Genomic DNA, 57,671 nt, shown 5'->3' on the forward strand with positions numbered 1-57,671 from the left:
GGACGGTGAGCTGGCCGTTAAACAGGGACGTTGTTGCGAGTACATCCCTGTAAGCTCTGCCTCGCCATCCCTGGCTCAGAAGGTCACAGTCCCGCCTGTGCCTGGAAAATAGGCGTATGTCTGCAAATCGCTCAAATATTTCAAGCTACTCCATTTTCACAGAATTACACCGACTCCCGCTCGAAGCGGCCGCAGGGCGTTGATGACAATCGCGTAGCGAGGCATGGATGCCGAAGCAGCGCCAGTCGAATCAGGGGCGAGTGTCGCCTAGCGACGAGCTCACGAGCGCGAGACAGGATGTTGAGCTGGATAAGAGTCACATGGATGTGACTCTGAGCGTCTGGCGCGATAGCGAATTGGCATCATAAGCACAAGGGGTTTTCCGCTGCGTCGCGGGTCGCTGGGGGTTTGGAAAGGGGGCGAGTCGATACAGCCCCCTTTCCTCGGGTGTGGGGCGGCGAGAGTTGCGTAACAACGTGCTTTCGAGCGAGAGCCAGGGATGGCGAACTGGCCCTTGTGCATGGATGCATTTGCTCCACGACTTTAGACCGCTGGCACAGCGGCTAGCATGGCTTTAAGCCAAAGCTCACCAATAAACTTGATCTCAGCTTCCAGCTAAACCGCAAGCCCATCACCTGCGGTGCGGATAGGCTGAAAGCCCGAATACCGTGAAGGACAGGACGTCCGAGAACGGCCTCTAACACAGGCTTTCCTAGCCAGGAGTCAACCAACTTCAAACATGACGCTAATACCAACCCTACTCCTGCAGCAGATCGCGACAGATCTGCACCAGATCCGACTGTACTGCCGCGGCAGTCACTTCCCTACCGGCACCTGGGCCGCGAATGATCAGCGGATTACCCTGGTAGAAGGCTGAGCGGATGACAAACACATTATCTCCCGGGGTCAGGTTAGCGTATGGATGCTGACGCTCGACCCACTGCAGAGAGACTTCGGCGTTAACCTGGCCATCTTGCTGCTCCAGTGACGCCACATAGCGCAGCACCTTGTTTTGCTCGGCCGCGGCGGCAAACTGCTGCGCGAGAGTGGCATCCAATTCGGGGATCCGCTGCAAAAACTCATCCAGCGGAATATCGGCCAGCGCCTCAGGCACCAGTGAGCTTAAGCGAATATCCTCAAGCTCCAGTTCCAGACCTATTTCACGAGCCAATATCAACAGCTTACGCTGCATGTCACGCCCGGAAAGATCGTCCCTGGGATCCGGCTCTGTGATCCCCAGCTCTTTGGCCTGCAACACCAGCTCGGAGAAAGGTTTGATGCCATCGAAATGCTCAAACAGCCAGCAGAGCGTGCCGGAAAAGATACCGCCGACAGCCTCTACCCTGTCGCCGCTGTTGTGCAAATCATTGAGCGCGTGCTGCACCGGCAGCCCGGCGCCGCAACTGGCGTTGTAACGCCAGAACAGTCGACGATTACCCAGTTGCTGTTTCAGCTCACGATAGAAAGGCAATGGCCCGGAGCCAGCCAACTTGTTGGCACTGACCATATGAATGCCACGGGCAAAAAACTCAGGATACTCTAGTGTCAGTCCAGCGCTGGCACTGATATCCAGCGCTACCAGTTCATCGGCTTGCAGCAACGCAAGCTGTTCGAACAGATGTTCATACTGCCAAGGGGTAGCTTCAGCTTCAAACCTTGCCTGCCAGTCATCCCCAAAGATCCCCTCATTGCAGATCCAGGCGCGGCTCGAACTCGCCAAGCCCAGGAGTTCAACACTGGCCTCCAGCTCACGTTTGAGGCCGTCGCGGGCTCGGCCAAACAACTCCACCCAGGCTTCGCCTATGTTACCCACACCCAGCAGAATAACGCCTATGCGTTTGCGGGGGCCGGCGCAGCGCCTGTGCACCTTCTGGGTCAGCAGGTTCACCTGCGATTTAGGTACCAGGGTGACCAGGCTGAGTTGGTCCTGGTACAGAGGCCGCGCTTCACGGCTCAGCAAACGGGCAAAGCTGCGACGATAACTGCCGGCGCCACTGCTTACCAGCGCCACCAGTCCATGCTCTCTGTCCTCGGTAATGCTTTGAATTTTGAGCTCGGATGTCTGCGCTTCCAGTAACTGCCAGACTTGGCGGGATAATTCGGGAGTATAGGCCAGCTCAAGTTTGTGTTGCCCCTGAGACCAGTAGGCCAGCGGAGTCAAACCCGCCTCATTGAGCGCATCAAGCGTCTGAGTCTGAGCCTGGGTGCCATTGAACTCCAGGCTCAAGAGTGACACCTGATTGAGATTGGTCACCACTGGGGCGCTTGCGGCATCACTCTTGGGGGCTATCAGGGTGAAGTCGGTATGCGAGGCGTAGCTCGAACGCACCGCCAGGCTGACCTCGGTATCAAACAGCGGCTGCAACGTACGGCAATGCAGTACCGGGGAGCCAAGCCGCGCCAGGCGGTCGGCCTCAGCCAGCGACATACTGCTCAGCAACCTGGCATCGGCAATCTTGTTGGGATCGGCATTGAACACCCCTTCGACATCTGTCCAGATAGTCACCCTGTCGATATCGGCCAGGCTGGCTATCAGGGTGGCACTGAAGTCGGAGCCGTTGCGACCAAGCAACAGAGTTTCGCCTTGGCTATTGGCGCAGATAAAGCCGGTGATCACCAGGCGCTCATCGGGATGCTCGGCCAGCAGCCGCTGCACCCTTTCACGGGACTCATCGAGGCGAATCCTGGGCACTGCGCCCTCATCGGCAATCAACAAACTGCGGGCATCCACATGGGAAGCGGCAACACCGGACTCCCGCAGCAGCGCCGCCATCAGTCTGGCCGACCAGCGTTCACCGAAACCCACCACCTGATTGCATTGGTATTCGCTGAGTTCAGGCAAAGACAATAAACTGGCCAGTTGCGCCTTATCTGTAGACAGACGCTCCCGCAGTTGACGTGCCTGTTCATTGCCCAGCAGCTGTTCAATCAGATTCTGCTGATAGCCGACAAGCTCCTGTAGCTCCTCCTGCCACAGAGCGCCCGACTCCTTCAGGTTCAACAGTTTATAGAGAAAATTAGTACTCTTGCCGGCGGCGGAAACCACTACAAGATCATCGGCATGACCATGGGTCAGCAAAATATGGGCGACCCGTCGGTAGCAATCGGCATCGGCGAGACTGGAACCGCCAAACTTATGTAGGTGACAACGTGCCATCTCAAGCTCCTTCAATTCAACAGTTTGCGGCTGCCGCCAATCCGGCGGCGATATCGTCTAGCAGATCCCGGCTATCTTCTATGCCCACAGACAAGCGAATAAGCGTGTCTTTAATACCGGCTTCGGCGCGAGCCTCACTCGTCATGGCTCTGTGGGTCATGGTGGCGGGCACGGCCACCAGGCTCTCAACCCCTCCCAGGCTCTCGGCCACGGAAAACAGCCTGAGCGCGCCGAGGAAGGCAACCACCTGCGTCTCATCGCCCTTGAGTTCAAAACTCAGCATAGCGCCAAAGCCACTCTGCTGCCTGGCGGCAATCTCATGACCAGGGTGACTCTTAAGCCCCGGATAATAAACTTTGTCTACCACCGGGCTCTGGCTCAGCAGCGCCACTATGCGCTCGGCATTGGCCTGATGCTCGCGGATCCTCAGCGCCAGAGTACGCAGGCCTCGCAGGGTCAAGTAGCTATCGAAGGCGCCACCGCTCAGCCCAAGCGTGTTGGACCACCAGTGCAGCTGCTCTGCCAGTTCGGGATCTTTGGCAATCACGGCGCCGCCCACCACATCGCTGTGGCCATTGATGTATTTAGTGGTCGAGTGCACCACTATGTCGGCCCCCAACAGTAAAGGCTGTTGCAGCGCCGGCGATAAAAAGGTGTTGTCGGCCACCACCAATGCGCCCTGCTGGTGGGCCGCCTCGGCAATGGCGGTGATATCCACAACCCGCAGCAGCGGATTAGATGGCGTCTCGAGCCACACCATGCGCGGCTTTTGCGCCAGGGCAGCGGCGAGTGCTTGCGGGTCGGTTTGATCCAAAACCTGCAAACGAAACTGGCCCTTGGCGGCCAGATGGGTGAACAGCCTATAGCTACCGCCATAACAGTCATGGGGCACCAACAAGAGGTCATCCGGCCCCAGCAGGTTGACCACCAGAGTAATGGCCGCCATGCCGGTCGCTGTGATTGCCGCACTGCAGCCCTGTTCCAGCTCCCCCAAGGCATCCCCCAGAATGGAGCGGGTAGGATTACCCGAGCGGCTATAATCAAAGGCTCTTGGCTGAGTGTGCCCCTCAAAGGCATAGTTGGTCGACAGATAGATGGGTGGCACCACGGCCCCGTGCTGGCTGTCTGATTCGATGCCCTGCCGGACCGCTGTGGTTGCTAATCGCCGCTCTGTCATAATCGACTCCTGAATGCTGAGGTTCGACACCATAAAGATGTCTGGACGTCTAAATCTAACCAATGACTATCCAGCCGTCAATAGGCATCAAGACGTTTGGACGTCCAAATGTATGGATTTCTGTTCATATTGCACAGATTTTGCAGGCAATCATTTGACTGTATCCTGTAAGGGTTTAAAATCTGCTGCGAATTAGTGAGATCACAGGTGAATCAATGACTGAATGGAATGGCGAATACATCAGCCCTTATGCCGAACACGGCAAGAAGAATGAGCAAGTGAAAAAAATCACTGTCTCTATTCCGTTGAAGGTACTGAAAGTATTGACCGATGAGCGCACCCGGCGCCAGGTAAACAACCTGCGGCACGCCACAAACAGCGAACTGTTGTGCGAAGCCTTCCTGCATGCCTATACCGGCCAGCCACTGCCCAATGATGAGGATTTGTCCAAAGACAAACCCGACAGCATCCCGGAAGAAGCCAAACGCATGATGGATGCCATGGGCATTGAATGGGAAGACATGGAATAAGTGTCTTATTCCTCTGAATTATCTTATTGTTGAACAAGGATCGCTGCGCGATCCTTTTCTTTTGGGAGCTTGCGAATGCTGTCATTGATAGATCCCGTCACCCTGTTGCTGGCATCCCTGATCATATTTACCGGCGCCCTGACCCAGTCGCTGATAGGCTTTGGCCTGGCCGTGGTAGCCACACCTTTGCTGTATATCGTCGATCCGGAACTGGTTCCCGTCCCTGTGATTGTGATGGGATTTTCTATCGCCCTGTTGACCTTGATACGCGAACGCGGCCACCTGGAATTCAACGGCTTGCAATATGCCTTGCTGGGACGACTCCCCGGCGGCCTGATTGGTGCCACCCTGTTGTTGCTGGCACCGCAACCGATTATGGGCTTGACCATAGCCCTGATTGTGGCCGTGGCCGTATTTCTCAGCTTCAGAAAATACAGCATTAAGATCAACCGCCTCAGCCTGTTTATTGCCGGGGTATTTTCCGGGATCTTCGATACCGTGGCGGCCATAGGTGGACCACCTATGGCTCTGCTGCTGGCGGGTAAGGATGCCAGTCAGTTCCGCGCAGCGCTGTCGGCCTTCTTCATCTTCAGCTCCTTGATAGCCTTGATCATTCTCGGCTGTTTTGGCCTCTTGACCCTAAAGCATCTGTGGCTATCGCTGTTGCTGCTGCCTGCGGTATTTATTGGTTTTCTGGTCGCTGGCCGTTTGGTGGGCCGGGTGGATAAAGAGAAGACCCGCAGCTTAACCTTGGCGCTATGCACCCTGAGCGCCCTGTTGCTGACTATCAAGTCAACCCTGGCGCTCATCAACGGTTAAATCGCTGTTAGAAGTGATAGCTGGTTTGCAGCACGCCACCTATGGCATCGTCACTGCCAAACATGCCGGTGAGATCCAGCCGGAAGCTGTTGCCTATGGCGAACCCTGTCCCGAGTGAATAAAGATCGGCGCTGTGATCATTAAGATCCTGGCGATAACCGAGCCGTAAAGCAACCCAGTCAGCAGGCCGGTATTCGCCACCTAAACGCCAATAGCGGCTGCCCTCAAGCTCGGCAAACTTATCGTTGTCGGTAAGATCCAAGTCGCTGCTGAGCGAAAAAGCCGCCCAGTCATAGGCCACCCCGGCGGTAACCATAGGTTTCACCTGATAGGTAAGCTGCACGCCGCCAGCCTCTATGCTGCTTAAGTCCCGCTCGATAAGATTACGTCCGCTGACACCGATAACCAAACCATCCAATGGCTGAAATGCCAGGCCGATATCCAGATTAAAGCCTGTGTCATCACTGCGATAATCATCATCATTGAAATCATCGGCATCGAAGTTGTTGGCGCTGACAGCATAATTAAAACTATCCAACCGTTGCAGCTTGGGGGTGACTCCCACTGTCACCGGCATATTGACGATAGATAGCGGATAGCTCACGGCAACTCCGAGCTCGGAAACCGCCCCGGCCACTACCCGCCCCTGGGAGGTCAAATCTTGGATTTCCGGCGGGTTATTGGGGTCCAGATTATCCAGGGCATCAATATCCGCAGCGGCGATTTCGGCAATCCCCAAGGCATCGAGATAACTCTTGAATACAAAGGCATAGCTAAAACCATCCGAAGGCATGACCAACGCCATATTGATACCGGCACTGACATAGGCGTTGTTGCCCTGCAGCGATTGCAAGTCACCACTGAGGCGCTTGCGGTAGTCATCGATAGCCGCTGTGTCGGCAGCATCTATGGCATTGACCAGAGCGTCATAGTTATCCTGCAAGGCATCAAACTTATCGATCATCTGATCTTTATCTGCGCCATCTGCGCCTATGGTGGGAATAAGTAAACTGAAGTCACTGCTGCGGCGCGAGGGCAAAGCCAGCAGCGCCGGATTGGAAAAGGCCGCCGCCTCACGATTACCGGCCGCCACGGCAACGCCGCCCATGGCATCGGCGCGGGCCTCATAAACATCCTGCCCTGCCAGCGCCAGCGTGCTGGCAAGCCCCGTGGTAAGCAGTGTCAAAAGACTCAGTTTCATCTCATCCCCCTCTTGCTTTTATCTGTAACCAGACGCAAGACGTTAGTTACATGGGTTAAAGATAGTCCAGATCTCAGTGGCACAATGGTATCAAGATACAAAAAAAGCCCGTATCAAATGATACGGGCTGAGGCAAAACAGGTTCAGAGGTGCTTGTTAACCAAGATAGCTCTGACCTGCATAGAGAATGAAGTGTCTAAGTGCCAGCACCCCGGTCAGGCTGCAGCAGGCTACCGCCAGCATGGCGTCCTTGGTGTGGCGGGTACTCGCCGGCAGCAACAACATGGAAAGCAGCGGGATACCAAAACCTATACCCACAACTCCAATCCAGAACACGCTGGCCCAGACGCCACTTGTCAATGATGCCAGCGCTGCCGCCGCTGCACCGCCCTTGAAATAGAGCGCGCAGAACAGCATGAACAGGAACAGGATTTCTGCCGCCATTACCGGCAGTTCCAAACCGTGCATCCGTCCCAGCTGTGGGCAGTGCTTGTCTGTCTTGAACAGCAGCAGCGCCACTACCGCGTTGGCGGCCGCACCGGCCGACAGACCGGACACCAGGAACAGCGCCGGTAATACGGCAGTGTTCAGCATGGGGTAGGCGTTCATGGCGGAGATCAGGAAGCCTGTGTAAGCACCCACGACAATCGCCAGCACAAACAGCAGTACTTCCATAGTCTTGCGAAGGCCAGTCAGTGATTCTGCAATCCCTTTAAGAAAGCCCAGACCCCAGCTACCGAGATCATCTTTCAGCACGACCAGCGCATAGGCAAAGGTCAGCGGAATATAGGCCAGCAGCGCCAACACCCCGATGGACATCACAGATGTCAGGTTGTAGTTGATCAGGATCAGCCAGAAGTGGAACGGCTTGGTCAGGTCAAACACCAGACACAGCATCCCCAAACAGATAGCCACTGGCGCTATCAAGGCTGCCGCCTTGAGAATACCGCTGTCACCCTCTGTCTTGTTTTGCACCCAACGCAGCCCGATCCCAATCAGCAGACTACCCGCCGACAACCCAGCCAAGAAGAGGTAAACCGCTATGACCCAGTTCCAGGTTACAGGGTCGTATTGTGTCATATCGCCCCAAGTATTGTTCATGATTGGATCCCCCCTCTCTTGACAGGAATACGGTAGATTCTGGGTTTAGTACCCAGATGGGTCTTGTCCTGATAAGTCACGCGGGTGTTGAGCAGAGTCGCCACCTCGCTGCCGGCCTCGTTGGCATCACCAAACACCAGGGCATCGGTAGGACATACGGTCACACAGGCGGGTTGTTCGCCGCGAGCCAGACGTGTGTCCTTACAGAAGTTGCACTTGTCGGCCACCTTGGTCTCCGGGTTCATAAAGCGTACTTTGTAGGGGCAAGCTGCCACACAGTACATACAGCCGACACATTTCTCTGCCTTGATGGAAATAATGCCGTCCTCGCCCACATAAGCCGCCCCGGTAGGACAGACCTTGACGCAAGGGGCATCTTCACACTGCTGACAGGACACCCTGTGATACTTGAAGTGCAGATGCGGCGCATCACCGAATGGGCCTTCTACCCGTACCTGCAGGCGGGTTACGCTCTCAGGTACACCGTTTTCGCTGCGGCAGGCGACGTTACAGGCCTGACAGCCGATGCACTTATTCTCGTCGTGCACCATCACATATCTTTTAGTCATCTTCGCCTCCCCTTATGCCTTTTCCAGCTTCACACCTGTGGTGTGTACGTTCATACCGCACACAGGTGCAGTCACGTTGGGCAGCAGGTTGCCGCAGTGCACGCCCTTACCGGTCGCCCGTGCCAGCTCCTTGTTCTTGGAACCAAAGCCCATATAGGCGAACACAGTGTCGGGACGTATGCCCTTGGTCACCAGCGCATGACCCTCTTCACTGCCGACACTGGAAGTGAGACGAATGGCGTCCCCATTCTCAATGCCATGCTTGGCGGCAGTGTCAGGGTGGATCCAGACGGCGTTATCGGACATCAGGTTAGCCAGCATAGGCACATTGTGGGTCGCACCATTGGTATGCACTGCCACCTTACCCTGGATAAAGTAGAGCTCGTCCGGCTGTTTCAGGGTCACTTCACGATAGGCGATAGTGCCACGGCCAGGCGCCATGTCTTCTACCTTGGCGGAGGTCAGTTCAATCTTGCCGCTGGGGGTCTTGAACTTGAGCGCGCTACCATAAGTACCATCTTCATCCATGCCCCTGGCGTTGGGGTAGGCGGCGACAAAGTCGGCCACCATCTTGGGTTCACGCAGCATCAGCGGCTTGCCGTAGCTGACAAAGCCCTTGTCCTTGATGTGCTGCAACAGCTGGGCGTCTTTATTCACCTGCAGGAATTGCAGGGTTTCCATGTTTTCCCAGGGATAGTACTGCTCCAGGCCCATCTCTATGCCCAGTTCACGGAAGATTTGCCAGGAAGGCTTGGCATCGCCAATCACATCTACCACTTGCTGACGCAGGTAGTAGGCCGGGTTCTTGCCGGATTTGTCGGCGACCTCTTCATCCCGCTCCAGGTAAGTACACTCGGGCAGTATGATGTCGGCCCAGGCGGCGGTTTCACTGATGTAAACATCACAGGAAACCACAAACTCCAACTTCTTCAGACTTTCAACCACCTTGGCACGGTCGGTCATGGTCTGCATAGGGTTGGTACGGCTCATAACCCAGGCCCGCAGTTGGTAAGGCTTGGCTTCCAGAGTTGCATCTATGATTGACTGATAGATACCACCACCGGACCAGGCCATAGCAAACTGCTCATCCATCTGGTCGATGCGTTTGGCTTGCGGCTTGGGCAGTTTAACGCCTGGCTTACCCAGCTCAGGAGCCACAAGCTCACCGGCAAACTTGTTGTAGCCACCGGCCTTCTTGCCCATGTAGAGGCCACCCTTACGCTCCAGGTTGCCGATCAGCACGTTGGCGGCATACAGCGCCCGGCGCATATCGAACTCTTCCGGAGTGAAGGTAGATCTGTGGCCAAAGTCGACCACGGCATGAGGCGCTGCAGCAGCGTACTCGTGAGCAATACGGCGGATGTCGGCGGCAGGTACGTCGGAAATTTTCTCAGCCCACTCAGGGGTATAAGCCTTGACCTCGGCGGCAAAGGCCTCAAAACCCACAACATAGCGCTCGATAAAGGCCTTGTCATAGAGGTTGTCGGCAATCAGCACATGGCACAGCGCCAGGGCCACGGCCACATCCGAGCCGGGACGAATGGCATACCACTCATCGGCCTTATCGGCCACCACAGAGAACCTGGGTTCAAACACCACCAACTTGGCGCCTTTGTCAGCCTGGGCCTTCATCATTCCCCGGGTTTCGGACATATTGATCCCCTCATAGAGGTTATGACCGAAGTTGATGATGTACTTGGAGTTGGAGAGATCCCGCTTCACCTTGGTACCGAACATCGCCTTGGCGGCAACCACATAACCGCCCGGGCAAGTGGTGTTATGGGTAAAGGAGTTGGGGCTGCCGTAAGCCTGACCCAAATAGAACAGGTGTCCGGACAGCGAACCTGACTTGGAGGAAAATGCCACGGCTTCAGGACCATGGTCGGCCTTGATTTGATTCAGCTTGGTGGCGATGGTTTGATAGGCTTCCTGCCAGCTGATTTCGGCCCACTTGCCTTCGCCGCGCTCACCGACGCGCTTGAGTGGTTTGACAATCCTTTGTGGATCGTACAATAAACTGAGGCCGGCGCCGCCACGGGCACAGACCTTACCGCCGAATGATTTGGCTTCTTTGTTGCCAGAAATAAAGACGTTTTTGCCGTCGATTATCCGCGCCGAAATCGGGCAACGGGTCGAACACATCTCACACATACTGGCAACTTCAGTGGCACTGCCGGTCAGAGGGCTGCGCCCCAAAGCCGCCAGCGAACCGGGCAGAACTCCGGCCAGGGCACAGGTTGCCCCTCCGGCTCCAGCCCCTTTCAGAAAGGTGCGCCTATCAAGCTCTATCATGGTTTACCTCCATCCTCTCCCCTCGGGGAAAGGTCGCTCACACAGGTTATTGTTTGAATGGGATTCCGCTTGACTACAGCGGCTTAAGCTCATTGTTTACCCATTAAATTCCTGTGGGTATTGTGGTAAACCACATAGGGGGAGTGAGTGTGATCCAGCCCCCGCAAAGATGCCGGAAAGGACATGAAAGTGTGAGGGTAATCCAGCCTCTAGCCGTTAATAAAAAGCCATCACAAGCACCAAACTGATTAACAAAAACCACTTTAGAGATAACAAATACTCACAATTGTTAAGCCGATCACGCTCATAAAATCAGCCAAAACAACAGTGATGATTTCTGTTCAAAAAATAAAAACACAATAAAATTAAATGATTAAAAACAAAAACATCATCTCAATTAGATTTATTTCAATGATATTTTTATCAATTAGATTATTTTTATGAAAGTGATCCAGTTCAAAGCTGACGCACCTCAGGATTGCTAAATTGACAACCGCAAGGACACATAAAATAACAGCCCATTAACGGAGCGGGCGGTCACCCAGAGGAATAGATGATGAACACCAGCAGCAAACTCGGCCTTCTGCTTTTAGCCTGCGCATTGGCCACAGGCGCCACCGCAGCCGACGGCGGCAACCCCAAGAAAGGCAAACACCTGTACAAGAAAGTCTGTAAAGAGTGTCACAGCAAAGCAGGCATAGGCGGCGAACTGACTCCCATGAGCAAGACCATGAGCCAATGGGACAGATTCTTCGCCAGAGACAAACACAAAGCCAAACCCGAGGCGTTTCAGCCTTTAACTGAGCAGGAACTCAAGGATATTCAACAGTTCCTGTACGACCATGCCGCCGACTCGGATCAACCCCAGACCTGCGGTTGATCCGAGCGCATAGGCGCCAATCACTTAACTAAATTTACAGCTTGCAAGCAAAGTCATGGGGTTACCCCAGGGCCGCTTGCTGCCTGAAAACGACCGGCAAGGCCGGTCAGGAGAATCTACTATGCGTACTCTTATCGCTCTGGCGGTGGCCCAGGCACTGGGTTTGGCTCTGCTGGGCAGCCCCCAGCTTCAGGCCGGGGAACTGGATGACAGCACCAAGATCCGCGAGCTTAAACAGCAACTGCAGGAGATCACCGAAGAGCTGGATATACTCAACAGCCGGGTGGACAAGACAGAGCGGCACACGGCGCTCGATCGACTGGAGATCAGCGGCGACTTTCGTACCCGAGCCCACTCGCTGCACTATGGCAATGTCACCTGGCATCCGGCGATCAAGATGGACTTCAACGACTTCGGCGCCAAAGCCATGGCCGGCGAACTGGGCAACCCCATGGATCCCTCCTCGCCCCTTGGCAAGATGATGGCTGCCAACCCTGAGCTGGCCAACGCCTTTGCCCAGGGGCAACTGCAGGGCGTTATGCCCTATGTGCTGGCGCCTTATCGCAGTGGCGACATAGACAATGACATCTTCTACACCACTCGGCTACGGCTCGATCTCAAGGCTAAGGTGTGGGACAACGTCAGCTTTGCCGGACGCCTGACCATGTTCAAGGACTGGGGCGATTCCACCGGTGTGCAGGTGTTTGATTCCTGGCGCTCTTTCACCATGGACGGCACCAACTCAGGCAACCCCAGCGGCGACTGGCTGCGGGTCGAGCGCGCCTACTTTGACTGGAAAAACATCGGCGGCAGCGAGTTTTATCTGTCTGTCGGCCGTCGTCCCTCCACCTATGGCCCACCGAGCCACTACCGGGAAAATGAAAAACGTGGCGGCACCCCTTCCGGACACCTGGTCAACTTCAACTTTGACGGTGCCACTCTGGGCTACAAGCTTGGAGAGCTCACCGGGATAGAAGGCCAGGTGGTGCGTTTCTGTTACGGTCAGGGCTTTGAGTCCCAATGGGGCAATGGCGAGCTTTATGGCGATACCGTCAGCAAGGACACCCATCTGGGCGGTTTCAACATTGATGTGATCAACGACGGTAACCACTTCCTGCAGCTGACCCTGTTTGCCGCGCGGGATATCAACGACGGCTTCAAGGGCACCATGGCCTTCCCCAACGAGTTGGCCGGCATTTTCGCCCCCACTCTATACAGCGATCTGCAGAAATTCGACAACTTCAACTTTGTTACCCGGGTGCAACCCAGCGGGGTCATAGGCGACATGTATCTGGGCGGCCTGGGCTATGCCTATGAGTCCGATGACGATCTCAAGCTGTTTGCCTCCTTTGGCTGGACCCGCGCTGAGAGCAACGGCAACGCCGGCATGTTCGGCGGCATGTTGACCGACGCCGTGTTTCAAGCAGAACTCAACAGCAGTGGCGATGAACTGCTGCTGGTGCCATCCAGCGCTGAGTCCGATGCCTCCCACGATGGTTACGGCATCTATATCGGCATGCAGATCCCGGCGCCTTACGGCAAGTTCGGTCTAGAGTACAACTATGGATCCAAGTACTGGACGCCCTTCACTCAGGCCCAGGACGACCCGGTCGGCAGCAAGCTGGCCACCCGCGGCCATGTGGCCGAGGCCTACTACATCTTCGATATCAACCCCAAGATGTTTATCAAGCTGGCGGGGCTCTACTACGACTATGAATACACTGGCTCGGGCACGCCCGTGGGTGCACCTGTGAAGGTGGATGATGTACTGGACGGCAGCGCCTATTCGCTATTGCCCGTGGTGGATACGGCGCTGGATATCAACGCCTCACTGACAGTGAATTTCTAGGGAGGAACACAGATGAAAACATTTTATCTGCCATTTATAGCCACGGCACTCTGGCTCGGCCTCCTGAGCCAGGCCCAGGCCAGCAGCCCCCACAAAGAGGTACTCAAGGGCCCCTTCAACACAGGCTCGGAAGTCACCCAGGCCTGTCTTGAGTGCCATGAAAAGGATGCCGATGACTTTATGCTGTCATCCCACTGGACCTGGGAGCTGGAGCAGGAACTGCCCGGACGTACAGTCAAACGGGGCAAGAAAAACTCCATCAACAACTTCTGTGTTTCCATTGCCGGTAACGAACCGCGCTGTACCGGCTGCCATGCCGGTTACGGCTGGAAAGACAACAGCTTTGACTTCAAGGACAAGACCAAGGTGGACTGCCTGGTGTGCCATGACACCACGGGTACTTATGTGAAAGATCCCGTTGCAGCCGGTGAGGTATTCAAGACAGTAGATTTGCTGCGGGTCGCCCAGAATGTCGGCAAGCCGGTGCGGGATAACTGCGGCAGCTGCCACTTCTATGGTGGCGGCGGAGATGCGGTCAAACATGGCGACCTCGACTCTTCCATGGCCTACCCGGACAAGGCCACGGATGTGCATATGGACAGCGACGGCAATGACTTCCAGTGTCAGGACTGCCACACCACCCAGAAGCATATGATCAGCGGTAACGCCATGGGTGTGTCCCCCGGCGGTGAAGATCATATCGGCTGTGACAATTGCCACGACAGTGCACCACACGGCAACAAACAGCTGAACAAGCACGCGGCGACCGTGGCCTGTCAGACCTGCCACATTCCCTTCTTTGCCCGCCATGAGCCCACCAAGCTGCACTGGGACTGGTCAACTGCCGGTGAAGACAGGGAAGAGAGCCTGGATCAATATGGTCGTCACAGCTACGCCAAGAAAAAGGGCAGCTTCGTTTGGGGCAAGATGGTCAAGCCCAGCTACGCCTGGTACAACGGCCGCGCCGATGCCTATATGGCCGGTGACAAGATGGATCCCGAGCAGGTCACCCGTCTGACCTTCCCCCTGGGTGACATTCAGGATCCCAAGGCGAAGATCTACCCCTTCAAGGTACACACAGGCAAGCAGGTGTACGATAAGGTCAACAAGGTGCTGCTCAATCCCAAGACCTATGGCAAGGGCGGTTTCTGGTCTGAGTTTGACTGGGATAAGGCGATTCGCTTAGGGATGGCCGCCAGCGAGCCCATGCAGGCCAAGGGCATCAGCTACAGCGGCCAGTACGGCTTCGCCAAAACCGAAATGTGGTGGCGTATCAACCACATGGTCTCGCCCAAGAGTGAAGCGCTCAAGTGCGCCGACTGCCACAACGGCGGTGACCGCCTCGACTGGCAGGCGCTGGGCTATGAGGGCGACCCCATGAAACACAAAGGCGGCGCTCGCCACGCCCGCTGATCCGATTCAGGCAAGCCCTGAAGACCGGCTCCCGCATCTCCCTGCCTCCCGGGAGCCGGTCACTCTCATCTGGTACTCTTTCATCTGGTACCCTCCAAACGAGATGCCACTTATCCCCAAAAAAGACATTTAGACCCAGAATCGGGCCAAAGTGTCCAAGCGGCACTACACTGAATTAGACTATGACGGTAAATTCGGGTCATTGATGATGCAACTCCCTACAAAAAATGGCATTTTTCTTGCGTTGTCTGGGCATCCTTTTCTGTGGCAAGTGCAATGACAACAAACGGCAAGACTTTTTCCTCATTAAACCGCTCCCTGGGTGAGCTTAGCGGCGCCTTTGCCGATCTGGGAACCTTTCTCCCTCTGGTGCTTGGGTTGATAGCTCTGAATCAGTTTTCTCCCCAAGGCATTTTTCTCGGTTTCGGTCTCTTTGCCCTGGCCACAGCCCTGTTTTATCGCCGCCCCATTCCCGTGCAACCCATGAAAGTGATTGCCGCCCTGGTCATCGCCCAGGGGCTGACACCTGGCATGATGCAAGCCAGCGCCATGCTGATGGGAGTAATACTGCTGGTACTGGCGGCTTCCGGCGCCATCAGTTGGCTGTCGCGGCAAATATCCCAGGCTATCAGTGTCGGCATCCAACTGGCCATAGGGCTGCAACTGTTGTGGATGGGCTTCAAGATGATGGCCGACGAGCCTGTGCTGGGATTCGGCGCCTTCGCACTGATTTTCTTTGCCCGCTTTATCCCGCTGCGCTATCTGGCCATGCCCTTGGTGATTGCCCTCGGCATGCTATGGCAATACCAGCAAGGCGGCAGCGACAGCAGCTTTGTGTTCAACAACACGCCTTGGCATTTGAGCTGGCCCGAGTTAAATGACTGGGGAGCCGCGGCAACCCTGTTGGTGCTGCCGCAACTGGCGTTGACTTTGACCAATGCCGTTATCGCCACCTCAGTAATGGCCAAAGAGAAGTTCCCCGAAGACAGCAAGCGTTTCAGCCCCAAGGCCTTTGCCACCAGCTCTGGCCTGGCCAATCTGCTGCTGAGTCCCTTCGGTGCTTCGGCCATGTGCCACGGTGCCGGAGGGTTGGCGGTGCAATACCATTTCGGTGCCCGCCGCCTGTGGGCGCCGCTAATCTTCGGCGGCAGTTGCCTGCTGATAGCCCTCTCCTGGGGGGAAAACGTGGCCTGGCTGCTGAGCCTTATTCCGCTGGCTATTCTCGGTAGTCTGCTGTCCACCGCCGGCTTGCAGTTGGCCTGGTCCAAACGCCTCTTGGACGGCAAGCCTTTCTGTATCTTTGTTATCCTGGCGACCGCTGTGGTGAGCCTGGCCGTCAATGCCGCCGCCGGTTTGGCTGTAGGCGTGGTATTGGAGTTCGGCCGCCGTCAGTGGCAAACCCTTGGGGCACTGCGATAAAGCCGACACCAGCGACTTGAGTCAAGGATAATCATTCATTCCGGGCTGTTGCCCCCAGAGGCAGCCACACCCGCACTCGGCAGCCGCGGCACTCGCGGCGGTTTTCCAGCTCCAGATGACCATTATGCTGGCTCACCACGTCGCGGCAGATAGCCAATCCCAGCCCCAAGCCATCCTCCTTGGTGGTAGCAAAAGACAGCATCAACTCCGCCGCCGAGGCGCTGAGGCCTATGCCTGTATCCAAGAGTTCCAACAGCAACCACTCTCCCTTGGTCCCGGCGGCTGGGGGCGCGGCCTGATAGTCGAGTTTGAGTTGGATCTCCCGTTTACCCGAAACTTCATCCAGGGCATCCATAGCATTTTTCAACAGATTAACCAGCATCTGACTCAGCCCTACAGCATCCCCCAGCAACGGCCGCTCCGACCCGCGGCGACTTATTTTGAGCTCGACGCCCTGCTGCTCCATCGGCCGCTGAAACAGCGCCAGTGCATCCCTGAGCAGTGACTCTATCACCACTGGCTCAGATTCGGCCCGGCGCCGACGCAGCAAACCGCGAATACGATGCACCACGGCCCCTGCGCGGATAGACTGATTATTGATCTTGGTCAGCACCTCACGCATGGCATCGGCGCGCTCGCCACAGCCCTCGGCGGCGCGCTGCTCCAGCACCATCATGGCGCCTTCACTGTATTGGGTAATAGCGGCAATCGGCTGATTGAGCTCATGCGCCAGCCCGGCACCAATTTCGCCCAGAATAGCGGCACTTTGCATTCGTTCCAGTTGCAACTCTTTGTCCCGCAGTTGTCGCTCTGTTGCCAACAGGAATTCACTCTTCTGGCGAAACTTATATTCCAGCCACAGGTGGTAGAGAGTGGAGATCAGGAACAGTAACAGCAGCGCTCCGCCCCACTCCTTGTTCTTGCGTACCCAGTCGATGGCGGCTTCATACAGAGGAGGTGGGCCGCCGTGAAGATCCAGCTCCTCATATAGTTTGATCACCTTGAGCTGACTGATAGGAGCTGTCCAGCCCATGGTGTCGGCCTTGATCGCCGCTTCAGAGTCGGAAGGCAAGTCGAACAGCGCCCGGGTCACCGCTTGGGTGATATGACTGGGCACCAGATCAGAGGCGGCAAATGACCAGTTGGGATAAAGGGCACTGCTGGTCTCGCAGTCATACCCCTCGGGCTTGACGCCGTTGATTACCCGATAGTCCTGACGTTGCACCAAGCCGGTTTCCACCATCTCCTCCAGGGTACAGAAGGGAGTAATGGCGGCATCGACAGTGCGGTCACGCACCTGGTAAACCAGAGGCTCCAGCGGAAACCCCAAAAAACGCACTTCGCCGAAAAAACGCTTGGCAGCAAAGCCACGCTTGTTGAGCAAGCCTACTGTCGCCTGATATCCCCCCAGCGCCTGAGGATCGCTGGCCACCACTGTAGCACCACGCAGCTCCTCAATATTGCGCACCGGGCTGTCGGCCCGCACTATGATCGCCGAGCTGATAGCAAAGGTAGTTCCCAAGTGCTTGCGACTACGCATGGTAGCCAGCCACGACAGGGGCAGCTTGCTGCTGAGGCTAAGGTATTGCCCTGGGTTGGTCACGATAAAGTGGATCCTGTGCTCCAGCAATTGCTGGCTCATTTGCTCAAAAGTCAGCGGTTCGACCTCGAAGCGATTTCCTGGAAGTTCTTGGCTGAGATATTGCATCATGGGGCGCCATCTCTCTTTGGCTTGAGCCACACCATGATTGGCCAGCACTCCGACCCGAAACACAGCCTCTATGGGCTCGTCACCCATTTCGGCATCGGTCGCCGGTTCATACAGTTGCGCCGAAGCCGAAGCACACCCGGCCCCTAACAACAGTATCAAGATTAATATTCTGGCCATTCCCACTCCCCTTTTATCCATGAAGATAAGCTAATACAGACGGCGAAAAAATAACTTGATGGAGGGCAAATGTCGGCCAACACCTCAGTGATCTGGCTCTAAAAGCCAACAACCGAGTTTGAGCCTCACTGCGACAAAGATTAGGATTGGCTTATTCACCTGAGAGAGGCAAGTATGTGACTGACGTAGCGCTTTATTTGGTGGACGACGATGCCGCCGTCCGGGATTCACTCGGCTTTATGCTGAGCCAATTCGGTTATCGGCTGCAAGCCTTTGACAGCGGCCAGGCATTTCTCCAGGACGCTGAGTTGGAGGCGCCTGGCTGCGTGATCCTCGACAGCCGCATGCCTGAACTCACAGGCCAGCAGGTACAGCAGAGACTACTGGAGGCCAACAGTCCCTTGGGGATCATCTTTCTTACCGGCCATGGCGATCTGCCAATGGCCGTTGACGCCTTTCGTCAGGGAGCCTGCGACTTTTTCCAGAAACCCGTGGCCGGCAAGGCGCTGGCCGCCGCTATCGAAAAAGCCTTCGACTACAGCCTCAAGACCCATGAACAGCAGCAACTGCAGCAGAAATACGCCACCCTGACCGAGCGCGAGCAGCAGGTATTGCAACTTCTGGTGCAGGGAATGACCAATAAACAGATGTCCGAAGCTCTCTATCTGTCGCTGCGAACCATAGAGGTACATAGGGCCAAGATCATGAAAAAGCTTGGCGTCCACAGTATTGCCGAACTGATCAAGTTCACTCCCTTGGTTTGACTCCCATCCCGGGTGCGACAGCTTGTCGCACTTTGGTTGTTTAGCTTTGCCCCGCCCGCGCACAAGACCCAGAATGGGTCACCCAAAACAACCAAAATCAATAAGATATGCGCTTTTCACCTTCTCCTCTCGCTCTGGCTTTACTGCCTATAATCGGTCTGGGCACTGCCGCCAAGGCCAGTGATTCTCCCATGGAAGTGCTGGTGGTGCGCGGCAGCGTACAGAGCAGCGTGCTGCAGACCTCGCCTGAAGCCACCGCGCCCAAGGCCGATATCAGTGGTCTGCTCAAGTCACTGCCCGGCGCCAACGTCAACAGTAACGGCCCACTAACCGGCATAGCCCAGTACCGAGGCCTCTTTGGCGATAGAGTCGAAACCCAGGTTGGCGGCATGAGCATGGCCGGCGCCGGTCCCAACGCCATGGATACTCCCTTGAGTTATGCCGTGCCTGTAATCACAGAGCAACTCGAACTGGATCGCGGCATAGCCCCAGTCGCCAGCGGCGTCGATACCTTGGGTGGCAGTATCCGGGTAGTGGAGTCCCAGGCCCGTTTCGATGAAGTCAGCGGCCTGGTCAGCGGCCAATACCAGCATAATGGCGAGCAGAGTCGCATCGGCGTCAAGAGCAACTTCGGCGGCGAGCGTCAGGCACTCATGCTGTATGGCGACTTGTTCAAGGGCAATGATGTGCCCGAGAGCGGCGATAACCACAGATTACTGCCAGGGGTCTACGACAAGCAGGTGTTCGGCGGTGAATACAGATTTAACCTGGCCGACAGCAACGCCGATGATGAGTCGATAGCCTTCTCGTTCCAGCATCTGGAAACCACAGATGCCGCCACCCCGGCGCTGCCGATGGATATCGACTATATCCGCACAGACAGATTCAAACTCAGTGGTGAGCACCTGCTGGCCGATTGGCAAATGCGCTGGCATCTGGGCTACAGCGATGCCCGTCACGGCATGGACAACTTCAGCCTACGGATGAAAATGCCTACCATGGCACCGCGCTACACCATAGCCGACTCCAAAAGTTTCGATGGCCATTGGCAAATGGCGAAAGACAGCTGGGAATTTGGCTTTGATTGGCGCCATGCCGAACACGATACTGTGGTGACAGACCCGAGCAACAGCAAGTTCCGGGTGGATAACTTCAACGGTATCAACGACAGTGTTTATAGCCTCTACGCCCAATGGCAACAGGATTTTGGCCGCTGGAGCTGGCAACTGGGCAGCCGGGTGAAACACTACAGGTTTGATGCCGATGCCGTGAGTCACTCTATGGCGGCCATGAAACCGGCAATCAAGACCCTGATGGACAGATTCAATCAGGCCGATCGCAGCCAAAACGATACCGGGTTGGACTTGGTGATCAACGGTCGCTTCGAAATCGACAATGAGCTGGATGCCATAATCGGCCTGGCACGAAAACAGGCCAGTGCCAGCTATCAACAGCGCTATCTCTGGGTGCCGATGCAGTCCACCGGCGGGCTGGCCGATGGCCGCACCTATGTGGGCCAGATGGACTTGGATCTGGAAACCGCCTGGCAACTGGAGCTGGGGCTGGATTTACACCGCCAGGATTTCAACCTGACCCCTAGGGTGTTTGTCCAAAGGATAGACAACTATATTCAGGGCCTGCCCACGGATGATCCTGCCGTTATCGCCGCCGGCGATGCCAACACCTTGGTGTTCAGCAATACCGACGCCCTGCTCTACGGCATGGATATCAACGCCCACTGGCAGTTGCATGAACAGTGGAGCCTGGATCTGCAAGCGGCCTATACCTATGGTGAGCGCCGCGACGTAGAAGACAAGCTTTACCGTATCGCCCCGCCCAACCTGACTCTGGGACTCAACTGGGATCAGGGCAGCTGGTTTGCCCGCCTGGAGACAGTAGCGGTTGCCGCCCAGGATAAGGTCTCGGCCACTCAGCTGGAGCAGGAAACTGCAGGCTATGGCTTGGTGAATCTGGCGGCCGGTTACCGCGGTGACAGCTTTATGCTCAAGGCCGGAGTCGATAACCTGCTGGATAGAGAATATGTCGATCATCTCGCCGGCTATAACCGGGTAATGGGCGGGGATATCGCCGTCGGCGAGCGCTTACCACAACCCGGTCTCAACGCCTGGGTCATGGGCGAGTACCGTTTTTAAGGGTGCCCCGGTTGCCCGCTTAAGGGTTCATCCTCACCGTGCTCCCGCAAGCCGTTGAGATTTCCACTGCAATTGAACCTGCCCCGGCCTTTTCTCGTCTCGGAAGGCCGGGATTTTTTTAAGCAACAGGCTTCTTGGCCAGCTTACGTTGCAGGGTGCGGCGATGCATTCCCAACTGGCGGGCGGTGGCCGAGACATTGCCCTTATTGGCATTGAGTACCTGCTGAATATATTCCCACTCCAAGCGCTTGGGGTGCAGCGGGGTTTCATCAGGCAAGGATGAAGCCGTATGGGGTTTAGGCTCGACTTTGAGTGCCGCCAGCAGTGTCCGGGTGTCGGCCGGCTTGGCCAGGTAGTTGTCTGCCCCCAGTTTCACCGCCTCCACCGCAGTGGCTATGCTGGCAAAGCCGGTGAGCAACACAATACAGGCCTTGGGCAGGCTGGCTCGCAGCGGCACTATCAGGCTAAGGCCGTTGCTTTGCGCCAACTTCATATCCAGCAGCACATGGCTCGGCTGCCAGCTGCGGGCGCTGAGCAGTGCTTGGCTGGCATCTTCGGCATGGCAGCACTCAAAATCATGCCGCTGCATGCGCCGTGTCAAAATGGCTGCCAGCGCCAGGTCATCTTCGACTATCAATAGCCGCTTCATGCCGCATCTCCTTTACTGGCAGAAACCGGCAATAAGGGCAGACTGATACGCGCCTCACAGCCCTGTGGGCCGTTGTGCAGTACCAGCTCGCCCCCCAACTTCTCCAGACTGGCGTGACTCAAGAGTACGGCAACCCCCATCCCTGTGCGGCTCGCCACCGGCATCAGTCCAAGCTCACCCAAGAGATGGGCCTCTATGCCGCGGCCATAATCCTTGATGTTAATTTCAAGCCGAGTATCACCGAGCGAATCGAAGCCAATTTCAACCTTAGGCTCGCCTATATTGTTAAGGCTGGCCTTGGCGGCGTTATCCACCAGCGCCAACAGTGCCGGTAACAGGCTGGCATCTGTGATAATTTCACGTTCAGTCAGAGCTGCAGGCAAGGTGAGGCTGAAATCCACCTCTGGCATCAACAGCATGAGTTGCTGGCGCATATTTTGCCCCAGTGCCGCCAATGTCACGGCCTGGCGGCGACGCTCACGAATCGATTCGGTGGCGCGGCGCAGTTCATTGAGTGTAACTTCACAGCGGGACAGCGCCTGGCCCATTTGCACCTGCGCTTCGGCATCCAAACCCTCTTCCATGGCTTCATCCAGCAGTAATCTCAGGCTCGCCAGTGGCGTTGCCAACTGGTGTGCCATCTGCGCCGAAGCTGTGCCCAACGCCAGCAGCTGTTCCTGCCGCAGCTGATTTTCCCTCAGCCAACCGAGCTCGGTATCCTGGCGTCGCAGACGACGGCTTATCAGGGCGACACTGGTGGTCAACACCAGTGCCGACACCACAAAGTTGAGCCACATCCCCAGGAAGTGTGAACTCATATCCATACCCTGATGACGGATATGGCCTTCCGGCAAGCTTAAGATCATCAGGCTATAGGCCAGGGTCGACAACGCAGCCAGGCTCCAACTGCCCCAGGCGGGCAAGGTGACCGCCGCCAGCGCAATCGGCACCAGCAGCAGCGAAATAAAGGCATTGGTAGCACCACCGGAAAACCACAGCCAGGAGATCCAGAACAGGGTGTCCAGCAACAGGGCGATAAAGATACCGGCACTCTGACGATAAAGAGGATGACGCAACCACAGGGTCAAGGCCAGATAGGCACTTTCCAGCCCGAACACCCACCACAAAGGTTCAGGTTGCAGCGTCAGGCCAAAGGCGTCACTGCCGAGCAGGGTCAACCCCAATTGCAGCAGCAACCCCAGGACGCGCAGCAACGCCAGTTGATCGGCCGCCGCCAGGCCACCGGTTCGGCCAAATAAGCCAGTCATTCCCATCGGGGTACTTTTCATCCGTTTATCATCCGAAAACCTGCAAAGGCATTGAATCGGCAGGTATACCAAGTTGGCTATGGCATTGCGAGGCTCTGGAATGTCAATGTCTGCCGTCGACGCCTCGGCACGGCCGCTTTACATCATTAACAAGGCTTCACATTTTAGGGGCTTTTCAAAGCCAAAGCACTTGTTTACCCTGTGGATTCACCCTTTTTCATTCCTGAGAGGCTGCAGAACCCGCCGATGACCACTTCCTCTTCCTTGCCGCTGATCCTGGCCGGCCCAATATTGCGCCACTGTGACCGGGACCATTTCACCCTCTGGTGGGTCAGCAGCAAACCGTTGAGCCCGCAATTAACGCTTAAGTTGAGTCACAAGTCGGCGCCCTTGCCGCTGAATGAAGAACAAGTGCACCGAGTACAACTAGGTAAACACGCCTGGCAGTATCTGCTGCATCTGGAAGTTCCCGGATTACTGCCCCAAGGGCAAGCCGTGGGTTATAGCTTGGAAGATGCCGATGGTCAGTCGCTGTTCGCCGATATCGAAGGTCTGTGTTATCCGGACAAATCCACCCCCGAGCTGGTGCTGCAGCCCAGGCTGGATCGTTTGCTGCACGGCTCCTGTCGCAACCCGCATCATCACAGCGGCGATGCACTGGTGGCGGCCGATACTCTGCTGGAGCAGAACAATGCCCCAGGCGAGCGCCCGGCGCTACTGATGCTGAGCGGCGATCAGCTCTATGTCGATGACGTGGCCGGCCCCACCCTGGTGGCCATTGCCCAGGTAATCGAGCTGCTGGGACTAAAGCAGGAAAGCTTTAGTGACGCCCCACTCAAAGACTCGGCGCAGATAGATTATGGCCCTGACTCCCTCTACCAAAGGCCAAAACAGCTCTTGCCCCGTACCCAGTATCCGGCCAAGACAGCACTTTGGCGCTGGTATATCAATCACCCCATATTCACCTCTTCGATGGCTGAAAACCATCTGCTGAGCTTCGCCGAAGTCACGGCCCTGTATCTTTTAATCTGGTCACCGGAACTGTGGCAGCAACTGGAACTGCCGCAGCAGTTACCCGGGCTGACCGGCAAACGGGCACAGGAGTGGCAGACCCAGTGGCAACATCTATTGGAATTCAAGGCGGGTCTTGGCAAGGTTAGGCGCCTGCTGGCGCATCTGCCTACTTATATGATCTTCGATGATCATGACATCACCGACGACTGGAACCTCACTGCCCGCTGGGAAGAGGCCGCCTATGGTCACGCCTTCTCCAAGCGCATCATAGGCAATGCCCTGCTGGGTTACACCCTGTTTCAGGCCCTTGGCAATCAACCCAAGAGGTTTACCGACTTTTTCGAAGAGCTGAGCGGCCTTTATCTGGCCGACAGTGAGCGCCAGGATGCCCTGATAGACAAGCTGCTCAAGTGTGAGAACTGGCACTACACCCTGGATACTCAACCCAGAATGGTAGTACTGGATACCCGTACCCGCCGCTGGCGCAGCGAATCCAACCTGGCCAAGCCTTCCGGGTTGATGGACTGGGAGGCGCTGATGGATCTGCAGCAGGCACTGCTGGGGCAGGATAAGGTCATCATAGTGTCGGCGGCACCGATTTTCGGGGTCAAGCTGATTGAGGCGGTGCAGCGCACGGCGACCCTGATCGGGGCTTCGCTGCTGGTGGACGCCGAAAACTGGATGGCGCACCCAGGCGCCGCCAACGCCCTGCTGTCGATCTTCATGCACAGACGTACCCCGCAGGAGTTTGTGATCCTCTCCGGCGATGTGCATTACTCCTTTGCTTATGACATAGGGATCCGCTTTCGCCGTGCCAGTCCCAACATCTACCAGGTCACCGCCAGCGGCATCAAAAATCAGTTCCCGGAAAAGCTGCTGCCTGTATTTGATAAGCTCAACGGCTGGCTCTATGGTCATTTCTCGCCGCTCAATCTGCTGACCAAACGCAAACGCATGTCGATCCGCGGCCGCCGCCCCAATGGAGCCCCCAGCAAGCGCCTGGTCAACCAAAGCGGTATCGGCCTTCTGGAACTGGCAGAAAACGGCGCCCCCAAGCGGATAGCCGTACTGCATGCCGATATGAGCCTGACCGAGTTTCAAGCCCCCAAAGACAGTCGCGACTGAAACCCGGGGAGCTAATTTTATTCTGCCCGGCTTGGTGACAAGCCGGCTCAGGTTATAATACAGGCATTCATCCCGGGCCAGACTCACGATGCAATACCGACATATCGACTCATCCAGACATTTAGAACTGCGCGAATTTTATATAGATAACGCGCTTTTGGTGCGTCTGCACTCCGCTCATGGCTGGGTCAGTATCAATGGTGAGCGACTGAACGTGAACCAGGATACTCTGCTGATCATTCCCCGTTTTGCCCACATCTCCTGTCATATAGAAGCGGCGCAGCAACCGCTGACGCTACAAACGCTGACGCTGGATGAAGCTTTGCTGGAAGAGTTGGCCGTCGACTATCTGCCGGGCCAATGTCAGACAGATGGTCACTATCGCCGCTACGCCCTGAGTACGCCGGATGCCGCCAGAGACAACTTTGAACTGCTGCGGCTCACCCATGAACTGGTGAACCCAACCCCCCAGGCCCCCTGTCTGCTACGCCAATGTCAGTACTTTATTCTCAAGGCGATACTGGCCGCCGGAGTCGATCTGTTCAATACCCTCAGAGTCAAATATGACGAACCCAGGGAAAGAGCGCTGGCACGCCTGATCATGACAGATCCCGGTCATAAATGGACCCTGGAACAAGTCGCCGCCCGTCTGTATACCAGCCCGGCCACACTCAGGCGTCACTTGCAACAGGAAGGCTACAGTTTCAGTAAGTTATTGCTGGAAGTGCGCATGGGGGTGGCTCTCAACTATTTGACCTTCACCGACTTCCCGGTCAGCCGGGTCTGCAAGCTGTCCGGGTTTCACAGCCCGGCCTATTTCTGCGACAAGTTCAAGCAGCATCAAGGAATGACACCGCTGCAGTTTCGCAGTCACTCCCGCAGCGGCAACGACATTCTGGCGCTGTTTGCCCTCAAGGATAGCGGCTCACCTGGGCACAGACGTCCATCACTGGTGCTGGCGGAACCTCCGGAAACAACAACTGCGAAATAAAATGAGCAGATAACGAAATGAATTCGCTTGGGCGACTCTTGTCGCCATGCTTGACAGCTCCTATGATCTCCGGCGTCCGTCGACCTTTCTCTCTTCGCCCTACCGCGTAGTTTTCTGCGGTGCATCCAGGGCGTAGTCGACGCCGAACTGATCGAAATCGAGTCCAACTTTCAAACAACTAGATGCCTTTTAACAATTCCTGGGCAGGGGTAAGTGTGTCTGTAATTCCTGTAACGCATGCCAACTGGCGTGCCCGACTCTATCTGCGCTATGGCCCCAGACGGGGGCAAACCCGGCTGCTGCAAAGGGAACAATTTGGTCCCTTGCTGGTGCAGCGCCCGTTTCAGGCCGAAGCCGGGGTCTGCCACACCTATCTGTTACATCCACCGGGCGGTGTAGTCGGCGGCGACCAGCTGCAAATTTTTATCGCCGCCGACAGCGGTGCCCACAGCCTGGTAACCACTCCGGGCGCCGGTAAGTTTTACCGCAGCGGCGGCCAATATGCGGCTCAGCAACTGCAACTGCAAGTGGCCGATGGCGCCCTGCTGGAATGGCTGCCCCAGGAAACCCTGTTTTTCCCCGGTGCCTGTGCCCGCCTGGAAACCCGCATAGAGCTGGTCACAGGTGCACGCTTCATCGGCTGGGAGATGCTCTGCTTCGGTCGCCCTGTGCTCAAGGAATGCTTCAGCCATGGCGATATTCGCGGCCGCAGCCAAATTTATCTGGATGGCGAGCTGCGCCTGTCCGAAGGCCTGTTTCTGCAGCAGGCCGGCAACCCAGAACAGTTGGCGGGATTGCAAACCTATCCCATGCAGGGCAACTGCTACGTTTTCCCCGCCGATGCGCAGCTGCTGGCGTTGGTACGCCAGGCATTGACGACCTTCGCCGCAGGCACAAACGATTTTGAATACGGTGCCACCCTGGTAGACGGCATTCTTTGTATCCGTTTGCTGGGACACCAAACCGAAGTGCTGATGACGGCCTTGATTGCCGTCTGGCAACAGATCCACCAACACTGGCACGGACGTCTGCCGCAGCCGCCAAGGATTTGGGCGACCTGATAGCGAGACCAGAAGATGGAATTGACCCCAAGAGAAAAAGACAAACTGTTGTTGTTCACCGCCGGGCTGGTGGCTGAACGTCGCCGGGCCCGAGGCCTGAAGCTGAACTACCCGGAAGCGGTAGCCCTGATCTCCTGTGAAATCATGGAGCGGGCCCGCGACGGCAAGACGGTGGCCGAATTGATGAACTACGGCCGCACCATACTCAGTGCCGAGGATGTGATGGAGGGCGTCCCTGAGATGATCAGCGACATTCAGGTGGAATGCACCTTCCCCGACGGCACCAAGTTGGTGTCGATCCACGAACCGATAATCTGATTGGAGGCAGCAGATGATCCCGGGCGAATACCGTCTCAATGAGGCACTGGGCGACATTGAAATCAACACTGACCTGCCCAAGTTGAAAATTTCGGTGGCTAATCTGGGTGACAGGCCAATTCAGGTCGGCTCGCATTTCCACTTTTACGAGGTCAACCCCCAACTGGCGTTCGAGCGCGAGCAAACCAAGGGGTTAAGGCTGAATATTCCGGCCGGCATGGCAATCCGTTTCGAGCCCGGCCAGCAAAGAACCGTGGAACTGGTGCCCTTTGGCGGTCGCCGGGCCATCTATGGTTTTCGCGGCGCCATCATGGGCGCACTGGAGGCAAAATGAGCAAGTTATCACGACGGGCCTACGCCGACATGTATGGCCCATCCAAGGGCGACCGGGTAAGGCTGGCAGACACTGAGCTCTTCCTCGAAGTAGAGCAGGATTACTGCCGTTACGGCGAAGAGGTCAAGTTCGGTGGCGGCAAGGTGATCCGCGATGGCATGGGTCAGAGCCAGGCACTGGCGGCCGATTGTGTCGACTTGGTGATCACCAACGCCCTGATCTTGGATTACTGGGGCATAGTCAAGGCAGACATAGGCATTAAAGACGGCCGCATTCAGGCCATAGGCAAGGCCGGTAACCCGGATGTGCAGGATGGTGTCAACATAGTGGTTGGCCCGGCAACCGAAGTGGTGGCCGGTGAAGGCAAGCTGGTCACCGCAGGTGGGGTGGATACCCATATCCACTTTATCTGCCCACAACAGGCCGAAGAAGGTTTGGTCAGTGGCGTCACCACTTTTATCGGTGGCGGCACTGGGCCTGTGGCCGGCAGTAACGCCACCACAGTCACTCCGGGGATCTGGAACATGCACCGGATGCTGGAAGCCGTGGACTCACTGCCAATCAACATAGGCCTGTTCGCCAAGGGCAATGTCAGTAATAAGGAAGCGCTGCGGGAACAGATAGCGGCCGGTGCCATGGGCTTCAAGATCCACGAGGACTGGGGGGCTACGCCAGCCGCCATAGATCATTGCCTGCAGGTGGCCGATGAGATGGATGTGCAGGTAGCCATTCACTCGGACACACTCAACGAAGCCGGTTTCTATGAAGAAACCATTAAGGCGATCGATGGCCGGGTCATTCATGTGTTTCACACCGAAGGCGCCGGTGGCGGCCATGCCCCGGATGTGATCAAGTCAGTGGGAGAAGCCAATATTCTACCGGCCTCTACCAATCCCACCATGCCTTACACGGTCAACACAGTGGATGAGCACTTGGATATGCTGATGGTCTGTCATCACCTGGATCCGGCCATTGCCGAAGATGTGGCCTTTGCCGAGTCGCGCATTCGCCGTGAGACCATAGCCGCCGAGGACATACTGCATGATCTCGGAGCCATCTCAGTGATGTCCTCCGACTCCCAGGCCATGGGCCGGGTCGGGGAAGTGATAATGCGTACCTGGCAGTGTGCCCACAAGATGAAGCTGCAGCGCGGGCCTCTGGCGGGAGACACGGAGCACAACGACAACCAGCGCATTAAACGCTATCTGGCCAAGTACACCATCAACCCGGCGATCGCCCATGGCATAGCCCATGAGGTGGGTTCGATAGAGCCGGGCAAATTGGCCGATATCGTGCTCTGGGATCCGGCATTTTTCGGGGTTAAACCTGCGCTGGTGCTCAAGTGTGGCCTGACAGCCTATGCCCCTATGGGCGACATTAATGCAGCCATCCCCACCCCGCAACCCGTGCACTATCGCCCCATGTATGCCTGTTTTGGCCAGGCGCTGCACAGCAGCTCCATGCTGTTTCTGTCCAAAGCGGCCATCGCAGCGGATATCCCCGGTAAGTTGGGGCTCAAGAGTCGCATAGGTGAAGTGAGGGGCTGTCGCAACATAAGTAAAAAACAGATGCTGCATAACGACTATACCCCGGAGATCCAACTGGATTCCCAAACCTATGAGGTCAAGGCCGATGGTGTGCCGCTGGTGTGTGAACCGGCCACTGAGTTGCCCATGACCCAGCGCTACTTCCTGTTCTGATATTCGGGCCTTGAAACCAAGAGGAGCAAGTTTAGATGATCCATTTCTGTCAACGCCTGGAAGCCGATGAATGCCAACAGACCCCGACACTGCAGCTGTGGCTGTCGATGGATGAACGGGTTCGCAGCCGCCAAAGAGTGACCTTGAGTGACGGCAGCGAAGCCGGGTTGTTTCTGCCACGCGGTACTGTCCTCAAAGAGGGCGATATTCTCAAGGCGGAAACGGGCGAGTTGGCCAAGGTTTTTGCCAAGGCCGAAAGCCTGTCTGTGGTCAGCAGCTCAGACCCACTGCTGCTGGCTCGTGCCTGCTATCACCTGGGGAATCGTCATGTGCCGCTGCAGATAACCCAAGGCCAATGCTGTTACCTGCACGATCATGTTCTGGACGAGATGATTAAGGGACTCGGACTCACGGTCAGCTATCGCCAGGACAAGTTCCAACCCGAGGCGGGGGCCTATGGTGGCAGTGCCCACGGCCATAGTCACGGTAATAGTCACGGTAATAGTCACGCTCATAGTCACGGTAATAGTCACGCTCATAGTCACAGCAATAGTCATGGGCACTCTCACGAACATACTCACAACCACAGCCATGACCACTAAAATCAGCCCCGGCCGGGTTCCAGCCCATGGGCAGCAGTGCCTTGAGCCTCAGACCAAGGCCCCCGGCGAGCTTGGCCGCTTGCGCCTCTATCAGTTGGTGAGTCCGTCTCTGCCTGTGGGGGGCTTTACCTATTCCCAAGGACTGGAATGGGCCATAGAGCGGGGCTGGGTCAAAGACCCTGTCACCCTGGGACACTGGCTGCGAAACCAACTTAAAGACAGCCTGGCCACCTTGGAGCTGCCCTTGCTGATGCGTCTGTGTCAGGCGCTGGCGCAGGAACACATCTCTGCGGCGAGCGACTATTGCCGCCTACTGCTGGCCAGTCGCGAAACCGCAGAACTAAGGCAGGAGGAGCGCCAGCGCGGTCAGGCCTTTGCCAAACTGCTGCCACAACTGGGGATCCCACTTGCGCCCGAGGAGCGGGAACTGGTGCTGCAAACCCAATTGGCGGCCTTTGCCCTCGCAGCCAAACACTGGCAACTGCCGACATATGAACTGTGCGAAGCCTATTGCTGGAGCTGGCTCGAAAATGCCGTCACTGCCGGCGTCAAGCTGATCCCTCTGGGACAGAGCGCCGGTCAGCAGCTGTTGCTGCAACTGAGCACCGAGATCCCCGAGGCGCTGCAAAAGGCGCAAGACTGGCCCGAGGCCGATATCGGCAGCTATACCCCGGCGCTGGCCATTGCCAGTGCCCGCCATGAAACCCAATACACCCGACTGTTTCGTTCATGAGAGAAAATATGCAAACAACCAAACAACCTTTGCGCATAGGCGTTGGCGGCCCCGTTGGTTCGGGCAAAACAGCACTGCTGGAAGTCCTGTGCAAGGCGATGCGTGACAACTACAACCTGGCCGTGGTCACCAACGATATCTATACCCAGGAAGACGCCAAAATTCTCACCCGCGCCGAGGCCCTGAGCGCCGACCGCATCATAGGCGTGGAAACCGGTGGCTGCCCCCATACGGCAATTCGCGAAGACGCCTCTATGAATCTCGCGGCAGTGGAAGAACTGACGGCGCGCCATCCCGGCCTGGATCTGGTCTTTGTCGAGAGTGGTGGCGACAACCTCAGTGCCACCTTCAGCCCGGAACTGGCAGATCTGACCATCTATGTAATAGATGTAGCCGAGGGCGAGAAGATCCCCCGTAAGGGCGGCCCGGGCATTACCCGCTCCGATCTACTGGTGATCAACAAGATAGATTTAGCACCCTATGTCGGTGCCTCACTGGAAGTGATGGCCGAAGATACCGCCAGAATGCGCCCCAACAAGCCTTGGGTGTTCAGCAACCTCAAGCAGGGGCAAGGGGTGGCTGAAATCATCGACTTTATAGTCACCCAAGGCATGCTGGATCAGCACTGAGCCTGAGCAGTGCCTGCCACCTGGGCAGGCACTGTTTTTGATATCCAGTCCATTAGGTGGCACGCCGACCGGCTTGTGGCATACTCAGGCGAAACCACCTTGGGAGCCTGGAATGCATCTGTGTCACTGCCAACTTGAACAACATGGCGAAGCGATACGCGCCATCTTCAACCATGCCATTGCCCATACCACAGCCCTTTATGAATACCAGCCAAGGAACAAGCAGCAGATCCGCGATTGGTTCAACGCCAAACAGCAAGGCAACTGGCCGATTCTGGGCGCCGAGGATGAGCAGGGGCAACTGTTGGGATTTGCCAGCTTCGGCCCGTTTCGCGGCTATCCAGCCAACCTCTACTCGGTGGAATATTCTGTGTATGTGCACCCGGAGCATAGAGGCAAAGGGGTGGCGCGCTTTCTGATGCAGCATTTGATAACCCAGGCCCGGGAGCGCGGCATGCGCACCATGGTGGGCGCCATAGATGCCGGAAACCAGGCCAGTATTGCCCTGCACCTGAAGTTGGGGTTCAAGCACTCAGGCACCCTGCCCCAGGTGGGCTATAAGTTCGGCCGCTGGCTGGATTTGGCGTTTTATCAGCTTATGCTGCCGGGACCTGTCGAGCCCTAACCCTTTCGGGCACGAGTCGATTTTAGTCTTATGCCCCTGAAAAAATTCATCATTCCCGGGCAATCCGCCAGCGGCCATCTACACTTATTCAAGCGTATTTACCAATAAGGGAACCCGATTAGATGACACTGGATTATATCGCGCTGGGGCTGCTGATCTTTGTCGCCCTGGTGATCTTCTACGGGGTGATAGTGATCCACGACATCCCCTACGAGCTGGCCAAGAAACGCAACCACCCCCATCAGGACGCCATTCACTACGCAGGCTGGGTGAGCCTGTTTACCCTGCATGTGCTGTGGCCGTTTCTGTGGATCTGGGCCACGCTCTGGCGCGAGGACAGGGGCTGGGGCTTTGACAAAATTCAACAGGAGCAGCAATCACTGCACCATGAAACCGTACTTCTGGCGCAGCAGTTGGAGCTATTGAGTGAAAAAGTCGCCGCCCTGGAAGCCCAAAAGCATGCCGCCACAGAGGCCCTTGCAGCGTCGAGTGCCCAAGTCCAAGCCCCAACCCAAGTCCAAACGTCTTCAGAAGAGCCCGCAGTCAATCCCAAACCCACCAGCGGCATGGGCTTGGATACGGCAGCAGACTCGACCGACATTCCAGGTACAGATAATCAGACCCAAAGCAATAACAAGAATGGGGAGAACAGATAAATGGATCTCTTGCTTATCCTCACTTACACCGCCATCTGTGTCGCCATCTTCAAGATTTTCCGCATTCCACTCAACAAGTGGAGCGTGCCCACCGCCGTGCTCGGCGGAGTAGTGCTGATAGGCACCTTGATTTTGTTGATGAACTACAACCATCCCCATACCGCCATGGGCAGCCAGATGTATGTCACCACCCCGCTGATCCCCTCGGTGCGCGGCAAGGTCATAGAAGTGCCCGTCACCCCCAATAAACTGCTGAAAGAGGGCGAGTTACTGTTCCGGGTCGATCCGACTCCTTATCAGACAGAAGTCACCCGGCTGGAGGCCAGCCTGGAGCAGGCTAAACAGGCGGTATTGGGGCTGGACGCCGCCTATAAGGCCGCCGAGGCCAGTCGCATCAAGGCCGAGGCCGAACGGGACAGAACCCAACTGGAATATGAGCGCTACCGCAGCGGTTTTGAAAAAGGCGCCTTCACCCGTGCCGATGTCGACAACCGTCGTCAGTACTATCTCGGCGCCCAGGCCTCAGTAGAGGCGGCCGAGGCCGAAGCCCGGCGCGCCAAGCTGGCACTGGAAGCCGAGTATCAGGGGCAAAACACCCAAGTGGCCGAAATTGCCGCCATGTTGGAAAAAGCCAGATTCAATCTGGAGGAAACCAGCATGCATGCCCCCTCAGACGGTTATGTAACCCAGTTGACCCTGAGACCGGGAATGATGGTGGTGCCCATGCCCTTCAGGCCTGTGATGACCTTTGTCCATCAGGAGGAGCGCTTCTTTGTCGGCGCCTTTAGGCAAAACTCGCTGCTGCGGCTGAAACCCGGTTTCAAGGCCGAGCTGATCTTCCGCGCTCTGCCGGGCAAAGTGTTTCAAGCCGAAGTGGTCGAAGTGCTGCCGGCCATAGGTGAATCTCAGGTGCAGGCGCAGGGGCAGCTCTATGGCTCGTCACAAATTCGCCTCAACGGCCGACCTCTGGTGAAACTCAAGCCGCTGGATGACCTGAGTCAGTATCATTTGCCACTGGGTACCAATGTGGAGATCGCCATCTATTCCGACAGCTTTGAGCATGTATCAATCATGCGTAAGGTATTGATAAGGATGAAAAGCTGGCAGAACTATCTCTATCTGGATCACTGAGACTCCTTATCTTCGCGCAAGCCTTTGGCAAGAGTAAAAAGCCCCGGAAAAACTCCCGGGGCGTTTTGGTATCCCATCTCAGCTTCAGCCGATGGCGGCCTCGGGAGCCGCCTGGAAACGCCTGGCGTGGTAGAGGCAGAAGAGTGCAAACCAAGCGGCACTCACCAGGAAACCGGCCAGGGTGGAATGCAGCAGCCCCATGGCCAGATAACCGAGCGCTGCCCCGAAGGCGACTGTCAGGGCATAAGGCAACTGGGTCAGTACGTGGTCTATATGGTGACAGCCGGCACCGGTGGCCGACAGAATACTGGTACTGGAGATGGGCGAACTGTGATCGCCAAACACAGCGCCGGCCAGCACAGCCGACAACATGGGCAGCAGGAGTTGAATATCGCTGGCGGCAGCCATATCACCGGCGAGCGGCAACATGATACCGAAAGTGCCCCAACTGGTGCCTGTGGCAAAGGCCATGGCGCAGGAAAGCACAAACACCACCACAGGCAGCAGCCCTGCGGGCAGGTTGCCGTTAGCCAGGCTAGCGAGATATTTGCCGGTTTCCATGTCACGCACCACGGCGCCTATGGTCCAGGCAAACAGCAGTATATTGATAGCCGGCAACATGGCCATGACGCCTCTGGGGGCGGCGCGCAGCCAAGTGGATATCCCAAGGCCGAGACGCAGGGCCAACAAGCCGGACACCGCCAGGCTGCAAAGGGCGCCATAAACCAAAGATGAGCCCACATTGGTATGTTCAAAGGCGCCCAGCACACTGAAGGCCTGACCATTGGCGGCCAATACCTGAGCCCCTGAGTCCAGCATGAAATAGATACTCGCCGCCGTCAGTGTCACTATCGGCAACACCATATCCAGCATGCCGCCGCGGCTGTCGGCCGGGGCTTCCATATCCAGTCCTATGGGCCTGCCCTTGGATTCATCCCAGAGCTTACCTTCGAGCGCCCGCTGCTCATGCTGTCGCATCGGCCCAATATCCAGTTGGAAAGCGATCACCACCACCACCATGATCAGGGTAAATACCGCATAGAGGTTCATGGGGATCATCTGCACAAAAGCGGCGATCGGGCTCTGCTCTGTCACCCCATGGGCCACGAGTATGCCGCCCACCAGGGCGATGATATAGGCCCCCCAGGAAGAAATGGGCATCAATACGCATACGGGCGCCGCAGTCGAGTCCAGCAGATAGGCCAACTTGGCGCGGGAGATCTGGAATCTGTCGGTCACAGGGCGGCAAATGGGCCCCACCGACAGGCTGTGGAAGAAGTCGTCAATAAAAAAGGCAAACACCATCAAGCCGGTGAGCGACTTGGCGCCCTTGCGGCTCTGGCAGCGCCTGGCGGCCCATTCGGCGAAGGCCCGGGTCGCACCCGAGGCGGTCATCAAGCTGATAAGCCCACCCAGCAGCAGCATAAACAGCAACATATTCAGGTTATCGCTGTTGGGAGCACCATCGACCCAGAAGATTTTCAGCACACTGTCAAACAGGTAGCGCAGCGATTGCAGCGGTGAAAACTGCTGCAACATCAGGCTGCCGGCGACTATGCCTACCCCAAGGGAGAGCAGTACTCTACGGGTGATGATCGCCAGCGCAACCGCCAGCAGAGGAGGAACTATGGACCAGGGAGAGTCCGCAAAATGCATGATATTCATGATCTCTTTACACCAAGAAAGGTGGAGATCTACCGATAGGATCGAAGAAACTCAGACCAAGGAGGGCAGAAACTTCTCAGCTCCTTCAGGTAGCGCTCCATAGTGGATAACTATGGCAGTCCTGCACCTGTTAGATACAGAACCAGCAGCTAGGTTTGATGGCCTGGCTACTTCGGCGCCGACTCCTTTCCCCGGGCCTCAAAGGCATCACCCTCTTCCCGGTTACTTTTAGGCAGCGCGCCTCTACTCAAAGGTATTCGACTGGCATTCTAACTATCACAGCTCCAATAGCAAGCCGGATTGCGCCTCTGGCGGTAAATATCCCGCTAGGCGGGCATTACGCCCAGAGGAAGTGACTCATGTCACGGCCTAGCAATACCGGCACCGCTTGTTCACGAGCCACGGTTAAAAACTGCTTCGCTCCATCAGCGAGCCAACGGCTCTCACCCGAATGCTTACCTCAGTCACGCAGCTTGTAGCTGACCTCGACCCTGTCGGAGAAGGTTACCTGGCCATACTCATAGCTCTGGTTGATAGCACCTTCGGCCATCATGGCGGCCTTGTACATCACAGGACGCACCGGGCCTTGGTCGAAATAACGAATCGACCAGACGCCATCGAGTTTCTCGCCGAATCCGGCCGCCAGTTCACTGGCCTTTTGCTTGGCATCTTCAATGGCCGCCTGCCGCGCCTGCTTGCGCATCTCGGCTTCTTTACTGGACTTAAGGTTGATCTGGTTCACCTTGTTGATCCCGCCTATTAACGCCGAGTCCAGTATGGGATTGAGCTGATCCAACTGTTTCACCAACACTGTCACACTGCGACTGGCGCGATAGCCCTTGAGCTCGGGCGCCTTGTCCTTGAGGTAAACATACTCAGGTTGCAGATTCAGATTGGCGGCGGCAATCGACTCCTTGGCGACCCCGGCCTTGAGCAGGCGCTCGATAAAAGCGGCCACCGCCTGGTCGGATGCGGCCTTGGCCGCCTTGGCATCAGATTCGCTTAATGACACTTCAACATGGATTTCGGCCATATCGGGCTCAACCTGTATCTGGCTGACGCCTGTGGTTTCCAGCAGAGGTCTATCCTGAGCCAGTACTGAGTGGCTCATCAGAGTAGCGGGTAACAATGCGCCTATCAGCGCCAGATTCAGCAGAGATTTTTTCATCTTGGTTCTCCAAAAAGTTCGCTTTCGTTGACCATAGAAACGCAGCCGGCTGACAAAAGGGTTAAAAAAATCAAAAAATTTTTCAACGACGTTTTGAAGCGGCAACCGAGATGGCAACATAGAACATAAATTAGCCAGCCCAACTGTACCTTTTCTATGGCTGAGGTATAATCGCCGCCAATTTTACCGGCACCCAAGCGTGCTCCATCAGCTTTAGCATTGCGGAAAACAGCTCTTGAAGAAATCAGTCGACATTTTTGATCCCAAGCAGACCACGACTCTGGACACTCCGGCCAAGACTCTGGCACAGGAAAACAGCCCTGCCGAGGCCCAAACCAGCGGCAATCGCATCGGCTTTGTCAGCCTGGGCTGCCCCAAAAACCTGGTGGATTCCGAGCGGATCCTCACCCAACTGCGCATCGACGGCTATGAGGTTACCAACAGCTATGACAATGCCGACCTGGTAATAGTCAACACCTGTGGCTTTATCGATGCCGCGGTGGAAGAGTCGCTGGATGCCGTGCGTGAAGCGCTGGAAGAAAACGGCAAGGTGATAGTCACCGGCTGCCTGGGCGCCAAGGAAAACCAGATCCGCGAAGTGCATCCGGATGTACTGGAGATCACCGGCCCCCACAGCTATGAAGCCGTGCTGAACCATGTGCACAAATATGTGCCCAAGCCGGAGCACAACCCCTTCACCTCGCTGATCCCGCAAGCCGGCGTTAAGCTGACCCCCAAGCATTATGCCTACCTGAAGATTTCCGAAGGCTGCGACAACCGCTGTACCTTCTGCATCATTCCGGCGTTGAGGGGCGATCTGGACAGCCGCAGTGTCGGCAGCGTGCTGGATGAAGCCAAACGCCTGGTGGAAAGTGGCGTTCAGGAAATTCTGGTCGTCAGCCAGGACACCTCGGCCTACGGCAAAGACAAGGGCGGCCGCACCGATTTCTGGAACGGCATGCCGGTGAAGCAGGATATCACTACCCTGGCCCGCCACCTGGGCAAGATGGGTGTGTGGGTGCGCCTGCACTATGTCTACCCTTACCCTTGGGTCGATGAGCTGATCCCGCTGATGGCCGAAGGACTGATCCTGCCCTATCTGGATCTGCCACTGCAGCACGCCAGCCCTCGCGTGCTCAAGATGATGAAGCGCCCCGGCCGGGTCGACCGCCAGTTGGACGCCATCAAGAAATGGCGTGAAATCTGCCCGGATCTGGTGATCCGCTCAACCTTTATCGTCGGCTTCCCCGGTGAAACCGAAGAAGATTTCGAAATCCTGCTGGACTTCCTGCGTGAAGCAAGGCTGGACCGAGTGGGCTGCTTCAAGTACTCGGAAGTCGATGGCGCCGTGGCCAATACCTTGGCCGAGCTTATCAGTGAAGAGGTCAAGCAGGACCGCTATGAGCGTTTCATGCAGGTGCAGGCCGAGATCAGTGCCGAGCGGCTGGCGCGCCTGGTAGGCCGTGAGCTGGATGTCCTTATCGATGATGTGGACGAGGAAGGCGCCATTGGCCGCTGCTATGCCGATGCGCCTGAAATCGACGGCATGGTATTCTTAAACGGTGAAGTGGAACTAAGCCCAGGGGACATGGTGCGCGCACTGATCACTCATTCTGATGAGCACGATCTGTGGGCCGAACTGGTGCAGATGCCGGAATAAACTCTCCCAACACCTTGGAGAAATCTTTATTGAGGTGTCAGCAGGGTGAAAAGATTAGAGTCATAAAATCAAAAGGGGCAACATCCTGTTGCCCCTTTTGATTGCGTCCTTTACGACTGTATGATCCTTTGCCCTTCTTCGGCTTCTCGCTGCGACAGCGAAACAGTGAACTGGTCACCACCGCCTTGAGGGCATTATCTTTGATCTGTCCACGACCGGATTCATGCTCCAGCTGTGCAGTCTGCTTAATATGTTTGGCCATATCGGCTCCTTATTTCAATTGGATGAGACTTGCCCGGCCATACCGGACAAAAATCGCGCAAATATTATCCTCTTTTATTAAAACAACCAAGTATCGACTCCAGGAAAATATCACGAGTATTTTACCTATGCTATCAACCCGCCTCATCATTCAGCCTGCGTCAGCCCCACCCGAAGGAGTTATTCTGTGATCATCAAGTTCTGTTTGACACTGCTGACGCTCGCTTGTGCGACACAAGTATTTGCCGCAGAAAATTGTGAGTTAACCATGGGGTATCGCACCAATGCCCGGCCACCCTTTATTGCTCAGGCCCCGGATAACAGCGGCCTCTATCTCAGCCTCTATCAAGAGGCAGCAGCCAGAATAGGTTGTAGTCTCAAGGTGGTGCGAGCGCCGAAAAAGCGTATCCTACGGGAAATAGCCAAGGGCAGTATCGACTTTTATCCCGGCTTGGCCTTCTCCAAAGAGCGCCACAACTACGCGCATTTCATCGTCAACGGCCTATCTGAACGCTATATCGGCGTCAGCCGCAACGACTTGAGTGACATCACCTCACTGCAGCAATTGGTGGATAAACAATTGGTGCTGCTGATCTCCCCCGGTAGCTATCAACTGGGTGGTTTACCGAACAAATTGATAGTGCGCAAACCACCGGATATGGGCACAGATTCGGCGATAACCTTTCTCAAACAGCATCAGGGGGATTTCTATATCTACGATGAATCTACCCTGAGATACTGGCTGCAAAATCATCCTCAGCACGGGCTAAAACTACATCCCAACTGTTGCGATAACTGGCGGCAAGGACACCTGGGGTTCTCACGCAATAGCCGTTACTTCAGCGCCGAAGTAAACCCCAATTATGTTGCCGCCAAACCGATATCCATTGGCAACAGCCCTTGGGAACTAAAGTCAGGCAGCATAGCCTACGCGCTGCAGCAAGCCTTGTCTGAAATGGCCAACAGCGGTGAAACCAAGCGGCGTTATCAAGACTATATGCAGCAAATATCACAGCCTGCTGCGGCGCCTTGGTTTCCTTAAGCTGAAACAAGGGCTCATAGTTACGCTGGTTCAGCCTGAGTCCAGTATGCCAGGAGTACACTGGCGTTTTGGGCCGCGAAGAGTTAATCAGATGTTTTCCCGTAAGCCGTTAACGCCACAGGCACAGTTGGAGTTGGCCATGAACTTGATGGCCGAAGAGGAACAGCACTTGAAAACCGCGCTGGAACTGGTGTTGAACAGTAGTCAACAAGCGATAAACAAGCGCCTGCAGCGGGCTAAAATCGATGCCGAAATCTTCCCGCCGATTCACCGGGACTATCTCAATGCCATGGCACTGCAATATATGTTCACTATCTTGCATCAAGGGGATGAACACAGAGCCCACAGTATCTGCAATAACTTAAAAGAGCTCAGCCAATATCTGCCACCCGGCTTTGAGGATAGTAACTCGGGTGAGGAAGCATATCACCCTGCATGATGCCCAATAAGCCCATAACGTTTTGATAAAAATGAACATGCCAAAAAGCCCGCATTGACAGCGGGCTTTTACAAGCGTTTTTAGCCGTTTCCCGGCTCAGTTACCGGCTATCTTCATCTCATCGAGTAATATTGCCCCGGTACGGATGCTGGAGCGCAGATCCCTGTCGCTGGAAACCGCCTGCATGGAGCGATACATCTGCTTCAGGTTACCGGCTATGGTGATCTCCTCGACCGGGAACTGGATTTCGCCATTCTCGACATAGAAGCCGGCGGCACCACGGGAATAGTCGCCGGTAACCATATTCACGCCCTGACCCATCACCTCAGTGACTATGAGCCCGCGGCTCATGGAACGCACCAATTCATCAAAACTGTGGCCGGTATCGGCCAGCGTCCAGTTATAGATGCCGCCGGCATGGCCGGTATTGACCAGTCCCAGCTTGCGCGCCGAGTAACTGGTCAGCAGATAACTCTCCAGTATGCCGTCACGGACTATGTCACGCTCACGGGTCGCAACCCCTTCGCTGTCATAGTTGGCACTGGCCAGAGCGCCTTTGAGATGCGGCTGCTCGGCAATGCTGAACCATTCGGGGAAAATCCGGGTGTGGATAGCATCCTGCAGGAAGCTGGACTTGCGATACAGGCTTGAGCCACTGATGGCGCTGACCAGATGTCCCACCAGACCTGTGGCCACTTCCGGCGCAAACAGCACGGGCAGTTTGCCGGTTGCCAGTTTGCGGGCACCGAGACGGGCAACCGTCTTATCGGCAGCCTTAACCCCCACCTGCTCCGGGCTCAACAAGGCGTCGAAGCAGCGGTTGATACCATAGTCATAGTCGCGCTGCATATCGCCGTTGTCTTCGGCGCCAATCACCACACAGCTGAGGCTGTAGCGCGAGCTGCAGTAACCCTGCAGGAAACCATGGCTGTTGCCATAGACCTTGACGCTGTTGTGGGCGTTGGCACTGGCACCATCGGAATTCTTGATCCTCGGGTCTCTGTCCAGCGCTGCGGTTTCGGCGCGAATGGCCAACTCGGCCAACTCTTCCGGGCTGGTGTGACGGGGATGATAGAGATCCAGATCGGGAAAATCTTTCGCCATCAACTCAGGATCGGCCAAACCGCTGGCAGGGTCTTCACTGGTATAGCGGGCGATACCATCGGCAGCCTTAACCGCTTGGCGAATCGCCTCCGGCGACAGATCCGAGGTAGAAGAGCTGCCCTTATGTCCATCGCGATACAGGGTGATCCCCAGCGCGCCATCCTTGTTGAATTCGACCGTTTCCACCTCCTTGAGGCGAGTGGAAACACTCAGGCCCTGTTGCTTGCTGATGGCCACCTCGGCAGCACTGGTGCCCAGGCTATTGGCATACTCCAGCGCCATTGCCACCGCGTCTTTCAACGCACTCAGTTCACTATCAATAAAATTTGCAGACACAGGTTTACTCTTGAATTGGCTAAACTGCCCCTAGCATAACAAAAGCCGGCTTTATTCACATAACCACGACAGATCAATTTTGCTGCCGTAGAAGACGAAGCGCCAAGGGGAATGCTACAATCAGCGCCAGTATCAGAGGAAAGACTTTATGAAAATAGTTGGCGATTCAGAGCATTTTAAACAGCCTTATGATGAGGACGAGGACTATATCAGCAAGACCTCGCTCAAACGCGACAGTGAAGAGGCTCAGGATCTGGGCAAACAGCTGGCAGCGCTGAGCAAGAGTCAGTTGGCCAAAATTGAGCTGGGAGAGTCCCTGTTTGATGCCATCATGCAAACCAAGAACATCAAGCCCAATACCGAGGCCTTCCGTCGTCAGTTGCAGTTTATCGGCAAGCTGATGCGCAACGAAGATCTTGAGGCGATTCAAACCTCACTTGAGCGGGTGCTGAACAAGAACAACGAAGCGGCCGCCAAGGCTCAGGTATTCGAGAAGTTGCGTGACCGTTTGCTCAATGGTGGTGATGCCGAAGTGCAGTCCCTGCTGGAAGAACACCCGCAACTGGACAGGCAAAAACTCAGGCAACTGGTGCGCCAGGCCAATAAGGAGCTGGCCAAGGGGCCTCAGTCCAAGTCCTCTGCCGAGTTGTTCAAGTATTTACGCGGCGAACTGGAAAACTAATCCCGTAATTCGCACTGTATAAAATCGCCGCTCTTGAGTTTGATGTTATGTATCAGCATTAATACTCATATAGTCAGCGCGGCGATATATTCTTCTGTTTAGGTGCCAGTTTATCACTGTGATACTCTGTCACCGAACAGTGAGTTGCCCCATCACCTACTCCCTATCCCATATTGGCTTAATCCACTTCTTCATGATGTGAATCAAGGCGTGATCACATGTAGCAAACCGCTTTGTAAGTTTGACCCTCTTCCAGTAAGAGTTTCACGAGGAGCTATTCGCATCCACCCAAACGCTTCAGCTAACATAGAAAAAACCCCACTAACAAAGTTAGTGGGGTTTTACGTCAGCTCCCGGGAACCGCTAAGCCTCTATAGCTATTGGCATTGAGTGCCATGAGCTGACTTAGGTTATTGCGATAATTGATACAATAACTTAAACCGCTGACTGGAAGATCACTTCACCGGCTTTCTTGGTGTAGGCCTCCAGCTGGTCGAAGTTCAGGTATCTGTAGGTATCGGCCGCTGTTGCGTCCAATTCCTTGGCATATTCCTGATACTCTTCAGGGCTTGGCAAACGTCCCAACAGCGCTGCAACGGCAGCCAGCTCGGCAGAGGCCAGGTACACATTGGCACCCGTACCCAGGCGGTTCGGGAAGTTACGGGTAGAAGTCGACACCACAGTCGCACCATCGGCAACCCGCGCCTGGTTACCCATACACAGAGAACAACCCGGGATCTCAATACGAGCACCGACGCGGCCGAAGATACCGTAGTAACCTTCTTCGGTCAGCTGGTCCTTATCCATCTTGGTTGGCGGAGCAATCCACAGACGAGTCGGCAGCGTCTTGGCGAACTTGTCCAGCATCTTACCCGTGGCGCGGAAGTGGCCTATGTTGGTCATACAGGAACCGACAAACACTTCATCAATCTGGGTGTTGGCGACCTGAGACAGCAACACGGCATCATCGGGATCGTTCGGTGCACACAGAATAGGCTCTTTGATCTCATTCAGATCGATCTCAATAACCGCTGAATACTCTGCATCCTTGTCGGCTTCCATCAGTTCAGGGTTAGCCAACCACTCTTCCATGCCCTTGATACGACGCTCTATGGTACGGCGGTCGCCGTAGCCTTCGGCAATCATCCACTTGAGCATGACTATGTTGGAGTTCAGGTACTCGATGATAGGATCTTTATCCAGCTTGATGGTACAACCGGCGGCAGAGCGCTCGGCAGAGGCATCAGACAGTTCGAATGCCTGCTCAACCTTGAGGTGCTCCAGACCTTCGATTTCGAGAATACGGCCGGAGAAGATATTCTTCTTGCCCTTCTTCTCAACGGTCAGCAGACCCATTTCGATGGCCTTGTGCGGAATCGCATGCACCAGATCACGCAGAGTGATACCAGGCTGCATCTTACCCTTGAAGCGCACCAGCACAGACTCAGGCATATCCAGTGGCATAACGCCGGTAGCGGCGGCAAAAGCCACCAGGCCGGAACCGGCTGGGAAAGAGATACCGATTGGGAAACGGGTGTGCGAGTCACCACCTGTACCTACGGTATCAGGCAGCAGCATGCGGTTCAGCCAGGAGTGAATAACACCGTCACCTGGACGCAGGGAAACACCACCGCGGTTCATGATAAAGTCAGGCAGAGTGTGATGCGTATTCACGTCAACAGGCTTGGGATAAGCGGCAGTGTGACAGAAAGACTGCATGGTCAAATCGGCGCTGAAACCGAGACAGGCCAAGTCTTTCAGCTCGTCACGTGTCATAGGGCCGGTAGTGTCCTGAGAACCGACAGAAGTCATCTTGGGCTCACAGTATTGGCCGGGACGGATACCTTCTACGCCACAGGCCTTACCTACCATCTTCTGCGCCAGGGTGTAACCCTTGCCGGTATCGGCAACGTCACCTGGACGCACGAAGACATCGGAGGCTTCCAGACCCAGAGCTTCACGGGCCTTGTCGGTCAGACCGCGGCCGATGATCAATGGAATACGGCCACCGGCACGCACTTCGTCCAGCAGCACATCAGTCTTGAGTTTGAATTCAGAGATCACTTCGTCGCTATCGTGACGGGTCACTTTGCCGGCATAAGGATAGATGTCGATAACATCGCCCATCTCCATGTTGCCCACATCCAACTCAATCGGCAGAGCACCGGCATCTTCCATGGTGTTGAAGAAGATAGGGGCTATCTTGCCACCGAGGCAGAAGCCACCGGCACGCTTGTTGGGCACGAATGGAATATCATCACCCATGAACCACAGCACAGAGTTGGTCGCCGACTTACGGGAAGAACCTGTACCAACCACGTCGCCCACATAAACCAGTGGGAAGCCCTTGGTCTTGAGTTCTTCAATCTTCTTGATTGGGCCTACTACGCCTGGCTGATCCGGCTCAATACCGTCGCGGGCGTTTTTCAGCATCGCCAAGGCGTGCAGTGGGATATCGGGACGTGACCAGGCATCAGGAGCCGGAGACAAGTCGTCGGTGTTGGTTTCGCCTGTAACCTTGAATACGGTCAGAGAGATTTTCTCGGCCAGCTTGGGACGGCTGAGGAACCACTCGGCATTGGCCCAGGACTCAACCACTTGCTTGGCATAGGCGTTACCCGCCTTCATCTTCTCAACCACATCGTGGAAGGCATCGAACATCAGCAGGGTGTGGGACAGAGCCTTGACCGCCAGCGGGGCCATCTGCTCGTTGTCCAATTGGCGGATCAGGGGTTCGATGTTGTAACCGCCCTGCATGGTACCCAAGAGTTCCAGCGCACGCTCGGCGCTCAGGATTGGCGATTTCACCTCACCCTTGGCAACGGCATCCAGGAAACCGGCCTTAACATAGGCGGCTTCGTCAACACCTGGGGGAATACGATTTTCGAGCAGGTTAAGAATAAATTCTTCTTCGCCTGCAGGTGGGTTTTTCACTAATTCAACAAGCTCAGCCACTTGATGTGCATCCAATGGCTTAGGGACTACGCCCTCAGCAGCACGCTCTTCGACGTGTTTACGATATGCTTCTAGCACGGCAACATTCCTCTTTGTTAGGCGCTCTTACGACTGCACGTCTTCATGAATGAAGCTGACAGCCCCACAGGATCGACCCGTAAATTCCGGCCTGCAGTATACTACAGCTTTGCAAAAGTATGAATGAGATCACACTAAGGCAACTGAGAAATCGTGGCAAAATCCCAAGGTCGGCAACACACTAAGCCCCTCATTAAACAAAGGAAATTAGACAATAGTTTGAAAAAATGATTTTTTCATTTAAATACAAATAATTAGATTGTAGTAATCGAATTGAATTCAAACGCCTTCAGCCAAGCATCTCCTAATCTCCCCTGCCGGGATAATTTTGCATCCCGGGGCCGCTTTTCGTTATCCTGCGTCCAAATCCGCGCCGTTTTTGAGACTTTTCCATGCAAGCACCCGCAATACAGGCCGTTATTTTTGATATGGATGGGATATTAATTGACTCAGAGCCCGTCTGGCAGCAAGCCGAGTATCAGGTTTTTCAGCAGTTGGGGATGGCGGTCAGCCGTGAAGCCATACAGCAAACCACAGGTCTGCGAATCGATCAGGTGGTGGACTTCTGGTTACAGCGCTTTCCCGAGGTCAAAGTAGAACCTCAGTATATCGCCGATCAAATCATAGCTGCAGTCATCGCCTATATCCGCCGCGATGGCAAGCCCATGCGCGGTGTTGTCGATGCCCTAAGCGCCTGTCGCAGTCGAGGCCTGAAAGTGGGCCTGGCCACCTCTTCCTCCTGGGATATTATCGATGCCGTGCTTGACAAACTCGCCATCACAGAAGCCTTCGATGCAATACAATCGGCTCAGGATTTTCCGCTCGGTAAACCCCACCCAGAGGTGTATCTCTCCTGCGCCGCCAAACTGGCACTGCCACCAAGCCGCTGCCTGGCGGTGGAAGACTCTTTCAACGGCCTGATAGCCGCTCGCGCCGCCAATATGCAGACCTTGATAGTCCCGGCAGCCGAGCAGCGCCAGGATCCTCGCTGGGCCGCGGCCCATTATCAGCGTGATAGCCTGGAAGCCCTGCCGACACTGCTTGATACCTTGTAAACCGCCAGATACAACAGAGCCAGGCATCTGCCTGGCTCTGTTTTCTGGATAATCCGTGTTACCAGATCTTCACTCTGTCCTCTTCCGACAGATACATCTTGTCAGTCGGCTTGAGGTCAAAGGCCTTGTAGAAACCTTCCACGTTGCGGGGAGTGCCCATGGCGCGGTAGTGGCTGGGTGAATGCGGGTCAGTCAGCAGACGACGTCCCAGCTCCTCGTCACGGTAGTTGCGGCGCCACACCTGTGACCAACCGACGAAGAAACGCTGATCGCCGCTCAGGCCATCCATTACCGGCGCTTCTTTACCGTCGAGGCTCAGGTGATAAGAGCGCAGGGCAACGGTCAAGCCCCCCAGATCGCCTATGTTCTCACCCAGAGTCAGGTCACCGTTGACGAACTTGCCAGGCAGAGCTTCAAACTGGCTGTACTGGGCAGACAGCTGCGCGCCGCGCTTCTGGAACTCTTCGCGGTCTTTGTCTGTCCACCAGTTGCGCAGGTTACCGTCGCCATCATACTTGGCGCCCTGATCATCAAAACCATGGCTGATCTCGTGGCCAATCACCGCGCCTATGCCACCATAGTTCACCGCGTCATCAGCTTCCATGTTGAAGAAAGGCGGCTGCAGAATGGCGGCCGGGAACACGATTTCGTTCATCACTGAGTTGTAGTAGGCGTTCACCGTTTGCGGTGTCATGTGCCACTCAGTGCGATCGATTGGCTTGCCCAGCTTAGCCAGCATGTCCTGATATTCGAAGCGGGCATAACGCTGGTAGTTACCCACCAGATCGTCGGCCTTGATCTCCAGATTGCTGTAGTCCTTCCACTTGTCCGGATAACCTATCTTGTAGGTAAACTTGGACAGTTTTTCCTGAGCCGCTTTCTTGGTCTCGGGTGTCATCCACTCCAGCTCATCGATGCTGACTTCAAAACCCTTGATCAAGTTCTTGATCATCGACTCCATCCGCGCCTTGGCCTCAGGTTGGAAGTGACGGGCAACATATTCTTTACCCACCAGCTCACCAATCACTTGGTCGGCGCCATCGACAGCTCGCTTCCAGCGTGGTTTTTGCTCCTGAATGCCCATCAAGGTTTTGCTGTGGAAATCAAAGTGCAGATCGACAAACTGCTGGCTCAGCAAGCCAGCGTAGGAGTCCACCAGATGGAATGCCAGGTAGTCTTGCCAGGCTGATACAGGGAACTTACCAAACTCGGCGCCCAGCTTCTCAAAGTAGGAAGGTTGACGCACTATCACGTCCTGAGTCTTGCCGCTGAGACCGGCCGCCTTGGCGAAACCGTCAAAGTCAAAGCCGCCCATCAACTGCTGCAGCTCTTTCAGGCTCATCTTGTTGTAGGCCTTGTTGGCATCACGGGACTCGACCCGGCTCCACTGGCTCTGGGCGATAAAGAGTTCAATGTTGGCGACATTGGCTGCGGCGGCATCGGCGTGCGGGTAACCGGCGGCGCTCATCAGATTGCGGACATACTCACGCATCGCTTCGCGGTTGGCGACAAACTTGGGATCGTCCTTGAGGTAGTAATCACGATCTGGCAGTGTCAGGCCGCTCTGGTACAGGTAAACCCCGTACTGGCTGGAATTCTTGGCATCGTTGTTGACGTAAAAACCAAAGGGGATGCCGGAGCCATCGGTCAACAGTTTGCCCATCAGCGCGGCAACATCGGCGTGACTGGCGGTTTTGGCGATATCGGCCAGTTGTCCCTTGAGCGGCGCAATCCCCAGTTGGTCAGTCAGAGTGGTATCCATATAGGCGGCATAGAAATCGCCTATCTTCTGCTCCACTGAACCTTCGGCCTTATTGGGCTTGGCGGCGGCTTCTTCGATAATCTGCTTCAGGGCCGCCTGGCTTTCTTCGTAAAGAACAGAGAAAGCACCATAGTTGGATTTGTCGGCTGGAATTGGCGTAGTGGCCAACCACTTACCGTTGACGCTGTAGTAGAAATCGTCCTGATGACGAACTTGATGGTCAAAGTTCTCCAGCTCAATGCCAGAGACTTTCTTGACTTCTGCTTGCGACTGCGGCGCTTGCTGGCTGGCACAGGAAGCCAGACCAAGGCTCAGGGCGATGCCCAATGCCAGGGTGCTTATTTTGCTCATTTTCTTCCCCGAATTTGTGATTGTTCAGATAGTTATATTGTTACAAAGATACCGGCTTTAAACCTTAGCACTCCCTGTGACCAGTCTGTAGTGGATTTTTGTAAATAACTATGAACACCACAGACCAGGTCAACAATAAGCCTTAGAAGTTTTTGCCGAGAAACAGGTAAACCGCCTTCTCACCGTTATCACTGAAACCAAAGCCGAGCGCCGCAGGGCCCAGTTGGGTCTCAGTCCCCAGATACAAGCTGCTGGAATAGATGAGATCGTTGAACATCACATGCTCATCCAGGCTCCAGACATTCCCCGCCTCCAAACTGGCTCCCAGGTAAAGCGGAAAGTCCTTCATCCCCAGCGCATCACGACCGAGATCGTACTGATAGATGAAGGCACCGAACACCTTCTGGGCGCCGGCGATAGAGTTCTTGTGGTAGCCGGAGAGATTAAGGAAACCGCCGAGGTCCGATACATAAAGAGTAAAATTGCCGTCTTTATCCACGTTTGCATAGGATGCCTTACCCACAAAAGAGTGGCTGCCAACACTGACAACCCCTTTCCAGTCGGCCTCTATCTGCAGCGAGCGTTCAGCATCCGTCTTGAATACCCCATCTTCATACTCCTCATTACGCAGGTAGATATTCAGAGTGATGCGGTTACCCGAGGTGGGGAAACTTATGCTGTCCAGGGTATCGTAGCCGAACTTCAAATAGGCGCCATAGGTGTTGAACTTGAGATCATCGAAGAACGCCTCGTTGGAGACCACTCCCGACTCACCTGTCAGCCCCAGCTCAATCCGGCCCTGCTTGACATAGTTGTACCCCAAACCCAGGTCAATTCTGTGACTCTTGCGATCCAGCTCGAAGTAAAGCTTGTTGGCATCAAACACATCCCAACCTTTGATCTCATACTGATATCGGGCGCGGGCATAGAACTGCTGATCTCTGTCCAGAGGCTGGTAAAATTCGGTACCGAGCAGCTTCTCGAAGCCCATCTTCACTTCATTGCGCCATTCACCACCGTTTTCGGTCAAGTCAGTCATAATCACGGCGCCATCCAGGGCCACCGCCGAGTCCAGTGAGAAATCATCCTCCCAATTCAAGCCAAATTGGAAATAGTTGGGTCCCCAGGACTTGGCCTTGGTGGTTACGGTTAACACTCGGCCCTCATCAGTATCCTGAAACTCGGCACTGACACGTTCAAACTTATTCAGTGAGTATAACCGCGCAATACTCTCGTCCAGTTGCTGTTTGGTAACTCTGTCACCCAATTCGATACCCAGAGTATCACCCAGCAGTGAGTCGCTGACCTTGGACCTGTTATCGAAAACTATCCGGGTAACCGGGCGATCCAAGTTATCCAACCAATCACGACTGGCGTCGCGTTTTTGCCGGACATAAGCGCGGTATTCCTCAGGAGACACGGCCAACTGGCTCAATCTGTCGGTGTACCGTACGGCAGCTGTCACCCCGGCTTCCAGCGCCTTGGGCATATCGGCGAAATCTGTGGTGCTGAGGTTGTCGATAGCCGGGCGGATCAGGATATCGTCCTTGGTCAACAAGGCCTTTTGCCGCTCTGTGCTGGCGTTGGTCAGCATGGTAGACAACTGATCCAATACCGCTAAGGTGCCGTTAAGCTTCTCCCTTTTCACCAAAGGCGAACCTATATCGACGGCGATAATGACATCGGCGCCCATGGCCTTGACCACATCCACCGGCATATTGTTGGCAATACCACCATCCACCAGCAACTTACCATCGATTTCAGCTGGTTGCAGCGCTCCCGGCACTGTGGCTGAGGCCTGCATCGCCTGCACCAGGCTGCCACTGCTGATCACTACCGGCAGACTGGTTTCCAAATCTGTCGCCACCGCCCGATAAGGAATGGAGAGTTCATTGAAACTGTTGAATTCACGCACCAGATCTGTGGTGTTACGATATAGTTGCGACATGGTTTGCCCTAGGAGTACGCCACTGGGCGACTGTACTTCACCATCTCGGATACCAAGGTTAAGCGGAATATTGTACTTATCTCTTTGTTGCTTATCACGGTAACTCATGGCCTGGCGTGGAATAGTGTCCGAGTACCCCTTGGACCAGTCCTCATTCATCATAATGGTTTCAATTTCTGTGGCGCTGTAACCAAGCGCATAGAGGCCACCGACATAGGCGCCTATGCTGGTACCGGCAACATAATCGACAGGAATATTGTTGGCCTCGAGCATCTTGAGTACCCCAACATGCGCAGCTCCCTTGGCACCGCCGCCACTGAGCACCAGGCCTACCTTAGGACGTTCGGCCGCCACCGCAGCCACACTCAACAGAGTGCCAATCAAAACCAGTAAGCGCAGAGAGGGTTTCATACCTAGCAAGAGTTCCAGAATTAGAGTCGGTATATTCTAACAAAGAATTTACAGTAAAGAGAAAGTTCCAATAGGGTATAAACAAAGATCATAAATCGCACATTTCGTAAAACCAGGATGCCAGTTCACCAGCAGGTACAGGCTTGGCAAAGTAGTAACCCTGAATGATATGACAGCCTCTGTGAGTGACCTGTTGCAGCTGTTCCCGGGTTTCCACCCCTTCGGCTACCACCTTGAGTTTGAGGTTACGGGCCAGCTCGACAATACTGCTGACAATCGCCTGATCGGCACTGTTGCCGGCAATATCTTTGAGGAAGGAGCGATCAATTTTCAGGGTATTCACTTCAAAGTGGCGCAAATAAGCCAGCGACGAGTAGCCGGTGCCAAAGTCATCAATGGCCACCTCTATGCCGTGGGCCCTCAGCTGTCTCAAATGCTGGCGGGCAAGCTGCAGCTCTTTCATCAACACCCCTTCGGTGATTTCCAGCGCCAAATACTGGGCCGGCATTCCGGTTTCTTCAAGGATATCGAGCACACCACTGATAAATTCCGGGTGACGGAAATGCACTGCGCTGACATTTACCGACAACTTGAACGGCTCCGCCGCACTCTTGCTCCAACGGGCACCATCCTCACAAGCTTGGCGCAGCACCCAACGGTCGATAGCAATTATCAAACCACAGGACTCAGCCACCTTGATGAAAATATCCGGCCGAACAAAACCTTCGCTCGGATGATGCCAACGCAGCAAAGCTTCCATACCGATAAACTTTTGCTGCTGTTTTACATCAAACTGGCCCTGGTAATAGAGCTCAAACTCGCCCTGCTCTATGGCGTGGCGTAAATCGGCTTCCAAACGTAGATGGTACAAAGCTTCTGCATTACGCTCACTGGAATAGTATTGGAAATTCCCCCTGCCCTCTTCCTTGGCGTGATACATGGCTTGATCGGCATTCTTGATCAGCATCTCTGGTTGCCTGGCATCGTCGGGCCAGATACTGATGCCGATACTGGTAGAAATAAAAAACTCCCGCCCATAGAGTTCAAACGGCTGAGCTATCTGCGCCAACAGGCGCTCACAGAGGCGATTGAGCTTATCTATCTCGGCATCCTGTACCAGGATCACAAACTCATCACCGCCAAACCTGCACAACACCTGCTCCGGCCCCATCACTGACTGCAGCCTATTGGCGGCCTCTATCAGCAGCGCATCTCCCATGCTGTGGCCGTAGGAGTCGTTGACATGCTTGAACCTGTCCAGATCCAAAAACAGCAAGGCCAGCTTATGTTGCTGATCTTTGGCCCCTTCAATTGCCTGTTGCAAACGGTTGGCAAACAGCGATCTGTTCGGCAAACCGGTCAGCACGTCATAGTTCGCCAGGCGGCGCAGATCCGCCTCGGTGCGTTTGCGCTCAGTGATATCGGAAAACACCACCACATAGTGTTGCACCCTATCCTTGCGATCCTGCATCAGGGAAATATTGAGCCACACGGGGCAGCGCGACCCGGCCACACCAACAATTTCCAGCTCGCCGGTCCAGGAATCTATCCCTTGCAGTAAAGTGGCGACCTTATCTTTATGGAAGTTTTCACTGACCACCAACTCGCCGAAGTGCCGTCCCTGCAGACTCTGCCTATCCTGACCTACTATCGACTCTGCCGCCCTGTTGGCGACCTTGATGACCTCATCGGCATCCAGAATAAACACCCCTTCTGAGGTGTTTTCAAATGCCTGCGCCAGCAGCTCAACCTCCTCTTCCAGTTGCCGCTTGATGGTGATGTCGGAGTAAATCCCGGCAGCCTTGAGCACCTTGCCGGAAACCGGGTCATGGCTGACCGGCCTGCCGCGCACCCTGAGCCAACCCCAACTGCCGTCTCGGAGTCGATAACGGTATTCAGACTCGAATCTATCGCTGTCACCTTCGACCATCTTGTTCCATTCATCCAGCGCAGCTGTCTGGTCATCTGGATGCACCGGCAACTTATCTATTCCGATAAGAATAAAGTCTTCAGCACTGCCCAGCACACCGCCGCGATTATCCAGATGAAACTGGCCGGTATCACGGCGCCATTCCCAGAGATCCGATTCACTACCCCTGAGCGATTGCCTCAACCTGTCATCACTCTGGCGCAGCGCTAGGTTCATGGTCATAAAACGTTGCACCTGACGCTGACGCAACAGCACGATACTGAAAATCGTTGCCAATATAATGATTAACAACAACCCCTTGAACCACTGACTCTGCCACCAGAACTGGTCAACGGTAAAGGGAAAACGGAAGGGCTCCGACTGCCAGATACCGTTGTTTTGACTGATCACTTCCAATTGGTAAGCGCCGGGAGTTAATCCGGAAAGATTAATTTGCGACTGATTTTCCAACAGTAAATAGTTAAGCTCATCTTCACCGGGACGTCGTAAACGGTACTTTAGGCTGATAGGAGCATCATCCAGATAATCCATACTGCTCAGTTGAAAACTCAGCATTCTGGCTCCGGGAGCTATCAGTTGTTCAGGCGTAGGTACCAGACTCAGCTCTGTTTTATTGTCATAATAAACCGCAATCGACTCGAGAATGGCGCCGTGCTTTGGAATACGATTAGCCATGCCGGCAACGTCCAGCAGTATCACCCCATCCGGCGTACCTACATAGAGGCCCTGCTGCGGCTGATAGAAGTATGCCCCTTCGTTGAGTTCCTCCCCCAACAAACCGTCATCATTATTGAATACCTTGATTTCACCACTACTCTTATCCTGACGGATCAGCACATAACTGCATCCCACAACTCGATAGTCGCCGCTATCCTGCAGAAAAAATACTGTGTTACAGTCCAATTGCCATTCTTGCGTCAAACGGCGAATCTTCATGGTCTGCAAGTCCAGCTCTATCAAGCCTCCCTGGCGGGTGGCCAACCAGAAACGATCCGGGCTCAATTCCAACCACTGGCTCACGGTCGGCATATGCGGCAAGTCATCAAATACCGACGCCAATGAACGAAAACCGCCGCCCTGCTCCAAGTAACCGAAAGATTTATTGCCACCGATCCACAAGCGCTGTCGACTATCGCGATAGACTCCATAAATCGCAGGATTATTGCCGCTGGACTCTGTATCCGGCAAAGTTTTTTTCTCTATCTTGCCCTGAGTCTGATCCCACTCATACAAACCGCTGCTGGTCGCAAACCACCAGAGGTTGCCCTCATTCAAAGCCGTGATCACCGTCTTGTGACTCAGAGACTGTCCGCTGCCGTTCCAATCCCCCAAAGGCTGCCCTTCCAGGGTCTGCTTATTCATCACAAATAAGCCATTGGTAGTCGATAACAACAGGTGATCTTGGTCCAAATTATCTATCTTGTAGATGCTGTCATTGACCTCCATCCCTTTGGGAAGCGTAGTTTGGCTCTGTTGGGTATTTCGATTTACGGCCAACAATCCCGAGTCGGTTCCCAGCCACAGCATCTCAGCGTCGGCCAGTATCGCCCACACCATGGAATCACTGAGCTTATAAGGCTCAGAAGCGCTGAAACTATCCAGAATAAATTCCGGTGAGTCGGCTACCACTGCCAATGAATGCCCAGTGCCGCCAACCCAGATTAAACCATTGCTGTCCACCTGCAGAGCATTGATATATTCAATACCGGCCTTGAGCTTCAACTGCTCTTTATACTGTTTTAATTTGCGGCTGCTCGGGGACCATTTCAGCAGCCCCTGCTTACTGGCAATCCACAGGTTACCCTTGAGATCTTCAGTGATCACACTGGTGAAAAAAGGAATCTCGGCCACTGGCTCTATGCGGTTGCTTTCAAGGTTCACCCGATAGAAGCCTTTGCTGGCGGCCATCCAAATCTGTTTGTTACTGTCCAGAAATAAGGCATTGAGGCGACCATAACTACCCTGCCATGACAAGCGTTGTTTGACGCTGCCATTTTGTGACCTTAGCTCCACACCATAGGCGTTACCCAGCAGCAAGTTGCCGTTCTCAAGCTGCAAAATTTGACTCCATAGCAGGTCACTATCGTAGGGTAGGTCAAACAGTTTCTGCAGCTGCTGTAGATCCTGACTCAAGCGCCAAACCTGGCCTTTTTCGGTTAACAACAGCCAGTCACCGGCCGCCGATTGCAAGCTCTTCATTAAACCGCCGCCCTGATACTCGGGAAACAGCTCATCACTGCCAAACTGACGGAAACGATTATCGGCTATATGGTAGAGATAGGCATGAGACAGTGTGCTGACCAGCATCTGCTGTTGCCCAAGAGACTTGACCAGAGGCAGATACTCATCAGCCATCCGCGATTCCAGACCATCGCGGTCCAAACGGCGGATATTGGCGTTGCTGAGGCGATACAGTCCCTGTTCGGTGGAGAGCCAGATAAATCCCCGCTCATCCATACTGATGTCGAGAATACTGGTGTTGATCAAACCATCCCTGGAAGAAAATACCCTTTTAACCAACTCATCGGCATCTGCCGATGCTGCCCCGAAAAAAAGGCTGAGCAGTATAGCAATAGCTACTGTTATTAGTTTTCTTATCATCGGTTGATGAATGACCTTGATGACCAGTCTTGAATGTACCAGCTAGACCACCGAATTTCATCTTGTAAACAACAGTTCGTTTACAAGGATTGCACTTGATATAAAAAATCGGGCCCAGCTAACTGGGCCCGACTTCAATACTGCCAGGGACAAGTCCCCAATCAGCAGATTACTTTTTCTTTTTTGCCTTTGGGTTTGGCAGATCTGTGATTGAACCTTCGTAGATCTCGGCCGCCAGCCCTACAGACTCGTGCAGAGTCGGGTGAGCATGAATGGTCAGCGCCAGATCCTCGGCATCACAACCCATCTCGATAGCCAGGCCGATTTCACCCAGCAACTCACCTCCGTTGACACCCACAATGGCACCACCGATCACTCTATGAGTCTCTTTATCGAAAATCAGCTTGGTCATACCTTCGCTGGCATCGGAAGCGATAGCACGGCCACTGGCTGCCCATGGGAAGGTCGCGGTTTCGTATGCTATGCCCTGCTCTTTGGCTTCTTTCTCGGTCAGACCAACCCAAGCCACTTCAGGATCTGTGTAAGCAATAGATGGGATAACCTTAGGATCGAAGAAGTGCTTCATACCGGCAATCACTTCTGCGGCCACATGGCCTTCATGCACACCTTTGTGAGCCAGCATTGGCTGACCAACGATATCGCCCACGGCGAAAATGTTGGCCACATTGGTACGCAGTTGCTTGTCGACATTGATAAAGCCACGCTCATCAATCTTGACCCCGGCCTTGTCAGCATCGATCAGCTTGCCATTTGGAGTACGGCCAATGGCCACCAGCACTGCGTCGTAACGCACTGGCTCGGCAGGTGCCGACTTACCTTCCATAGACACATAAATACCGTCTTCTTTGGCTTCAACTGCTGTTACCTTGGTTTCCAGCATCAGGTTGAATTTCTTCTTGATCTGCTTGGTAAAGACCTTAACCACGTCTTTATCAGCCGCAGGGATCACCTGGTCGAACATTTCAACCACATCGATTTCACTGCCCAGAGACGAGTAAACAGTACCCATTTCCAGACCTATGATACCGCCGCCCATCACCAGCATCTTGCCTGGGATCTCTTTCAGTTCCAGTGCATCGGTAGAGTCCCAGATACGTGGATCTTCATGCGGAATGAAAGGCAGCTGAATTGGACGAGAGCCGGCAGCTATGATGGCGTTGTCAAAGTTAACCACTGTGGTTTCACCGTCGGCACCTTTCACTTCGAGGCTGTTGGGGCCAGTGAACTTACCGAAACCGTTAACCACCTTCACTTTACGCATCTTGGACATGCCGCCAAGACCATTGGTCAGTTGGCCGATCACTTTCTCTTTAAAGCCACGCAGCTTGTCGAGGTCTATCTTTGGCTCACCGAACACAACACCGTGATCCGATACCGCTTTGGCCTCTTCAATCACTTTGGCTACATGCAACAGGGCTTTGGAAGGAATACAACCCACATTCAGGCATACGCCACCCAGAGTGCTGAAACGCTCAACAATCACTGTCTCCAGGCCTAAATCTGCTGCACGAAAAGCCGCAGAATAGCCAGCAGGGCCAGCACCTAATACCACTACCTGAGTTTTGATTTCGTTACTCATTTTTTCCTCTGATTTCTTTCATTCCGTTGGGGACAGCCAGCCCAACCTGCGATGCGCCAGCTCGAAAGTGCTTGTCTCGTAAGGTGGGCGCATTTTAACCCGTGTTTGACACTGATCACAATAAACAAAAGGCCGCCCCGAGGGGCAGCCTGTTGTGTTAGAGGATCATTGTACGAATATCGGACAAGATCCCTGACAGAGTGACACTGAAGCGTGCCGCCATCGCCCCGTCGATCACCCGGTGATCATAAGACAGTGACAGTGGTAACATCAGCTTTGGCTCAAACTCTTTACCGTTCCACTTCGGCTTAATCTCAGACTTGGACACCCCGAGAATTGCCACATCAGGATAGTTGACGATAGGCGTAAACGCGGTACCGCCGATCCCCCCCAGGCTGGAGATAGTGAAACAGCTGCCTTGCATGTCGGCCGCCTTAAGCTTGCCGTCACGGGCCTTGATCGAAATTTCGGTCAGCTCGCGGCTGAGCTCGATAATCCCTTTCTGGTCCACATCACGCACCACAGGCACCACCAAACCGTTTGGCGTATCGACCGCCACTCCTATGTGGTAGTAC

43 protein-coding genes, 1 pseudogene and 1 riboswitch (1 of these 45 cut by a window edge) are annotated in these 57,671 nt (G+C 55.2%); of the genes and pseudogenes, 25 read left to right on the top strand and 19 right to left on the bottom strand.

The features are described from left to right. Positions 1-757 precede the first annotated feature (757 nt). Together AYI96_RS14445 and metB are read right to left on the bottom strand one after the other, a co-directional pair. Positions 758-3,157: a bifunctional aspartate kinase/homoserine dehydrogenase II gene (locus AYI96_RS14445; protein ID WP_039033536.1), complete on the bottom strand. Its 2,400-nt coding sequence runs from the start codon at positions 3,155-3,157 to the stop codon at positions 758-760. A 16-nt stretch (positions 3,158-3,173) separates the two neighbouring features. Continuing rightward, positions 3,174-4,334 (bottom strand): cystathionine gamma-synthase, encoded by a 1,161-nt coding sequence (gene metB, locus AYI96_RS14450; protein ID WP_039033537.1) that lies wholly within the window; start codon positions 4,332-4,334, stop codon positions 3,174-3,176. Positions 4,335-4,549: 215 nt separating this feature from the next. On the opposite strand from metB, the gene metJ reads away from it, so the two are divergent. Both metJ and AYI96_RS14460 read left to right on the top strand, forming a co-directional pair. Continuing rightward, a complete protein-coding gene (gene metJ / locus AYI96_RS14455) occupies positions 4,550-4,864 on the top strand; it encodes a met regulon transcriptional regulator MetJ (RefSeq protein ID WP_039033538.1) in 315 nt (104 codons plus the stop codon). Between the two features lie 75 nt (positions 4,865-4,939). Continuing rightward, entirely contained in the window at positions 4,940-5,683 is a 744-nt protein-coding gene (locus AYI96_RS14460) for a sulfite exporter TauE/SafE family protein (protein WP_144361837.1), read from the top strand. Positions 5,684-5,690: 7 nt separating this feature from the next. Here AYI96_RS14460 and traF read toward each other — a convergent pair whose 3' ends face one another. The 4 genes from traF to phsA form a co-directional block, all read right to left on the bottom strand. Then, the gene (traF, locus tag AYI96_RS14465) at positions 5,691-6,884 is read right to left on the bottom strand and encodes a conjugal transfer protein TraF (protein ID WP_039033540.1); all 1,194 of its coding nucleotides are present in this window, start codon (positions 6,882-6,884) and stop codon (positions 5,691-5,693) included. A 156-nt stretch (positions 6,885-7,040) separates the two neighbouring features. After that, positions 7,041-7,985 carry an NrfD/PsrC family molybdoenzyme membrane anchor subunit gene (nrfD, locus tag AYI96_RS14470; protein ID WP_144361838.1) on the bottom strand — a complete coding sequence of 315 codons (945 nt, stop codon included), beginning with the start codon at positions 7,983-7,985 and terminating at the stop codon, positions 7,041-7,043. Continuing rightward, positions 7,982-8,554, bottom strand: a complete 573-nt coding sequence (locus AYI96_RS14475) for a 4Fe-4S dicluster domain-containing protein (RefSeq protein WP_039033542.1) — start codon at positions 8,552-8,554, stop codon at positions 7,982-7,984. The genes nrfD and AYI96_RS14475 overlap by 4 nt, the downstream gene beginning before the upstream one ends. A 12-nt stretch (positions 8,555-8,566) precedes the next feature. Further along, positions 8,567-10,846 carry a thiosulfate reductase PhsA gene (gene phsA, locus AYI96_RS14480; RefSeq protein WP_144361839.1) on the bottom strand — a complete coding sequence of 760 codons (2,280 nt, stop codon included), beginning with the start codon at positions 10,844-10,846 and terminating at the stop codon, positions 8,567-8,569. 553 nt (positions 10,847-11,399) lie between these two features. On the opposite strand from phsA, the gene AYI96_RS14485 reads away from it, so the two are divergent. The 4 genes from AYI96_RS14485 to AYI96_RS14500 all read left to right on the top strand — a co-directional run bounded on the left by AYI96_RS14485 (position 11,400) and on the right by AYI96_RS14500 (position 16,407). After that, positions 11,400-11,726, top strand: coding sequence for a c-type cytochrome (locus AYI96_RS14485; protein WP_025010197.1), 327 nt, complete (start codon positions 11,400-11,402; stop codon positions 11,724-11,726). A 121-nt stretch (positions 11,727-11,847) separates the two neighbouring features. Beyond that, positions 11,848-13,575: a DUF3373 domain-containing protein gene (locus tag AYI96_RS14490; RefSeq protein WP_144361840.1), complete on the top strand. Its 1,728-nt coding sequence runs from the start codon at positions 11,848-11,850 to the stop codon at positions 13,573-13,575. A gap of 12 nt (positions 13,576-13,587) precedes the next feature. Next, positions 13,588-14,988, top strand: a complete 1,401-nt coding sequence (locus tag AYI96_RS14495) for a tetrathionate reductase family octaheme c-type cytochrome (protein WP_039033545.1) — start codon at positions 13,588-13,590, stop codon at positions 14,986-14,988. A 276-nt stretch (positions 14,989-15,264) separates the two neighbouring features. Further along, on the top strand, positions 15,265-16,407 hold the full coding sequence (locus tag AYI96_RS14500) for a putative sulfate/molybdate transporter (RefSeq protein ID WP_101055982.1): 1,143 nt from the start codon (positions 15,265-15,267) through the stop codon (positions 16,405-16,407). Positions 16,408-16,438: 31 nt separating this feature from the next. On the opposite strand, the gene AYI96_RS14505 is transcribed toward AYI96_RS14500, so the two are convergent. Next, positions 16,439-18,205 (bottom strand): PhnD/SsuA/transferrin family substrate-binding protein, encoded by a 1,767-nt coding sequence (locus AYI96_RS14505; protein ID WP_144361861.1) that lies wholly within the window; start codon positions 18,203-18,205, stop codon positions 16,439-16,441. A 236-nt stretch (positions 18,206-18,441) separates the two neighbouring features. Here AYI96_RS14505 and AYI96_RS14510 point away from each other — a divergent pair, with 236 nt between their 5' ends. After that, positions 18,442-19,059, top strand: coding sequence for a response regulator transcription factor (locus AYI96_RS14510; protein WP_256213945.1), 618 nt, complete (start codon positions 18,442-18,444; stop codon positions 19,057-19,059). A 107-nt stretch (positions 19,060-19,166) separates the two neighbouring features. Then, a complete protein-coding gene (locus AYI96_RS14515; RefSeq protein WP_071476785.1) occupies positions 19,167-21,212 on the top strand; it encodes a TonB-dependent receptor in 2,046 nt (681 codons plus the stop codon). A gap of 118 nt (positions 21,213-21,330) precedes the next feature. Here the strand turns inward: AYI96_RS14515 and AYI96_RS14520 are convergent, their stop codons facing one another. Both AYI96_RS14520 and AYI96_RS14525 read right to left on the bottom strand, forming a co-directional pair. Next, positions 21,331-21,861, bottom strand: a complete 531-nt coding sequence (locus tag AYI96_RS14520; protein ID WP_039033548.1) for a response regulator transcription factor — start codon at positions 21,859-21,861, stop codon at positions 21,331-21,333. Beyond that, on the bottom strand, positions 21,858-23,150 hold the full coding sequence (locus AYI96_RS14525) for an ATP-binding protein (RefSeq protein WP_409928947.1): 1,293 nt from the start codon (positions 23,148-23,150) through the stop codon (positions 21,858-21,860). Before AYI96_RS14525 ends, AYI96_RS14520 begins: the two co-directional genes overlap by 4 nt. A 225-nt stretch (positions 23,151-23,375) precedes the next feature. Here AYI96_RS14525 and AYI96_RS14530 point away from each other — a divergent pair, with 225 nt between their 5' ends. The 12 genes and pseudogenes from AYI96_RS14530 to AYI96_RS14585 all read left to right on the top strand — a co-directional run bounded on the left by AYI96_RS14530 (position 23,376) and on the right by AYI96_RS14585 (position 34,048). Next, positions 23,376-25,268: an alkaline phosphatase D family protein gene (locus AYI96_RS14530; protein WP_039033549.1), complete on the top strand. Its 1,893-nt coding sequence runs from the start codon at positions 23,376-23,378 to the stop codon at positions 25,266-25,268. An 88-nt stretch (positions 25,269-25,356) separates the two neighbouring features. Next, positions 25,357-26,259, top strand: a complete 903-nt coding sequence (locus tag AYI96_RS14535; RefSeq protein WP_144361841.1) for a helix-turn-helix transcriptional regulator — start codon at positions 25,357-25,359, stop codon at positions 26,257-26,259. A 215-nt stretch (positions 26,260-26,474) separates the two neighbouring features. Further along, positions 26,475-27,320, top strand: a complete 846-nt coding sequence (locus tag AYI96_RS14540; protein WP_260853005.1) for an urease accessory protein UreD — start codon at positions 26,475-26,477, stop codon at positions 27,318-27,320. Positions 27,321-27,335: 15 nt separating this feature from the next. Beyond that, positions 27,336-27,638 carry an urease subunit gamma gene (ureA, locus tag AYI96_RS14545; RefSeq protein WP_039033550.1) on the top strand — a complete coding sequence of 101 codons (303 nt, stop codon included), beginning with the start codon at positions 27,336-27,338 and terminating at the stop codon, positions 27,636-27,638. Positions 27,639-27,651: 13 nt separating this feature from the next. Beyond that, positions 27,652-27,972, top strand: a complete 321-nt coding sequence (locus tag AYI96_RS14550) for an urease subunit beta (protein ID WP_101055978.1) — start codon at positions 27,652-27,654, stop codon at positions 27,970-27,972. After that, positions 27,969-29,672, top strand: a complete 1,704-nt coding sequence (gene ureC, locus AYI96_RS14555; protein WP_144361843.1) for an urease subunit alpha — start codon at positions 27,969-27,971, stop codon at positions 29,670-29,672. Before AYI96_RS14550 ends, ureC begins: the two co-directional genes overlap by 4 nt. 35 nt (positions 29,673-29,707) lie before the next feature. Next, on the top strand, positions 29,708-30,274 hold the full coding sequence (gene ureE, locus AYI96_RS14560) for an urease accessory protein UreE (RefSeq protein ID WP_144361844.1): 567 nt from the start codon (positions 29,708-29,710) through the stop codon (positions 30,272-30,274). Beyond that, positions 30,228-31,007, top strand: a complete 780-nt coding sequence (locus tag AYI96_RS14565) for an urease accessory protein UreF (RefSeq protein ID WP_260853006.1) — start codon at positions 30,228-30,230, stop codon at positions 31,005-31,007. The genes ureE and AYI96_RS14565 overlap by 47 nt, the downstream gene beginning before the upstream one ends. A gap of 8 nt (positions 31,008-31,015) precedes the next feature. Beyond that, positions 31,016-31,636: an urease accessory protein UreG gene (gene ureG, locus AYI96_RS14570; RefSeq protein WP_039033554.1), complete on the top strand. Its 621-nt coding sequence runs from the start codon at positions 31,016-31,018 to the stop codon at positions 31,634-31,636. Positions 31,637-31,748: 112 nt separating this feature from the next. Next, on the top strand, positions 31,749-32,261 hold the full coding sequence (locus tag AYI96_RS14575; protein ID WP_144361845.1) for a GNAT family N-acetyltransferase: 513 nt from the start codon (positions 31,749-31,751) through the stop codon (positions 32,259-32,261). Between the two features lie 122 nt (positions 32,262-32,383). Continuing rightward, positions 32,384-32,618 (top strand): annotated as a pseudogene (locus AYI96_RS20395) (DUF3302 domain-containing protein); the annotation flags it as partial. Positions 32,619-32,917: 299 nt separating this feature from the next. Then, a complete protein-coding gene (locus AYI96_RS14585; protein ID WP_071476781.1) occupies positions 32,918-34,048 on the top strand; it encodes an HlyD family secretion protein in 1,131 nt (376 codons plus the stop codon). Positions 34,049-34,132: 84 nt separating this feature from the next. Here AYI96_RS14585 and AYI96_RS14590 read toward each other — a convergent pair whose 3' ends face one another. After that, on the bottom strand, positions 34,133-35,713 hold the full coding sequence (locus AYI96_RS14590; protein ID WP_039033557.1) for a Na+/H+ antiporter NhaC family protein: 1,581 nt from the start codon (positions 35,711-35,713) through the stop codon (positions 34,133-34,135). Positions 35,714-35,795: 82 nt separating this feature from the next. Then, a riboswitch (Lysine riboswitch) is annotated at positions 35,796-35,967 on the bottom strand. 206 nt (positions 35,968-36,173) lie between these two features. Next, entirely contained in the window at positions 36,174-36,881 is a 708-nt protein-coding gene (locus AYI96_RS14595; RefSeq protein WP_071476799.1) for an oxidative stress defense protein, read from the bottom strand. A 235-nt stretch (positions 36,882-37,116) separates the two neighbouring features. Here AYI96_RS14595 and rimO point away from each other — a divergent pair, with 235 nt between their 5' ends. Next, on the top strand, positions 37,117-38,541 hold the full coding sequence (gene rimO / locus AYI96_RS14600; protein WP_039033558.1) for a 30S ribosomal protein S12 methylthiotransferase RimO: 1,425 nt from the start codon (positions 37,117-37,119) through the stop codon (positions 38,539-38,541). Positions 38,542-38,578: 37 nt separating this feature from the next. Here rimO and AYI96_RS14605 read toward each other — a convergent pair whose 3' ends face one another. Further along, the gene (locus AYI96_RS14605; protein WP_144361846.1) at positions 38,579-38,803 is read right to left on the bottom strand and encodes a ribosome alternative rescue factor ArfA; all 225 of its coding nucleotides are present in this window, start codon (positions 38,801-38,803) and stop codon (positions 38,579-38,581) included. 186 nt (positions 38,804-38,989) lie between these two features. Here AYI96_RS14605 and AYI96_RS14610 point away from each other — a divergent pair, with 186 nt between their 5' ends. Both AYI96_RS14610 and AYI96_RS14615 read left to right on the top strand, forming a co-directional pair. Continuing rightward, entirely contained in the window at positions 38,990-39,844 is an 855-nt protein-coding gene (locus AYI96_RS14610) for a substrate-binding periplasmic protein (protein ID WP_144361847.1), read from the top strand. Between the two features lie 91 nt (positions 39,845-39,935). Next, positions 39,936-40,283, top strand: coding sequence for a hypothetical protein (locus AYI96_RS14615; protein ID WP_144361848.1), 348 nt, complete (start codon positions 39,936-39,938; stop codon positions 40,281-40,283). A 96-nt stretch (positions 40,284-40,379) separates the two neighbouring features. On the opposite strand, the gene pmbA is transcribed toward AYI96_RS14615, so the two are convergent. Then, positions 40,380-41,723, bottom strand: coding sequence for a metalloprotease PmbA (gene pmbA / locus AYI96_RS14620; protein ID WP_144361849.1), 1,344 nt, complete (start codon positions 41,721-41,723; stop codon positions 40,380-40,382). Between the two features lie 148 nt (positions 41,724-41,871). Here pmbA and yjgA point away from each other — a divergent pair, with 148 nt between their 5' ends. Then, complete coding sequence (yjgA, locus tag AYI96_RS14625) at positions 41,872-42,405, top strand: ribosome biogenesis factor YjgA (RefSeq protein ID WP_039033562.1); 534 nt, start codon at positions 41,872-41,874, stop codon at positions 42,403-42,405. 435 nt (positions 42,406-42,840) lie between these two features. Here the strand turns inward: yjgA and acnB are convergent, their stop codons facing one another. After that, positions 42,841-45,438, bottom strand: coding sequence for a bifunctional aconitate hydratase 2/2-methylisocitrate dehydratase (gene acnB, locus AYI96_RS14630; RefSeq protein WP_039033563.1), 2,598 nt, complete (start codon positions 45,436-45,438; stop codon positions 42,841-42,843). Positions 45,439-45,830: 392 nt separating this feature from the next. Here acnB and hxpB point away from each other — a divergent pair, with 392 nt between their 5' ends. Continuing rightward, positions 45,831-46,493, top strand: coding sequence for a hexitol phosphatase HxpB (gene hxpB, locus AYI96_RS14635; RefSeq protein WP_039033564.1), 663 nt, complete (start codon positions 45,831-45,833; stop codon positions 46,491-46,493). 58 nt (positions 46,494-46,551) lie between these two features. Here hxpB and AYI96_RS14640 read toward each other — a convergent pair whose 3' ends face one another. From AYI96_RS14640 to aceF, 5 genes are all read right to left on the bottom strand, one after another. Beyond that, positions 46,552-48,606: a M13 family metallopeptidase gene (locus AYI96_RS14640; protein ID WP_144361850.1), complete on the bottom strand. Its 2,055-nt coding sequence runs from the start codon at positions 48,604-48,606 to the stop codon at positions 46,552-46,554. Positions 48,607-48,748: 142 nt separating this feature from the next. After that, entirely contained in the window at positions 48,749-50,965 is a 2,217-nt protein-coding gene (locus AYI96_RS14645) for a patatin-like phospholipase family protein (RefSeq protein ID WP_039033566.1), read from the bottom strand. A gap of 88 nt (positions 50,966-51,053) precedes the next feature. Beyond that, on the bottom strand, positions 51,054-55,382 hold the full coding sequence (locus tag AYI96_RS14650) for an EAL domain-containing protein (protein ID WP_260853007.1): 4,329 nt from the start codon (positions 55,380-55,382) through the stop codon (positions 51,054-51,056). Positions 55,383-55,665: 283 nt separating this feature from the next. Beyond that, positions 55,666-57,096: a dihydrolipoyl dehydrogenase gene (lpdA, locus tag AYI96_RS14655; protein WP_071476775.1), complete on the bottom strand. Its 1,431-nt coding sequence runs from the start codon at positions 57,094-57,096 to the stop codon at positions 55,666-55,668. A gap of 157 nt (positions 57,097-57,253) precedes the next feature. Beyond that, positions 57,254-57,671: the 3' end of a dihydrolipoyllysine-residue acetyltransferase gene (gene aceF, locus AYI96_RS14660; RefSeq protein WP_144361852.1), read on the bottom strand. Its footprint extends 1,568 nt past the window's final position; only the last 418 of its 1,986 coding nucleotides appear in the window; its start codon lies beyond the right edge, outside the window; the stop codon is at positions 57,254-57,256.

The sequence above is a fragment of the Shewanella sp. MSW genome (assembly GCF_007636515.1).
GTDB classification, from domain to species: domain Bacteria; phylum Pseudomonadota; class Gammaproteobacteria; order Enterobacterales; family Shewanellaceae; genus Shewanella; species Shewanella indica.

Excerpts from the sequence above, each read along its gene's own strand:
- AYI96_RS14485 (WP_025010197.1), top strand. The coding sequence starts at position 11,400 with ATGATGAACACCAGCAGCAAACTCGGCCTTCTGCTTTTAGCCTGCGCA.
- AYI96_RS14605 (WP_144361846.1), bottom strand. The coding sequence starts at position 38,803 with ATGGCCAAACATATTAAGCAGACTGCACAGCTGGAGCATGAATCCGGT.
- nrfD (WP_144361838.1), bottom strand. The coding sequence starts at position 7,985 with ATGAACAATACTTGGGGCGATATGACACAATACGACCCTGTAACCTGG.
- metB (WP_039033537.1), bottom strand. The coding sequence starts at position 4,334 with ATGACAGAGCGGCGATTAGCAACCACAGCGGTCCGGCAGGGCATCGAA.
- ureA (WP_039033550.1), top strand. The coding sequence starts at position 27,336 with ATGGAATTGACCCCAAGAGAAAAAGACAAACTGTTGTTGTTCACCGCC.
- AYI96_RS14530 (WP_039033549.1), top strand. The coding sequence starts at position 23,376 with ATGACCACTTCCTCTTCCTTGCCGCTGATCCTGGCCGGCCCAATATTG.
- AYI96_RS14445 (WP_039033536.1), bottom strand. The coding sequence starts at position 3,157 with ATGGCACGTTGTCACCTACATAAGTTTGGCGGTTCCAGTCTCGCCGAT.
- ureC (WP_144361843.1), top strand. The coding sequence starts at position 27,969 with ATGAGCAAGTTATCACGACGGGCCTACGCCGACATGTATGGCCCATCC.
- AYI96_RS14505 (WP_144361861.1), bottom strand. The coding sequence starts at position 18,205 with ATGGGTGACGAGCCCATAGAGGCTGTGTTTCGGGTCGGAGTGCTGGCC.
- AYI96_RS14520 (WP_039033548.1), bottom strand. The coding sequence starts at position 21,861 with ATGAAGCGGCTATTGATAGTCGAAGATGACCTGGCGCTGGCAGCCATT.
- AYI96_RS14500 (WP_101055982.1), top strand. The coding sequence starts at position 15,265 with ATGACAACAAACGGCAAGACTTTTTCCTCATTAAACCGCTCCCTGGGT.
- AYI96_RS14595 (WP_071476799.1), bottom strand. The coding sequence starts at position 36,881 with ATGAAAAAATCTCTGCTGAATCTGGCGCTGATAGGCGCATTGTTACCC.
- ureG (WP_039033554.1), top strand. The coding sequence starts at position 31,016 with ATGCAAACAACCAAACAACCTTTGCGCATAGGCGTTGGCGGCCCCGTT.
- AYI96_RS14590 (WP_039033557.1), bottom strand. The coding sequence starts at position 35,713 with ATGAATATCATGCATTTTGCGGACTCTCCCTGGTCCATAGTTCCTCCT.
- AYI96_RS14550 (WP_101055978.1), top strand. The coding sequence starts at position 27,652 with ATGATCCCGGGCGAATACCGTCTCAATGAGGCACTGGGCGACATTGAA.
- ureE (WP_144361844.1), top strand. The coding sequence starts at position 29,708 with ATGATCCATTTCTGTCAACGCCTGGAAGCCGATGAATGCCAACAGACC.
- metJ (WP_039033538.1), top strand. The coding sequence starts at position 4,550 with ATGACTGAATGGAATGGCGAATACATCAGCCCTTATGCCGAACACGGC.
- AYI96_RS14575 (WP_144361845.1), top strand. The coding sequence starts at position 31,749 with ATGCATCTGTGTCACTGCCAACTTGAACAACATGGCGAAGCGATACGC.
- AYI96_RS14490 (WP_144361840.1), top strand. The coding sequence starts at position 11,848 with ATGCGTACTCTTATCGCTCTGGCGGTGGCCCAGGCACTGGGTTTGGCT.
- AYI96_RS14615 (WP_144361848.1), top strand. The coding sequence starts at position 39,936 with ATGTTTTCCCGTAAGCCGTTAACGCCACAGGCACAGTTGGAGTTGGCC.
- AYI96_RS14475 (WP_039033542.1), bottom strand. The coding sequence starts at position 8,554 with ATGACTAAAAGATATGTGATGGTGCACGACGAGAATAAGTGCATCGGC.
- yjgA (WP_039033562.1), top strand. The coding sequence starts at position 41,872 with ATGAAAATAGTTGGCGATTCAGAGCATTTTAAACAGCCTTATGATGAG.
- AYI96_RS14640 (WP_144361850.1), bottom strand. The coding sequence starts at position 48,606 with ATGAGCAAAATAAGCACCCTGGCATTGGGCATCGCCCTGAGCCTTGGT.
- AYI96_RS14515 (WP_071476785.1), top strand. The coding sequence starts at position 19,167 with ATGCGCTTTTCACCTTCTCCTCTCGCTCTGGCTTTACTGCCTATAATC.
- AYI96_RS14565 (WP_260853006.1), top strand. The coding sequence starts at position 30,228 with ATGGGCACTCTCACGAACATACTCACAACCACAGCCATGACCACTAAA.
- AYI96_RS14645 (WP_039033566.1), bottom strand. The coding sequence starts at position 50,965 with ATGAAACCCTCTCTGCGCTTACTGGTTTTGATTGGCACTCTGTTGAGT.
- lpdA (WP_071476775.1), bottom strand. The coding sequence starts at position 57,096 with ATGAGTAACGAAATCAAAACTCAGGTAGTGGTATTAGGTGCTGGCCCT.
- AYI96_RS14535 (WP_144361841.1), top strand. The coding sequence starts at position 25,357 with ATGCAATACCGACATATCGACTCATCCAGACATTTAGAACTGCGCGAA.
- AYI96_RS14585 (WP_071476781.1), top strand. The coding sequence starts at position 32,918 with ATGGATCTCTTGCTTATCCTCACTTACACCGCCATCTGTGTCGCCATC.
- AYI96_RS14525 (WP_409928947.1), bottom strand. The coding sequence starts at position 23,150 with ATGAAAAGTACCCCGATGGGAATGACTGGCTTATTTGGCCGAACCGGT.
- hxpB (WP_039033564.1), top strand. The coding sequence starts at position 45,831 with ATGCAAGCACCCGCAATACAGGCCGTTATTTTTGATATGGATGGGATA.
- AYI96_RS14495 (WP_039033545.1), top strand. The coding sequence starts at position 13,588 with ATGAAAACATTTTATCTGCCATTTATAGCCACGGCACTCTGGCTCGGC.
- traF (WP_039033540.1), bottom strand. The coding sequence starts at position 6,884 with ATGAAACTGAGTCTTTTGACACTGCTTACCACGGGGCTTGCCAGCACG.
- phsA (WP_144361839.1), bottom strand. The coding sequence starts at position 10,846 with ATGATAGAGCTTGATAGGCGCACCTTTCTGAAAGGGGCTGGAGCCGGA.
- AYI96_RS14460 (WP_144361837.1), top strand. The coding sequence starts at position 4,940 with ATGCTGTCATTGATAGATCCCGTCACCCTGTTGCTGGCATCCCTGATC.